This is a genomic window from Citrobacter sp. wls827, from assembly GCF_005280875.1.
GTDB classification, from domain to species: Bacteria; Pseudomonadota; Gammaproteobacteria; order Enterobacterales; family Enterobacteriaceae; genus Citrobacter; species Citrobacter youngae.
Map to the genome: position 1 here is coordinate 448,217 of NZ_SZWR01000017.1, position 40,413 is coordinate 488,629.

Here is a 40,413-nt window from a genome sequence, read left to right on the forward strand (position 1 = left end):
GCGTTGAGCGCCAGAATATTAGTCTGGAAGGCAATGCTATCAATTACGCCAATGATATCGACAATCTGACCATTATCACGAGAGATCGCCTGCATCATGGCGATAGTTTGTTTCATAATATCGCCGCCTTCAGCGGCATTGGTGCTGGTTTGGTCTGCCATCGTCATGGTATGTGCCGCCGTTTCTGCAGTTTGCTGCACTGCACTACCAATTTCTTCAATGGCGGCAGCGGTTTGCTGAAGGTCTGCGGATGTTTCTTCAGAACGCGTATGCAGCGCGGTACTTTCTTTAGAAACGCGTTGGCTGATGGCCTGAATTCCGGATATTTGCGTACTAACGTCATCAACCAGTGAATTTAGATTAAGTCCGGATTGATTAACCAGTCGCATTAACATGCCGATTTCATCTACGCGATTTAAATGACAGTTATCGGGTTTTCGTCCGGATACGACTTTCTTCATTTGAGTCAATAGTGTATTAACTGGCTGACAAATTTGGCACTTAAGGTAAATGGCAAATAACAGAAATAACGCCAGTAAACCGCCGGATTGAATAAAATGATTTACGGGAGCGAAGATTAATAACAAAGAGAGCAGGGCAACGACTCCCAAAGCATAATTGACGCGTTGACTAATGCTCAACCATTTAAACATTGAAGTCCATGCCAATATGCCACGGCGAATGATAATACCCTTAAAAAGACGGAACCCGCTAAGTTGTTGATTATTTATTTTTTCATACAACTGCTCACTCTGAGATATTTCGTCTCGCGAAGGAACAGTACGCACTGAGATGTAACCTGTTAACTTTTCATTGTGCCAAACGGGCGTGACGTTGGCACGTACCCAGTAGTGGTCACCGTTTTGACGCCGGTTTTTCACCATTCCCGTCCAGCTGTCACCTTGCTGCAACGTGTACCACATGTCAGCAAACGCGGCTGGCGGCATATCCGGATGGCGAATAATATTATGTGGTTCACCCATTAATTGACTTTCGTTAAAACCACTGGCATCGATAAACGCGGAGTTTGCATAGGTAATATGACTCTCTTTATCTGTCGTCGATAGCAGCGTCGCTTTACCGTTAAGTGTGTGCTCAATTTGTGTAACGGGCATGTTACTTTTCATAAAGGCCCCATGATGGTATGTATAATTCATACAAAGATCCCCGTAATAATGCCAGGGGATATTAAAAAGCTGTTTTAAACCATTTTAATAAGAAACGCTGCATTCTCTACTAATCATCAGTTCTGTGAAAGTATTTAAAATAAAAAAATTAATGCGTGGAACCTATGTCTCTTTCATAAAAATGAAACAATCAATACAAGCGCATAACACAGACAGGTGTTTAGTCTGACTTAAATTAAATTCATTACTGAACGCATGCGTAAAAATAAATCAAACGGAAAAGGATGTTGTCGTCTTTCCAGTATCAATAAAAAACCTATTATATTTTGTAGTATGCAAATACAAGCCATTTTTTCTGCAGAGTGCCGCGTCCAAAACCGGAAGTTTGGTTCCTGTTGGTATGAACGTTATCCCTGATCGCTGCGGGGTTGGTTATCTGTTTTTTAGCTGAGCAAATGTGAATTAAATGTTTCTATATGGTTATTTTATAATTTAATAATACTGACATGTTAACAAATATAGGCCTGCAACATGTCATACCGCCTGAGTATTCTGGATAAAAGCCCCATCGGAGAAGGTGAAACTGCCGCAACCGCACTGACCCGTACGCTGCGCTTGGCACAACGCGCAGAAGAGTGGGGATATCACCGTTTTTGGATAGCTGAACATCATAATACGCCGCAGCTTGCCAGCCCATCACCGGAGCTGGTGATCGCCTGGATACTGGGACAAACCCAGCGCATTCGCGTGGGTTCCGGTGGCGTCATGCTGCAACACTATAGCCCCTACAAAGTTGCGGAAAACTTTAATCTTCTGGCCTCACTGGCGCCGGGACGTGTCGATCTTGGGATTGGAAAAGCGCCAGGCGGCTTACCGCTGTCAACGCAGGCACTGCAGTTGGGTCTTCATCAGGAAGAAAAAGGCAGTTTTGCCGACCAGCTTGCTCAACTGAACGCCTGGCTGGCGCTGACCGGGACAGAAAGCGGGCAGACAGTATTCCCGACACCGCTCCCGCCTGCGCCGCCGCAAAGATTTGTGCTGGGCGCGAGCGTAGAAAGTGCACGCCTGGCGGCAGAGTCTGACTGGAACTTTATTTTCGCGGCGCACCTGAACGGCGATAAAGCGTTACTGCATGAGGTGCTGAGCTTCTGGCAGGCCAACAGTTCACGTCCAACGATTGTCGCCGTACAGGTTATTGTGGCTGACCGCAGTGATATGGCTGCGCAACTGGCGGAAGATGTACAAATCTGGGGCGTCGAGTTGGAGGATGGGCAACGTGTCACCGTCGCCAGCGAAGAGCAGGCGCTGGCTTTCGCCGCGCAGGCGGGCAGCGCACCGCGAACAATCGCCCGGCGTGAGCAGGCGTTACTGCACGGGAGTGCCCAGGAGGTGGTGGCAACACTGCGCTCATTGCAGGTGCAATACGGTATTGATGAATTCATTATCGATACGCCGGTGGCCGAAGGTCAGGCGCGCCTGACATCGTTACGCCTGCTGGCGCAAGCCCATAGCACGATGGAGGTTGTCTGATGTCATTAGCCTCACAGCTTATCGACTGGCGTCGCGAGCTACATCAGTACCCGGAGCTGTCCCTCCAGGAAGTGGCGACAACCGCGCGTATTCGTGACTGGTTGCATGCTGCAGATGTCACTTTATTGCCATTCAATTTGAAAACCGGAGTGGTTGCCGAAATCGGTCAGGGAGAAGATGTCATCGCTCTGCGGGCGGATATCGATGCGCTACCGATAGAAGAAAGCGCCGACGTTCCGTTTCGCTCCCTCACACCGGGCGTGATGCATGCCTGCGGGCATGACGTCCATACCAGCGTCATGCTTGGTGCTGCACTGCTGCTTAAACAACAGGAAACAACCTTACCGGGGCGAGTACGTATTTTGTTTCAACCAGCTGAAGAGAGTTTCGGCGGCGCAAAAACGTTGATCCGCGCCGGTGCGCTGCAAAACGTAGCGGCTATTTTCGGTATGCACAATGAGCCCGGTTTGCCGGTGGGCGAATTTGCCACACGCGGCGGTGCGTTCTATGCCAATGTCGATCGCTTTGTGCTGCGTATTACCGGAAAAGGTGCGCATGCGGCACGTCCACACGAGGGAAAAGATGCCATCCTCCTCGCCAGTCAACTGGTGACGGTATTACAAAGTGTCGCCAGCCGTGAGGTCAATACGCTGGATTCGGTGGTGCTTAGCGTCACCCGAATTCAGGGGGGAAATACATGGAACGTACTACCGGAATCCGTTGAGCTGGAAGGGACGCTGCGGACACATCGCGCAGAGGTGCAACAACAGGTTAAATCGCGGGTCAGTGATATTGTCGCTGGGTTTGCCCACGCCTTTGGCGCACAGATCGATGTTATCTGGCACGCGGGGCCCACGGCCCTGGTCAATGACGCGCACTGGGCCGATATTGCGACCAAAGTAGCCAGACAATCCGGTTACACAACGCATCATGCCGACCTGCATATGGGCGGGGAGGATTTTGCCGTTTATTTGCAAAATACACCTGGTGCGTTTGTTAGCATCGGTAGTGCCAGTGAATACGGATTACATCATCCGGGGTTTAATCCGGATGAGCGGTTAATTGAACCTGCCGCACACTACTTTGCACATTTAGCAAAAACGGCATTCGCACACCTTTAATTTACCTGTTGGGTAGGGGTTACTATGGCTGAAAATCGGCAATTACGTTTGGGCACTATTTTGCATGGCGCCTCCGGGAATATGTCAGCATGGCGTCATCCGGCAGCACGTGCTGATGCCAGTATTAATTTTGATTTTGTCAAAGAGACGGCGATTATTGCGGAGAAAGGGAAGCTGGATTTTATTTTTGTCGCTGACGGTCTGTATATTAATGAAAAATCTATTCCACATTTCTTAAATCGCTTTGAGCCGCTGACGGTATTATCTGCGCTGGCAAGCGTCACTCGTCATCTTGGTCTGGTGGGCACGGTTTCAACCTCTTATAGCGAGCCGTTTACTACTGCGCGACAGTTTGCCAGTCTGGACCATCTTAGTCAGGGCAGGGCCGGATGGAATGTGGTGACATCCCCGCTGGAAGGTTCGGCTAAAAACTATTCTCGCGCTCAGCATCCTGAGCATGCCCAGCGTTATCGTATTGCCGATGAATATTTACAGGTAGTGAAAGGACTGTGGGATTCCTGGGAAGACGATGCTTTTACCCGTGATAAAACAAGCGGGGAATTTTTTAATCCTCATAAACTGCACACGCTAAACCATCATGGAGATTATTTCCAGGTCGCCGGGCCATTAAATATTGGGCGTACGCCGCAAGGCCGTCCGATTATTTTTCAGGCAGGCGCATCACACGATGGGAAAAAATTAGCGACGCAGCATGCGGACGCTATTTTCACCCATCAGGAATCGCTGTCTGAAGCCAAAGCATTTTATCAGGATGTCAAAAGTCGGCTTGAAGCTGTCGGACGTCATGTCGATGAGCTGCATATTTTCCAGGGCGTCAGCATTATTGTTGGCGACAGTGACGCTGACGTAGAGCAACAGTACCAGGCGACCGCTGCACTGGTGTCGATCACCGACGCGCTGAATTACCTGGGACGCTATTTTGAACATCACGATTTTAGCCAGTACCCGCTGGACGCACCGTTCCCGGATCTTGGCCCCCTCGGAGAAAACAGTTTTCGCAGTACCACTGACGAGATCAAGCGCAATGCGCGGGAACGGGGATTAACCCTGCGTCAGGTGGCGCTGGAAGCTGCCAGTCCACGTCCACGTTTTAGCGGAACGCCGGCACAGGTTGCTGATGGTCTGCAGCAGTGGTTCGAGGAGAAAGCCGCAGACGGTTTCATCATTCAGGGGGGAACGCCAGATACCTTCCCACGGTTTGTCGAACAGGTTATTCCCGTGCTTCAGGCGCGCGGTTTATTTCGCCACGACTACCCCGGCACGACGCTGCGCGCAAGTCTGGGGCTGGCAACCCCTGCAAATCAATTCACACAATAAGAGAAAAACGCTATGCAGAAAAAATCGCTACTTCTTGCGCTGTCACTGACTTTCAGCGCGACAGTCTGGGCAAATGACGTCACCATCAACGGTACCGGCGTAAGTCTGGAAGCTAATAAAACACCGATTAACACGGCCAAAAATCCACAGGCGATCGCGCAGTTACCCGCCAACCTGCATCTGGCTGTACCAGGTAAATTCACGGTCGCTATCGCCGGACTGAGCCAGCCGCCGCTGACTGTATTTGCCGATGATAATAAAACGCTCATCGGCAGTGAGGCAGATATCGCTCGCCTGGTTGCCGATAGCCTGGGGCTGGAGCTGAATGTCGTACCCACGTCATGGGAAGACTGGCCGCTGGGCGTAGCTTCCGGCAAATATGATGCCGCGATCAGCAATATTACCATCACCAAAGCACGCAAAGAAAAATTCGATTTTGCGACGTATCGGAAAGATTCCCTTGGCTTTTACGTCAAAACCGGCAGCAAGCTGAAGAAAATAGAGCAGGCGGAAGATATTGCCGGTCTGCGTATCATCGTCGGCTCAGGGACGAACCAGGAAGCCATTCTGTTGGCGTGGAACGAAGAGAATCTGAAGAAAGGATTAAAACCGTTTACGCCGGTGTATACCAAAGATGATGCTGCTCAGACGTTAGCTCTACAGTCAGGTCGTGCAGATGCTTACTTTGGTCCGAATGTCATTGGGGCCTGGAAAGCTGCCCTCAACGGCAAAACGCAACTGGTGGGCAGCGTTGATGGCGGTTGGCCAAAAGCCGCACATATTGCCGTCACGCTGAAAAAAGATAGCGGTCTGGTGCTGCCGGTGCAAACAGCTCTCAACGGTGTGATCGGCAATGGCGACTATGACAAGGTGCTGAACCGCTGGGGGGAAGGGGTAGAGCGTATCCCACAATCTGAAGTTAACCCGGCCGGTTTAGGCGACTAAGGAGGTCAATGTGAGCGATCAATTCCGCGTTGTCTCGCCCGAAGCCATTGAGCTACAGCCGATCCTCAGCGGACTGTTTGGTGAGTACGCCGCCCGCTATGGTGATTATTTTTCTCGTGATGCTGAAGTGGAGCTAACCGAATGGTATCTGGCTCCACTGGGGATCTTTGTGGTGCTGGAGCGCAACGGCGAAATTATCGCCACCGGGGCTTATAAACCCTATGACAAAGACACCGCTGAAATTAAGCGTATCTGGACTAAAAGCAACCTGCGTAAGCAGGGGCTGGCAGCGTACGTGGTGCAGGAACTGGAGCGCCGGGCATTACTGGCGGGCTATAGCCGTATCTATCTGACCACGGGCTTTCGCCAGCCAGAGGCCGTCCGACTTTATTTGAGTCAGGGATACGATCCACAGTTCGATACCACTCGTAACCCAGAAGAGTACAGCCAGCCGCCCTTTGATGGGAGGCTGCGCTTCACCAAACTGTTGACTATCGCAGGTCAGGCCAAAATTGCCTGAGGAGAGAAGATGAAAACGACTGCAACCATCAAAGTCGTCCCGGCACGTTACCCGATGCGCACCGTAGGGGCGATTATTGCCCTGTTTGTGCTGGCGGCGATTATTCAGTCTGTCGCGTTTAATCCGCGCTGGGAATGGGGTGTGTTTGCCCGCTGGTTCTTCGACCCGGTTATCTTGTCTGGACTTGGGCAAACGCTGTTGTTGACGCTCATTGGGACATTACTGAGCGTGGTATTTGGTGGGTTGCTGGCGCTGGCCAGACTCTCATCATCCTGGCTGCTAAACAGCCTGGCGTGGGGATACATCTGGTTGTTTCGTTCACTCCCGTTGATTGTGGTGTTGATCATTTTGTACAACTTCTCCTATTTGTACGACACGCTGGCGATCGGCATACCCTTCACTGCTATCCAGTGGGGCAGCTTTGAGACTATTAATGTCCTTGGACAGTTTTCCACTGCAGTTGTTGGCCTGACGCTGGTGCAAAGTGCTTATACCGCAGAAATTATTCGCGGCGGGTTTCTTGGGGTTGATCATGGTCAGTACGAAGCCGCAGCCGCGCTGGGATTACCTGCCTGGCGCCGCACGCTGCGCATAATCCTGCCACAGGCGTTACGCACCATTTTGCCCGCCGGGTTCAATGAAATTATCAGCCTGGCGAAAGGTACGGCGATGGTTTACGTGCTGGCGATGCCGGAACTGTTCTACACCATCCAGATGATCTACAACCGCACCCAGGAAGTGATTCCGCTGCTGATGGTTGGAGCCGTGTGGTATCTGGTGATCACCAGCGTTTTGTCATTAATTCAGCATCTGGTTGAACGCGCGCTGGCACGCAGTGAAAGACGATCCGCTATTAACACCGCCAGGGTGAGTCGCTCGGCTAAACGTCGTCGCCTGGTTCCACAGCAGGAGGCTATCCATGTCCCACTCGCCTGAAGGTCATATTTCCATTACCGGCGTCAGCAAATATTTTGGTCGCCATAAGGCGCTGGATAACGTATCTCTGGAGATCCCACCCGGTACGGTCACGGTCATTCTCGGGCCTTCCGGTTCAGGTAAATCAACGCTATTGCGGGCGATTAATCATCTGGAGCGTGTCGATGAGGGGTTTATTCAGATTGACGGTGATTATATTGGCTATCGCCTTCAGGGAGACCGGTTGTATGAACTAAAAGAGGCAGAAATCCTGCGCCAGCGCATTAATGTGGGCTACGTATTTCAGAACTTTAACCTGTTCCCGCATTTAACGGTGCTGGAGAACCTGATTGAAGCGCCAATAGCCCACGGGCTGGCATCGCGTAAAGCCGCTACCGAACGGGCATTAACTCTGCTTGATGCGGTTGGGCTGCGAAATAAAGCCGATGCCTGGTCGCGTCACTTGTCCGGCGGACAGCAGCAGCGAATCGCCATTGCCCGCGCGCTGGCGTTAAATCCGCGCGTGATGCTATTTGATGAGCCGACGTCCGCACTCGATCCTGAACTGGTGGGCGAAGTGCTGGATGTGATTAAGTCACTGGCACAGTCGGGAACCACGCTGGTGGTGGTGACGCATGAAATCGGTTTTGCCCGGGAGGTGGCCGATCAGGTGGTATTTATGGTTGACGGCAAAATCGTCGAGCAGGGTAGCAGCGAACAGGTGCTAAATTATCCGCGCCACACGCGCACGCAGCAGTTTTTGTCGAAAGTTCTGTAAATACGCGGAAAAAATGTTGCGGCACAAGGCTGTGCCGCACAGCGATTACAGGGTAACGACGATTTTGCCTACCTGACCGTTGGCCTCCATATACTGGTGGGCCTTAGCGATGTCATCAAACGCAAAGGTTTTATCAATCAGTGGCTTGAGTTGTCCCGATTGCAATCCTTCAAAGATGAAACGTTTAGCTCGTGCCAGTTTTTCAGCATCAGTGGTGATTTCGAAAAGCTCATAGCCGCGGAAGGTCAGATGACGGCCAAGGATCTCAATCACCGGGATCGACAGATCGCGACCGTCCAGCGAACCGTACTGGAAAAATAACCCTCCGGCGGGCATTACCTGGGCTATTTTCGCCACACCGGGGCCGCCGACCGGGTCGAAGACCACGCGGGTACCTTTGCCATCGGTTATACGATTAATTTCCACGACCAGATCCTGCTCCTGACTGGCGATAACCTCTGCCGCGCCAAGTTGTAGAAGCTGGGCGCGCTTCTCACTGGTGCGCGTCATCGCAATCGGTTTTGCCCCGAGCATATTGGCTATCTGTATCGCTGCCAGCCCGACACTGCTGGACGCAGCATTGATCAGCACGTTATCGCCAGGCCCGATATTGGCATATTCGACCAGCGCGCCAAAAGCCGTCACATACATCATCCAACTGGCGGCGGCCTCGGCAAAGCTCAGGTTTTCAGGATGTTTGACGACCGCATGAACAGGCGCATTGACGATTTCGCCATACATACCGTACTCATGAAAGCTGAATGCCGGAATGACGCTCACGCTATCGCCTGGTGCGAACTCGTGCACATTGTCACCGACGGCTTCAACAATGCCGGAGGCTTCATAGCCCAGGCGAGCAGGAAAATTGGGTTGGTAAATATACTGTCCGGTACGGTACATAATTTCCGCCCGGTTAATACCTATTGCGCGAACGCGGATCTGAACATCGTTTGCAAGCGGAGCCGGGGTCTGAATATCCTGAATATTCAGCACATCAGCGCCACCTGTTTGATTGAAAACCACGACTTTAGACATAGCGGACCTCGGTAAATTGTTCTGACTTGAGTCCGCACAATGTATCGGTTCCGGTGGGGGCGAAAAACCGCCGTTATGGAACTTCACTATTACTCAGATTGTAATAATCCCTGCAGGCGCGGTTTTTGCTCGTTAAAAAGCGCACACAGCCAGTCAATAAACACCCGCACGCGCGGGGCAAGATGACGTCTGTCCGGGTAGAGCACGGAAACGGGTTTAGCTTCCCCCGCATAGTCACCCAGCACCTCAACGAGCTGGCCCGACTCGAGGTAGGGTGCCAGTACGGCGTGAACCCCGTGTATGATCCCCAATCCTGATAAACAACCTGTTAGCAGAATGTCGGAGTTGTCTACGCTCATTCGGCTTGCTGGTATGATAGATACCGTTTTCTCTTCGTTGATGAAGGACCACTCCAGCGCGTCACGATGACGTTCGCTAAAGAAGTTGAGTGCCTGATGCTGAGCCAAATCATCCGGTGTCTGTGGGATGCCCCGTATAGCCAGATAATCTGCGGACGCACAGGTCACCATTTTTACCTCGCCAAGTCGTCGGGATATCAGCGAGGAGTCCTGCAACTCGCCAATGCGGATCATGCAGTCGATCCCCTCCGCAAGCAGATCAATTTTGCGGTCAGTGGAGGTGAGTACAATCTCAATGTCCGGATAGCGTGACTGAAAGTCGCTTAGCGCAGGGACTATAATCGAGTGAGCCAACGACAGTGGAGCATTGATCCTGAGCTTTCCACGTGGAGGCCGTGTCGGTGAGAAAGAGGCCATGATGTCATCCACGTCACCAAGTAGTACTTTGGTTCGTTGGTAAAATGCGTCACCTTCTTCGGTCAGGGTAACCTTCCGCGTCGTTCGGTTCAGGAGTTTCGTCCCCAGATCGTCCTCAAGATGCTGAATTGCTTTCGTCACCGCGGGGCGGTGCAGGTGCAGCACATCGGCAGCTTTGGCGAATCCCCCTTGCTCCACGACCTGCACAAAAATGCTCATGTATTCAAACATACTGGAACGCATCTCTTACTCTCCTGGTGTTCGCTCTGGCACGGATATTGTTATTATGAGAGTAATAATGATGACTGCATAGACACGCGAATGCTGCTCTACACTTAGGGTTTTAACATTGAGGGTTGCAGCATGATGAAAGTCTATGGGGTACCGGGCTGGGGATCGGCCATCAGTGAAGTGATGCTCACACTGGCGGAGATCCCTTACACGTTTATTAATGTGGACGGCTTTGACAGTGACGGGGCTTCGCGGGAGTTGCTAAAAAAAATGAATCCACTGTGTCAGATTCCAACGCTCAGGCTGGAAAATGGCAGTGTGATGACGGAAACGGCGGCTATTGCGCTGATGATTCTTGATCGCAGGCCCGATCTGGCCCCGCCTGTCGGACATGTGGAACGTCAACAATTTCAGCGCCTGCTGATATGGCTGGTGGCAAATGTCTATCCCACGTTTACTTATGCTGATTATCCCGAACGCTGGACGCCAGATGCTCCGGCGCAGTTGAAAAAGAACTGTATTGAGTACCGTAAATCGCTTTATATGTGGCTGAACGACCAGCTAAGCGCCGAACCGTACGCGTTTGGCGATCAGCTCACGTTGCTGGACGTTTATATTGCCGTTATGCGCACCTGGGGGCCTGGACATGACTGGTTCCAGGATAATACGCCTAATATTAGCGCCATCGCGGACGCGGTTTGTCAAATCCCGCGGCTGCGTACTGTCCTGAAAAACAATAAGATTATTTGAATAAAAAAACGCTGTTCCGCAGGAGTGCAATTCCCGGAACAGCGGGCGAACTATCATCGCCATAAGTTTAAATTACGCAGCAGAAGGCGTCAGCGTAATACGATCCAACGGACCCACGATAAACAGATAAGAAATCAGGCCAATCAGCCCCATCGAGCCGACGTACAGAATGGCGTAATCAAATGACTGGGTATTTGCCAGAATCACACCGATCACCAGCGGCGTAATGATACTTGCCATATTGCCGCACATATTGAATACGCCGCCTGCAATGCCAAGCACTTCTTTTGGCGAGGTATCGCTGAGAACGCACCATCCCAGATTGCCAAAGCCTTTGGCGAAAAACGCCAGGCTCATCGCGGCGATAACCACAAACTCTGACGAGGTGTAATTCGCGATAACGATGACGCAGGAAAGTAGCATTCCACAGATCACCGGCAGCTTACGGGCAATCGTCAAGCTGTAGCCGCGTTTTAGTAGCCAGTCGGAGAACACGCCGCCTAATAATCCACCGATAAAACCGGCAATGGCAGGGATACTGGCGACAAATCCCACTTTGAGGATCGACATTCCTTTCGCCTGATACAGATAGGTAGGAAACCAGGTCAGGAAGAACCAGGTAATTGACGTCACGCAGAACTGTCCGATATAAACGCCAATCATCATGCGATTGACGCAGACGCTCTTAATTTGCGTAAAGGTAATTTTCTGCGGCTCTTTTTTATTGCCCAGCGACGGTTCGCCACCGCCTTCCCGGATATAGTCAATTTCCTGTTGGTTTACCTTCGGATGATGCATGGGATCCCTGACTTTGACCAGCCAGAAGATGCCAAGAATAACGCCAATAGCCCCGATATAATAAAAAACAAAGTGCCAGCTCAGATTATGCAAAATAATCGTCATGAGCGGCGTAATAATCCCTAACGAGATATATTGCGCGGCCTGATAAACTGAGGTGACAAAGCCTCGTTCGTTATTCGGAAACCACTGCACGCTTAATCGGCTGTTGGCCGGAAAGGCCGGAGCTTCAATGGCACCCATCAGTAATCGTAAGATAATCAATACGACAAGCGGACTGGCGTACAGATAAATGGTGCCCTGGAACATGGTCACCAGCGACCAGCCAATCAGGGCGCAGCCGTATACCAGACGAGAACCATAGCGATCCAGTAGCCAGCCGCCGGGCAGTTGCATAATGACATAAGAAATACCGAAAGCAGAAAAGGCCAGCCCCATTGCTTCAGGATCAAAACCTAATTCTTTGCTCATTATTGGAGCCACCACGGATAACGTCGCGCGATCGGCGTAATTAAATACGGTAGCAAGAAACAGAAATATCAAAATGCCGTAACGCACTTTTGTGCGCTTTATTATTGTGTTCATCACCCACTCCTTTCATAAGGTTGAGAGCGTTTCTGTAGGGAAGAGGGCGGGTATTACTTACCCGCCAAATAAATTAAGGACGTTTACCAAACTCGCAGGTTAATTGTGTCCAGCGGCGCGCTTGTTCGCTGATGCTGAACCCCAGACCGTGACGGTCAGATATCCACATCCGCCCATCGCGCAGCTCAAGCTGTTCATTAAATAGCGGATTCAGCCATTCGAAATGTTCCAGCCATGGCTCAAGCGGATAAGCGGCGGACAAATGCAGGTGAACTTCCATGGCGAAGTGGGGTGCCAGTTTTCGTCCGTGTTTTGCCGCCAGATCCATAATTTTAAGGAACGGTGAAATCCCGCCCACACGCGGCGCATCAGGCTGGACAAAATCACTGGCATTGCCGAGGATCAGCTGTTCATGTTCGCGGAAGCTGGTCAACATCTCACCGGTAGCAATCGGGGTATCCAGTGCGGCAGCCAGTTGGGCGTGACCTTCAACATCGTAGGCATCCAGCGGCTCTTCAATCCAGATCAGATTGAACTGCTCCATTTTACGTCCCATACGGATGGCGGTTTCCCGGTCCCACTGCTGATTGGCATCGACCATCAGCGGGAAATCATCACCCAGCGCTTCACGCACCGCGGTTAAGCGGCGAATATCTTCGGCGCAGTTTGGTTGACCGACCTTGAGTTTGATGCCGCCAATACCGTTTTCACGGGAAATAACCACGTTTTTAAGCACCTGATCCAGCGGCGTATGCAGGAATCCGCCGGAGGTGTTGTAGCACTGTACGGAGTCACGATGCGCGCCAAGCAGTTTTGCCAGCGGCAATCCTGCACGCTTGGCCTTCATATCCCATAAAGCGATATCGATAGGGGAGATGGCCTGAACCGCCATGCCGCTGCGCCCGACGGAAGCGCCAGCCCACAACAGCTTGGTATAGATCTTGTCAATATCGTTTGGATCTTCACCTAACAGGTTATCGGCAATTTCTTTGGCATGCGCGTAGATCCCCTGACCGCCAGCACGCTTGGAGTAACTAAATCCCACGCCTTCAAACCCGTCGCGACTGCGGATCTCGGCGATGATTATGGCGACTTCGGTTAGTGGTTTCTGACGACCAGTCAGCACTTTGGCATCGCTTACCGGTGTTGCCAGGGGAAGGAAAGCGAGGGATAGCTTAACCCATTCGATACGGTCGCCGGTTTCTGCCGCGGTTTTTGCATTGGCCGATTTGGCATAGGTTACGGCATCGGAATTAGCACTTAAAGACATCTTATTCTCTCCTGGTGATTAATAAATGATTGCGCTATCATTTTTAATGTTAGCGCAATCAATGCACCAGCGAATTGATTGCGATTTGAACAATTGCTCACAAATACGAAGATAAAAGGGCGATAACTTGTATACAGCATCACATTCCAATACTTTATGGGGAAATGCACAAATCTTTATGATATCGCTATCATTTTGCTCAGGGATGACAATCTAAGCTGCTGTTTTCCCAGTGTTATCACAGAGCCATGCTAGCAATAGCCGAAATCATGATGAATAATGCCAGGATAAATCAGCGATTTTTGACAAGGGCATCGACAGTGAAAAACGCCAGACCTCCGCGAGCACCCACGCTGGAAGATGTGGCCCGTACCGCGGGATTGTCACCCATGACGGTGAGCAGGGCGCTAAATACTCCGCAGTTGGTGCGCCCGAAAACGGTGGAAAAAGTGATGCAGGCGGTACGCGCCACCGGCTACATTCCCAACGCGCTGGCCGGGGGGCTGGCGTCGCGTCGCAGCAAGCTTATCGCCGTGGTTGTTCCGCAAATTAACAACAATATGTTTGTCGATACCATTCAGTCATTAAGCGATGAACTGGCCGAACGCGGATACCACATCTTGCTCTGCGTATCAGGTTACACGCCGCAAACAGAGGCTGAGCTGGTGGCGACGCTGCTTTCTCGCCGCCCGGATGGCGTCGTGCTCACCGGTATCCATCATACCGCCGGGATGAAAAAGGTGATTCTTAATGCGGCCATTCCGGTTGTGGAGATCTGGGATTTAACGCCAACCCCCATTGATATGCTGGTCGGGTTTTCGCACGAAAAAGTCGGTCAGGCGGTAGCAGACTACTTGCTGAAAAAAGGTTATCGCCGTCCTGGTTTGCTATGGACAGCCGATCGCCGGGCAGGCCAGCGTAAACAAGGGCTGTGCGATGCGCTGAGTCGTCATGGTATTGCGGCTGACGCACAGATAGATGTCCCGCTTCCGGCCTCTCTGGCATTGGGGCGCAGTGGATTAGCTCAGCTATTGGCTGAAGGTGCGTTCGATGTCATTGTCTGTAGCTCAGATACCTTAGCCCAGGGGGCGATTATGGAAGCCGAAAGCCGTGGTTTACGCGTGCCGCAGGAGCTAGCGGTAATCGGTTTTGGCGATCTTGATTTTGCCGCCAGTAACCGGCCTGCTATCACCACAATCAGCGTCGACCGACGGGCCATTGGACAACGCGCTGCCTCGCTGCTTGCCGATCGTATCGAACAAATTCCACGTGAAGACGATATTATTGATGTCGGATTTCGCCTGGTTGAACGAGAGTCCGCATAAGTTACCTGCATCCCAAAACAATAAGGAATCTGCTATGCCGCACGTCGATATCAAATGCTTTCCTCGCGCCCTTACCAACGAACAAAAAACCGCGCTGGCGGCGGATATTACCGAGGTCATTATTCGTCATTTGCAAAGCAAAGACAGCTCGGTCAGCGTGGCGCTGAATGAAATTGAGCCCGAGGCGTGGCAGGGCGTGTGGAATGCGGAAATCGCACCGCAGATGGACACATTGATTAAAAAACCCGGCTACAGCATGTGAACGAGAACGGGCGATTATTGCGCCCGTATTAATGCTGGCACAACTCTATAAAAACCGGAGACCAGTTACTCCACCCGGCTTAGCTACAGTAATCCAATGACAAAAACAATTGATTCATATAAACAATATCTATATAGCCTCAGCGTTCTTTTTGACTAATATTCCAAGAAGAACGCCGGATTTACATTGAAGTTATTCTTCTTTGTATACACGAGTCAGATTAATTACCCCATTACTTTTTTCAAGCGCGTAACAACTAAAGATTTTTATACCGGGTTCTTCCACCACAATATTTAATTTAGGGCACGTTATAATACCACCTTTGTCAAGGTAGAGATGGAGAATCTTAAAAGATTCTATTTGTTTTGCTGAGCTAGCTATGTCTTTATCGCCTAAGAATTTCCCACGTTGCTCAGGATTCATCAGTGCTGTCATTGGATCTGCCACCCAAGAATCATTTCCATCTGAACCATGAATGAGCATGAATGCATGATCTGCCTTAGCACCGCCAGTCGTATTCCCGCTAATTACAATGACTTCCACTTTTCCTTTATAACCAAAATCCATTAAAGCACGAGCCCCGATAGCACAAAGCTCCCCACAGTTGCCAGCTTTACAAAGGACTGAGTTATTAGTAATTTCGTATAGCTTCTCAAGCGTGAAATCTTTACTGTCATAGCCTGTTATATTACCACGAGCTTTTTTTATCCTATTATCGATATCGATAACTTGTGATACTGCCATTTTTTCGTCCATTGTCTCAATAACAGAGCTCCATAATATATGAGATGACACATACTGAGATGCAAAATTTGCAGCTTCTTCTGGAGAACAATCGATAAGATGATTGTCAGGGTAATCTGAAAAAGGAGTTACATCGCTCTTTTGGTGATTTAAATTATCAAGGTGATTGTTTTGTGTAAATTTAATTAATGAAGATGGTATCATAATTACTCCTTTATATATTTTATAATTTATTCCCTGCACTATTATTCATAATAGTGATATATTTATGAATGATCAAAAATTATCGTTAATGTTCAACAGAGCATCGCCCTGCTACTGAATCCCTTATCCTGAAAGGATGTAAAAAAAGTAAAGTACAGTCATGTGTAGCCATTTAGCTATTTCCTTCCCGTTTCGTTGCCGCCCCTGTAGGATATAAATTCAAAGAGTATAAAAAATAGCCTTAACGTACAATAATTTTCGATATCCAAACTGACTCCGTTTACGGACCGTAAGTAGAGAAGTCTGATGCAAATGTCAGATCGTATGCGCCTGTTAGGGCGCTGCTGGTATCAGAGCCTTATAGGCACATCAGAAAAACCTCCGGCTATGCCGGAGGATATTTATTCAGCCGCTGTTATACGTTTCCCGCTGGTGACAAACGTTCCGGCGCCAAGGTGGTGCAAGGTATTGAGTTTGCCATCATCAAACTGCCAGCGTCCTTGCACAAATACCCGCTCATCGGCAGCGGCAGAAACCACTTCGCCAAACAAGGTATCATATTTGTCCTGAGCCGCTGTGGCAGGAAGCAGGCGGCATTCCATCCAGGCGAGACACTTGGCTTCTATTAGCGGTAATCCCAGCACCGGACCTTTTACCACCGGAATACCGTAGCAGTTGAACTTATCTTCTATTCGACCAGAAACACTCCCCACGGCATAGGTCCAGTTGGTCGCGGCAACCCCTGGAATAACAATACCAAATTGCCCGCTACGCTCGATCAGTTCGCGTGACCAGGCGGTCTTGTCGACAACAATGGCCACCCTCGGCGGATCAAATTCCACGGGCATTGACCACGCGGCCGCCATCACATTACGCCGTTCTGTATTCGCGTCACGACTGGTTATCAAAATGGTGGGGCCGTGATTAAGCAGTCGGCTGGCGTGTTGTAATTCAACCGGACGAAAATGACTCATAGTGACTCCTCGGCAGAATAAAAATGACATCACAATAAACATAGATAGTAACGGGATTAGCGATTTTGTCGCCTCACCGGGGTGAACAGCGCACAAAAGCGACGGCGTAAAATTAAAAATGCGTTATAAGTACAACATTCAACAAACAGGAATCCCGTATGACGCCTTTTTTAAACGCTTATTTTGCCCGTATTGGCTGGTCAGATGCGCCCAACGCCGACATTGAAACGTTGAGAGCGCTACACTTACTGCATAACGGTGCCATACCCTTTGAAAATCTTGATGTGCTGCTGCCGCGTGAAATGCAGCTTGACGATCTGTCCCTTGAAGAGAAGTTGGTCACTGCCCGCCGCGGTGGCTATTGCTTTGAACAAAATGGTGTATTTGAACGGGCGCTACGCGACATCGGTTTTACCGTACGCAGTTTGCTGGGACGCGTGGTATTGGCAAATCCGTCAAGTCTGCCGCCGCGCACGCATCGCCTGTTACTGGTTGAATTACAGGGTGAACAGTGGATCGCTGACGTTGGCTTCGGCGGGCAAACGCTGACGGCGCCGATTCGTCTGCAGGCTGATCTTGAACAGCAAACGCCGCACGGCGACTATCGGTTGATTCAGGAGGGGGAAGACTGGATCCTGCAGTTCCGCCATCACGATCACTGGCAATCAATGTACCGTTTTGACCTGGTCGTTCAACATCACAGCGATTATCTGATGGGTAACTTCTGGTCCGCGCACTGGCCGCAGTCGCATTTCCGCCACCATCTGCTGATGTGTCGTCATTTACCTGACGGCGGCAAGCTGACGTTGACCAATTTCCACTTTACCCATTATCAGGACGGTCACGCGATAGAGCAGATTAATCTGCCTGACGTCGCCAGCCTGTATACGCTGTTGCAGGAACGGTTTGGACTGGGCGTGGATGACGCGAAGCATGGGTTTACCCTGGATGAGCTGGCGACAGTCATGGCGGCGTTTGATACACATCCGGAGGCGGGAAAATAGGGGCATCAGAATTAATGCCGGATGCGGCGTAATCGCCTTATCCGGCCTACCTGAAGATTTAAAAATCGATCGCCCATTCGGCGTGAAACAGGATCACAGCAGAGCCGGAAATCGTTACTTTCTCAGGCTGGTTATCACGGATAGTCACCGTCACATCAACAATACCGTCACGCCCGAGCGCGCGACCCTGGTGGCCCTGAACATGCAATGTTTTGCCATCATGAGCCATCAGGTTATGGTGTACCAGCCACGCGCCCATTGGACCATTCGCGTTGCCGGTGACCGGATCTTCCACAATACCAATAGCAGGCGAGAACATGCGGCCATCGGTGGCGTTTTCGTCCTTGCGAATTTGAAAAGGGAAGAACCCGTTACAGCCAATTTGCTGGCTGATAGCGGTCAGGGCAGGCAAATCAGGGGAAAGGGCGTCGAGGTCCACCTCAGGCTTCAGCGCAATCATCACTTTAGAGTGTCCGGTGGTGGCAACCTGAATGGGTAATCCGGTCAACATATCGTCTTCGCTCAGGCGCAGCGCATCGATTATCGCGGCACGTACAGCACCTTCCAGCGGAGCTTCGAATCCAGGTACGCCTTGTTCAAGACTGATGCGATAGTCATTGTCGCTCAATTCAATATCGACCCGATGACGACCGGCGAGCGAGGTTTGCCAGACGGTGCTGTTGCCCAGACCCAGCACCTTGGCCCGCACGTGATGTGCGGCGACGGTAGCATGCCCACAGATAGGAACTTCGACCGTCGGCGTGAAATAACGAATGCGAACATCGCTGTCGTCACTGGTCAGTAGAAAAGCCGTTTCCGAATGGCGCAGCTCGCGAGCAATGAGCTGCATCTGGGCGTCACTCAGTCCGTCAGCATGCAACACCACACCCGCTGAATTGCCGCGAAAGGGTACTGAGGTAAAGGCATCGACGTGATAAACCTGTGGTTTCATTAGCGTTCTCCTGGAATGGAGAAGCATCATAACGTACAAGAAGCGGGATAGCGATGTTGCCCGGTAAGCGCACGCGCTACCGGGCAGCAGAGGAAATTAGCGGCGCGAACGCACTATCTGATAACGGCGGGTAAAGTACTCAAACGGCGCACTCCACACGTGAACCAGGCGGGTGAACGGGAACAGCAGGAAAATGGTCATCCCCAGCACCAGATGCACACGGAAAATCCACGCCACGCCATCCAGATGCGCAGACGCACCGCCCTGGAAGGTCACCACCGACTGCGCCCAACCCACCAGTTTTAGCATTTCACTGCCGTCAGGATGCTGTGCAGAGAACGGGATAGTGGTTAAACCGAGGATGCATTGAATCAGCAGAACGCAGAGGATCAGAATATCGGCGGTCGAGGAGGTTGCGCGAATGCGCGGATTAGTCAGTCGGCGCACCAGCAGGCCCGCGCCACCTACCAGTGTCAGCACGCCACAAAGCCCGCCGGCAATCATCGCCATCTGCTGTTTTACCGCAATCGGCAGAAACCAGGCATACATCCAGTGCGGCGTTAACATGCCAAACAGGTGACCGAAAAATATCCCCAGAATGCCGATATGGAATAAGTTTGACCACAACACCATACCGCGTTTGTCCAGCATCTGGCTGGAAGAGGCGCGCCATGTGTATTGCCCGTAGTCGTAGCGTAGCCAACTGCCGAGGATAAACACCGTACCGCACAGGTACGGATAGATATCGTAAAAAAAGACGTTCAGGTACTGTATCATTTCGGGCCTCCCGCGCTGACGTCGACATACTGAGGTGCCACGTTCTGGCTAAAGCGTCGTTGATAGTTTTGTAACGGTGAACTGTCACAGGTGGTGGCGTTATCCTCGATAAACTTCACCTGTTCCTCCTCCCAGACTGCATCCAGCGCCTGACGGGTATCGTCGCGGGTTTCCGCGCCAACCTGTTTAGTGACACTGTCACTCGAAAGAGGACTTCCGGCAAGCTGCAACAGGGCATCAAACAGTTGATACCACGGCGTATCGCGCTGTTTTAAGCGCCCGCCAAGCAACGCCAGAATCGGTGCGACGTTCTGCAGTCCTTCTTTGGCCTCCGCTTCCGGTAACACGCTTAAGTACTCAAGATATAAAGGCAGGTGATCCGGCAGTTCGCGACAGTTTAGCTGCAGCCCGACCTTTTCATACTGCGCCAACAGATCGACCATCGCCTGACCACGGTCGCGGGACTCGGCGTGCACGTGTTCAAACAACAGCAGAGAGGTGGCCCGGCCCCGGTCAAAGGTTTCGCACCATTCAGCTTGTTTATCCAGTAACGGCGCATTGAGCAGTTCCTGGCTAAAATCGCTCAGCATTGGAGCATCGCTGGCCACAAGCGCCAGCGCGTCGTCTTTACACTCCCACAGCAGTTCGTCGGGATATTCCATCAGCAGACCGATAACCTTGAGGATTTGCATTATTGACCCTCCGCTTTATCGCGTACTTCGGTGATATCGATAGCGTCAATGCGGCTACTGTTAAACAGATTGAACTTAGTGTCCGAGCCGTGACAGCCGTCGCCGAAGGTAAAGCCGCAGCCGTTTTTCTCCGGGAAGGCATCACGCGCCATTTCACGATGGCTGGTTGGGATCACAAAGCGGTCTTCATAGTTGGCGATGGCCAGATAGCGGTACATCTCCTCAACCTGTTCAACGCTCAGACCCACTTCCTCAATCGCGCGAGTATCCGTAACACCTTCTACGGTTTGCGAACGCATATAGTGGCGCATCGCCATCATCCGTTTCAGGGCGCGCAGTACCGGGCCGGTATCGCCCGCGCTAAGCATATTGGCGAGGTACTGTACCGGAATGCGCAGCGACTCAACCGCAGGCAAAATGTTGCCATTGTGCGGCAGTCCGCCCGCGTCGGCGACTGACTGAATCGGTGACAACGGCGGCACGTACCAGACCATCGGCAGGGTGCGGTATTCCGGATGCAGTGGTAGCGCCAGCTTCCAGTCCATCGCCATTTTGTAAACCGGTGAACGTTGGGCCGCTTCGATGACGTTGTGCGGAATACCCTGTTTAAGCGCCTCTTCAATCACCGCCGGATCGTGCGGGTTAAGGAACACATCGCACTGACGCTCGTAGAGATCGGTTTCATGCTCGGTGCTCGCTGCTTCCTCGATACGGTCGGCGTCGTACAGCAATACCCCGAGATAACGGATACGCCCAACGCAGGTTTCTGAACACACCGTCGGCTGGCCGGACTCAATACGCGGGTAGCAGAAAATGCACTTCTCTGACTTACCGCTCTTCCAGTTAAAGTAGATTTTTTTATACGGACAACCGCTGATGCACAAACGCCAGCCGCGGCACTTATCCTGGTCGATCAGCACAATGCCGTCTTCTTCACGCTTGTAGATAGCACCGCTCGGGCAGGTGGCGACACAGCTTGGATTCAGACAGTGCTCGCACAGGCGCGGTAAATACATCATGAAGGTGTTTTCGAACTGTCCGTACATCTCCTTTTGCATCTTCTCGAAGTTACGGTCGCGGGCCCGTTTTGAGAATTCACCGCCAAGCAGTTCTTCCCAGTTTGGACCCCAGATAATCTTGTCCATCCGTTTCCCATCAATCAGCGAGCGCGGGCGCGCGGTGGGCTGATTCTTGCTCTCCGGCGCGCTATGCAGATGCTGATAATCGTAGGTAAACGGCTCATAGTAGTCATCGATTTGCGGGATCACCGGGTTGGCGAAAATTTTGGTGATCACCCCCATCTTGCCACCCAGACGCGGTCTGATCTTGCCGTTGACATCGCGAACCCAGCCGCCTTGCCACTCTTCCTGATCTTCCCAGTTTTTCGGGTAACCAATGCCCGGCTTGGTCTCGACATTGTTAAACCACGCATATTCCATCCCTTCACGCCCGGTCCAGACGTTTTTACAGGTGACGGAGCAGGTGTGGCAGCCGATGCACTTATCCAGATTCAGAACCATGCCTACCTGTGAGCGTATTTTCATTTTTTCGCCTCCTGTACCTGATCGCGACCTTCATCATCCAGCCAGTTAATGTTTTTCATTTTTCTAATCATGATGAACTCATCGCGGTTAGAGCCGACCGTCCCGTAATAGTTGAAGCTGTATGCCAGTTGCGCATAGCCGCCGATCATGTGCGTGGGTTTCGGGCAGACGCGGGTGACCGAGTTGTGGATCCCGCCACGCATCCCGGTGACTTCGGAGCCGGGGATGTTCATGATTCGCTCCTGAGCGTGATACATCATGGTCATTCCCGGCGGCACGCGTTGACTCACCACTGCACGCGCGGTGAGCGCGCCGTTGGCATTGAAAGCTTCGATCCAGTCGTTGTCTTCAATACCTAACTCCTTAGCATCAGTTTCACTGATCCAGACAATCGGCCCGCCACGCGACAGCGTCAGCATCAGCAGGTTTTCACTGTAGGTAGAGTGGATCCCCCATTTCTGGTGCGGCGTCAGGAAGTTGAGGGCTTTTTCCGGGAAGCCGTTAGGCGGAACCTCGCGCATTTCACTGACGCTGCGGGTATCGATAGGCGGACGATAAGCCACCAGACTTTCCCCGAACGCTCGCATCCACGCGTGATCCTGATACAGCTGTTGGCGACCGGACAGAGTGCGCCATGGGATCAGTTCGTGGACGTTGGTATAGCCTGCGTTATAGGAGACATGTTCGCTTTCAAGGCCGGACCAGGTCGGACTGGAGATGATTTTGCGCGGCTGCGCCTGGATATCACGAAAACGAATCTTTTCGTCTTCTTTGTTCAACGCCAGATGCGTATGGTCGCGACCGGTCATCGCCCCCAGCGCTTCCCACGCCTTCACCGCCACCTGACCGTTGGTTTCCGGCGCCAGGGCGAGGATCACCTCAGAGGCATCCAGCGCGGTATCAATCAGCGGTCGGCCTTTTGCCGGGCCTTCGCGTTTGGTGTAGTTCAGCTTGCCGAGGAAATCGACCTCCGCCTGGGTATTCCACGCAATGCCTTTCCCGCCGTTGCCGAGTTTGTCCATGAGTGGACCGAGCGAAGTGAAACGTTCCCAGGTGGCGGGGTAATCACGTTCCACAACGGCAATATTCGGCGCTGTTTTACCCGGCAGGAGATCGCATTCGCCTTTGCGCCAGTCCAGAATGTCAAACGGCTGCGCCAGCTCTGCCGGGGAGTCGTGTTGCAGCGGTTGTAATACAACATCCGTCTCTTGCCCAAGGTGCCCCACACATACCTCGGAGAACACTTTGGCGATGCCTTTATAAATTTCCCAGTCGCTTTTTGACTCCCAGGCAGGATCGACTGCAGCCGACAGCGGGTGAATAAACGGATGCATATCCGAGGTATTCATATCGTCTTTTTCATACCAGGTGGCGGTAGGTAACACGATATCGGAGAACAGACACGTACTGGACATACGGAAGTCGAGCGTCACCAGCAGATCGAGCTTGCCCTCAATCGCCGCCGACTGCCATTCAACCTCTTCTGGTTTAATACCGTCGCTTGAACCGAGCGCTTCTCCCTGGATCCCGCTTTCGGTACCCAGCAGATATTTGAGCATGTATTCATGCCCTTTACCGGAGGAGCCGAGCAGGTTAGAGCGCCAGACGAACAGGTTGCGTGGATGGTTTTTGCCGCTATCCGGCTGCTCGCAGGCAAAACGAATATCACCCGATTTCAGCGCTTGCGCGGTGTATTCCACCGGAGACATTCCCGCTTGTTCTGCCTTTGCTTTGACAGTCAGTGGGTTGAGATTTAGCTGCGGCGCGGACGGTAGCCAGCCCATCCGCTCGGCGCGGACGTTGAAGTCGATCAGATGCCCGGTGAACTTCGACGCGTCGGCCAGCGGAGAGAGGAGTTCCTGAGCGGTGAGTTTTTCATAGCGCCACTGGCTGGAGTGGTTGTAGAAAAACGAGGTGCTGTTCATCTGACGCGGTGGGCGGTTCCAGTCCAGCGCAAAGGCCAGCGGCAACCAGCCGGTTTGCGGACGCAGTTTCTCCTGACCCACATAGTGCGCCCAGCCGCCGCCGCTTTGTCCCACGCAACCACAGAACACGAGGATGTTAATCATCCCGCGGTAGTTCATGTCCATGTGATACCAGTGGTTAACGCCAGCCCCGAGGATGATCATCGAACGGCCATGCGTTTTGTGCGCGGTATCGGCAAACTCACGGGCGATTTGTTCGATATGACGGCGTGGCACGCCGGTAATTTGCTCACCCCAGGCCGGGGTGTAGGCTTTTACTTCGCTGTAATCTTGTGCGCTATGAACATCATCCAGACCACGGTCGAGGCCGTAATTCGCCAGCACCAGATCATAGACGCTCACCACCGGGCAACGGCTACCATCAGCGAGGGTAAGATGTTTTACCGGTAGTTGACGGATCAGCACCGGTTCTTGTTTTACACTGCGAAAATGTGGGTTTTCGTTGCCGCCAAAATAGGGGAATGCCACACCGGTCACGTCATCATGCTGACCGAGCAGCGAAAGTGAAAGTTCAGTTTCAGCACCAGCCGCCAGGGGTTCCAGGTTCCATTTGCCTTTCTCTCCCCAGCGAAAACCGATAGATCCGTTCGGGACAACCAGTTCGCCAGCGCTGTTAAAGGCTACCGTTTTCCACTCCGGATTGTTGCTTTCGCCGAGACCATCGACAAGGTCTGAGGCGCGTATCATGCGTCCAGGCACGTAGCTGCCATCTTCGCGGGCATCCAGTAAAACCAGCATCGGCATATCGGTATAGCGACGACAGTAATTGAGGAAATAATCGCTGGGATTGTCAAGATGGAACTCTTTCAGGATGACGTGGCCCATCGCCATTGCCAGCGCGCTGTCTGTCCCTTGTTTCGGTGCCAGCCACTGGTCGCACAGTTTGGCGACTTCCGAGTAGTCTGGCGTAATGGCAATCGTCTTGGTGCCTTTGTAGCGTACTTCAGTAAAAAAGTGCGCGTCCGGGGTACGGGTCTGCGGCACGTTAGAGCCCCAGGCGATGATATAGCTGGAGTTATACCAGTCGGCGGATTCAGGAACGTCGGTCTGCTCGCCCCAGGTCATCGGTGACGCGGGCGGTAAGTCGCAGTACCAGTCATAGAAGCTCAGACAGGTTCCGCCCAGTAGCGAGAGATAGCGCGTACCTGCGGCATAGGAGACCATCGACATTGCGGGGATGGGAGAGAATCCGGCCACACGATCCGGGCCGTAGGTTTTCACCGTCCAGACGTTGGCAGCAGCAATCAGTTGATTAAGTTCTTTCCAGTTGGAACGGATAAACCCACCGCGCCCGCGTACCTGCTTGTAGCTCTGGCATTTTTGCGGGTCGTTCATAATGGATTCCCAGGCCAGCACCGGATCGGGCTGGCGGGACAGGGCGTCGCGCCACAATTCGATTAAGCGTTTACGCACCAGTGGATATTTCAGGCGGTTAGCGCTGTAGAGATACCACGAGTAACTTGCGCCGCGTGGGCAGCCACGGGGCTCATGATTTGGCAGGTCAGGGCGGGTACGCGGGTAGTCGGTTTGCTGAGTTTCCCAGGTTACCAGCCCGTTTTTGACGTAGATTTTCCAGCTGCATGAGCCGGTACAGTTCACGCCGTGGGTAGAGCGCACAATTTTGTCGAACTGCCAGCGCTGACGATAGCTGTCTTCCCAGTCCCGGTTGGTGTGCATCACTTGCCCGTGCCCCTCGGCAAATGTCTCACCCTTTTGTTTAAAGTAGCGAAAGCGATCTAACAGTTTACTCATGACATAACTCCTGCTTCGAATAACGTTGCCTGCACAGGCCAAAAGATGACTATTTTTTTTGTGATTTCCGGCCGTATACCAGCCAGGTCACCAGTACGCAGACGATGTAGAACACAAGGAATATTTTCATGGCACCTACCGGAGACCCGGTCAGCGCCAGCGATGAACCAAACGCTTTCGGGATAAAGAAGCCCCCGACAGCGCCAATTGCGGAGATAAAACCCAGTGCGGCTGCGGTATCGGTTACCGCCTCACGCTGGGCCTGTTCTTCAGTACCACCGTGCAGCTTCACCCGGTAAATGGTGATTTTGCGAAAGATCACCGCAATCATCTGGAAGGTCGAACCGCTGCCCAGTCCTGCGGTCAGGAACAAGCCCATAAACACCAGATAGAAGGCAACAAAACTTCCTTCTCCGGAGCCGGGAAGGGTAAGAAACAGCAGGGCACTAAACAGCGCCATAAAGATGAAGTTGATTAACGTGACGCGCACGCCGCCGAACTTGTCAGAGATCACGCCGCCAGCTGAACGCGCAAGCGCGCCGATGAACGGGCCGAAGAACGCCAGTTGCAGAATGTTCACGTCAGGGAACTGTGTTTTCGCCAGCATGGCAAAGCCGGCCGAGAAACCGATAAATGAACCGAAGGTGGCGAGATACAGCAGGCTTAGCAGCCACAGATGAAAGCGTTTGAGGACCGGTAGTTGAGAGGCGATTGAGGCCTTCGAACTGGCGATGTCATTCATTCCCACGCCCGCAGCCAGCGTTGAGAGCAGCAGCAGCGGAACCCAAATCCATGCGGCGTTTGCCAGTGACAGTAAAGAACCGTCAGGCTGCGGCACGCCTTGTACCCCTAAAAAGGTAAATAGGGGCAGGAAAATGACTAACGGCGCGATTAACTGCATCACGCTGACACCAAGGTTACCGAGCCCGCCGTTAACACCTAGCGCACTGCCTTGCTTCGCTTTCGGGAAGAAAAAGCTGATATTACCCATGCTGGAGGCAAAGTTAGCGCCAGCAAAACCACACATCAGCGCAATAATAATAAATACGCCAAACGGAGTAGCGGTATTTTGCACGGCAAATCCGAGCCAGAGGCAGGGAATGACCAGAATAATGGTGCTAAAAATGGTCCAACGGCGTCCACCAAATATAGGTACCATAAAGGAGTAGGGGACTCGCAATATTGCGCCTGAAAGAGAAGGCAATGCGGTTAATAAAAACAGTTGGTCGGTGGTGAAATTAAAGCCAATTTTATTCAAATTGACGGCCACAGCACTGAACAACATCCAGACACAGAACGCCAGCAACAGACAACTCACTGATATACATAGGTTTCTTCGGGCAATGTGCTTACCTTTATTTTCCCAAAAGGCGGGGTTCTCCGGTTTCCAGTCAGTTAAAAGATAACGATTATTTTTCTCATTTGATGCTGACATATTATTCTCCATGCACATGCCGTTCATGAAAAAGAAATAAACGCATACAGCGCCGCGCGAGTTCTTTTAGAAACTATTGAAAAGTTTTGGGAATATTGACTGAAAGAATAGATAAAAAAGCGCAATAACGCGGCGCGTCAGAGGAATAACACGTTGCTTAAGTGTTACTAATTGTAAATTGAAAAGGTGTATTGTTAATTCATGTATAACATCAAGTAAATAACTCCAGCGTTATCATGCGATCCAGGTGGCGCTCGAACGCTGGATCGGCCATTTCCTCAATGCCTAATACATAGATACCATCCAGACCGCATACCAACGCAATTAAACGCCAGGCCACATCGGCGGCATCTGGGGTGGATGAAAACTCACCGGCCTTCTGTCCCTGAGTGATAATATTCGCGGTTTCCTCGTGCCACATCCGCATGGTCAGCAGGTAAGCGCTTTTGATTTCCGGATCTTTATCCGCCAGAACTTGTGCTTCACGCCACAGTTTTATATAGGGTTCGAACCCACCGTCTTCACTTCCCAACATGGCATGGAGTCGTTCACGGTAAGTTGCGTTTTCACTGACCAGTTCGGCATCGAGAAGGGTGCGAATCAGGCGGACAAAGGCCTGGGATTTAAGCTCACCGGCAGACGTAAAATGATGATGCAGTTGCCCGGTCGCTACCTGAGCCTCTGTGGCAATACGTCTAACCGTCATGGCGGAAAATCCTTCTTCAAGCGCCACGCGCATTGCCGCCTGCAGGATCACTTCCCGACGTTCATCCCGATTCATATAGCTCATGCTTCCTCCCTATATTCACATTATTGCCAGTTTAACAAAAAGTTGGACATGCGTTCAATTTTCCGTAGGATCGCTAAAGCTGGACATGTGTCCAGTTTCAGTTTTGTAGGGAGTTTTATGTTTCGTCAGTGGTTAACGTTAGTGATTATTGTGCTGGTCTACATCCCTGTTGCGATTGATGCAACGGTGCTGCACGTTGCCGCGCCCACGCTGAGTATGACGCTGGGTGCCAGTGGTAACGAGCTGCTGTGGATCATTGATATCTATTCTCTGGTAATGGCCGGTATGGTGTTACCGATGGGGGCGTTGGGCGATCGCATCGGTTTTAAGCGCTTACTGATACTGGGGGGCGGGCTATTTGGTCTGGCTTCGCTGGCTGCCGCGTTTGCTCACAGTGCCGGCTGGCTAATCGCGACCCGGGCCGTGTTGGCTATTGGTGCGGCGATGATCGTTCCGGCGACGCTGGCAGGTATTCGCGCCACCTTTGCCGAACAACGTCATCGTAATATGGCGCTCGGCGTTTGGGCTGCCGTCGGTTCAGGCGGTGCAGCATTTGGTCCCTTAGTCGGTGGTATGTTGCTGGAGCATTTCTACTGGGGCTCAGTGTTCTTAATCAATGTGCCCATTGTTCTGGTGGTGATGACATTGACCGCACGTTACGTGCCGCGCCAGACTGGACGCCGCGATCAGTCGTTAAATTTTGGCCATGCGATTATGTTGATCGTGGCGATTTTACTGCTGGTTTACAGTGCTAAAACGGCGCTAAAAGGGCATATGGCGACCGGGGTTATCGTATTGACGCTGTTAACAGGAGCAGTGCTGCTGTGGAAATTTGTTCGTATTCAGCTCGCGGCCTCACGTCCGATGATTGATATGCGGTTGTTCACCCATCGCATTATCTTAAGCGGCGTGGTAATGGCGATGACTGCGATGATCACCCTGGTGGGATTTGAGCTGTTGATGGCCCAGGAATTACAGTTTGTTCACGGTTTAACGCCGTATCAGGCGGGACTGTTTATGCTACCCGTCATGCTGGCGAGTGGCTTCAGCGGCCCGATTGCCGGTATGTTGGTTTCACGGCTGGGATTGCGCTGCGTGGCAACGGCAGGTATGGCGTTGAGTGCGGTCAGTTTCTACGGTCTGGCAATGACGGATTTCAGCACTCAGCAGATCCAGGCCTGGATATTAATGGCGTTACTGGGGTTCAGTGCCGCCAGTGCGCTACTGGCCTCAACGGCGGCCATTATGGCGGCAGCCCCGGCTGAAAAAGCCGCTGCGGCGGGGGCTATCGAAACCATGGCCTATGAATTGGGGGCCGGTCTTGGGATCGCGATTTTTGGTCTCTTGCTAAGCCGTAGTTTTTCCGCATCGATTCTACCGCCTGCCGGCCTCAGTGCGCAGGATCTGGAACGTGCTTCATCGTCAATGGGTGAAGCGGTGCAATTAGCTCATTCTCTTTCGCCGTCTCTTAGCGACGCGTTGCTTGCAGCTGCCAGAGAAGCATTTACCTGGTCGCACAGCGTGGCGTTGAGCAGCGCTGGCAGCATGCTTATCGTATTAGCGGTAGGGATGTGGTTCAGCCTGGCAAAAGTGAACCATCAATAACTAGTGAGCTAAATGACAGGGGTAATCCATCGCTTCGACTTCTTTTCCACTCAGGCGAGCGTATTGCCCCGTCAACCGCCAGAACGCAGGCTGTGTTTCGGTATAGATTTCAGCCGCCAGAATCAGACGGCGGCGATCCACCTCATTCAGCTCCAGCAATGTCCACGGAATAAAGTAGCGGTCGCTATCGGTCAGCGTAAACCACAAGGGGCATCCACAGCCGGAACAGAAGAAACGTTCTCCGCGCGTTGATGAGGGAAAGTGCGAAGGTTCTGCTGAATCAGGGGAAAGTAGTGGATGACCGCTGGCTTCCAGATACATGGCGACACCACCGGACCATTTCTGGCACAGCGTGCAGTGGCAGGCATAGACATCAAGCATTTCGACGTTTACGGTAAAATGACTCTGTCCGCAAAGACAACGACCAGTGAACGTCTGCACGGCATACTCCTTATGACCGAGTCTACATCAAGAGAAAAAGCCAGCCCTGGATGGACTGGCTTTGTATTCAACTTACAACAAAATTAGAACTGGTAGTTCAGACCAACTGCCACGATGTTGTCAGTGCTAACACGTGCGTCAGAAGTGAATTTGTTGTCGTCCAGCAGGTTGATTTTGTAATCAACGAAGGTAGACATGTTTTTGTTGAAGTAGTAGGTCGCACCCAGATCAACGTATTCAACCAGATCCTGGTCGCCGTAAACACCCAGATCTTTACCTTTGGATTTCAGGTAAGCGATGGACGGACGCAGACCGAAGTCGAACTGGTACTGAGCAACAACTTCAAAGTTCTGCGCTTTGTTAGCAATACCGTCTACTTTACCGAACTTGGTCATGTTGCGGGTTTCAGAGTAGGTAGTTGCCAGGTAGATGTTGTTCGCATCATATTTCAGGCCAGCAGCCCATACTTCTGCGTTTTTACCGGAAGCGTAGAATTCGTTGTTGCCATTACGCATCTGGTCATCAGTACGGTCAGATTTCGCATAGGTCGCACCGATGCCGAAGCCTTCGTATTCATAAGTAGAAGACAGACCGAAACCGTCACCGTTCGCTTCAACGTCGCTGCTACGGTCGTTTTTGCCCTGATACTGAGCAGCAAAGTTCAGACCTTCAACCAGACCGAAGAAGTCAGTGTTACGGTAAGTTGCAACGCCGGTAGCACGCTGAGTCATGAAGACGTCAGTCTGGGTCCAGGTATCACCGCCGAATTCCGGCAGGACGTCAGTCCATGCGCCGATGTCGTAGGCTACGCCATAGTTACGACCGTAGTCGAAAGAACCGTATTCAGCGAATTTCAGGCCAGCGAATGCCAGACGGGTTTTGTCTGCTTCGGAACCTTGATCTTCAGAACGGTTGCCTTTGAATTCATATTCCCACTGGCCGAAACCAACCAGTTGGTCGTTGATCTGAGTTTCGCCTTTGAAGCCCAGACGCGCGTAAGTTTTGTCACCATCGCTGCTGGTATCGTCAGAGAAGTAATGCTGAGCGTGAACTTTACCGTACAGATCCAGTTTGTTACCGTCTTTGTTATAAATCTCAGCTGCGTTTACCGCACCCGCTGCCAACAGGGTAGTCACTGCCACTGCAACTAATTTAAGTTTCATTCTAAATAATCCTTATAATTTTTTCTTGGTGTGTTTCCTAAACCATTGCTAAACGAGGCCGTTCATCAATGACGAACTATTTTTAAATGACGATGTGGTATTAGTTCAATAATAAGTTTCATAATATTGCGGAATATTTGAATTTGTGTGATCTAGATCTACATAATACAGCTGATTATATTAATATTAATATGTGACCTTTTGTTGGGATATATTTTCGGCGGGGACTATTGTGCTGGTTATGGTTTACTAATCGTTAGTAACCTATGTAAAATATATACAACCGGAGGGTTATAGGTAAACATATAATATTTTCGGCTGTTGATTAATTACCAGTTACTTAACATTTAATTAAACAAATAAAAACATAATACACAAGCGAAATGTACAATTATTATCCGTTAACTGACCAGAGTGTAGCCGGGTTCTATCTCTATGCCAGAAACCCGGCCTGACTTCTATATCCGACGTGTTGCCAGCCAGCACAGTAGTGAGCCAGCACAGACCATCAGTGCGCCTTGCCAGAACGAGAACGACAGCGGGGCGCTGAGCAATACAGCAGCCAGGGCAGAAGAAAGCACTGGGGTGAAATAAGACCCTACTGCCATGACAGTGACATTTCCGTGTAAAATTCCGATATTCCAGGCCGCATAGGCAAATCCTAGTGTTAATGCAGCCGTGAACATCTTAATGGTCACCGGTGTGCTGAAAACCATTTCTGGTTGTGGCGTCATAAAATAGTAGGCCCACAAACTTGCCGCCGTCAGTAAAACAAAAACGGTGATACCGTTAAACCCTTTCGCAAATTTATTAGTGACAGTGCAATACGTTGCCCAGATAAAAGCGCCCAAGAATGCGAGAAAATAACTCAGCGGGCTACTGGCAATGTTGCTGATAATTTCACCTGGATTTAGACCGTTCTCGCCACCTAAAACCCAGCAGACTCCGGTCAATGCGAGAATTAATCCTGGAATAATCATCCAGTTTGTTTTTTGACCATTAAATAATATAGCAAACAAAATCGTCAGACTTGGCCAGAGATAATTGACCATTCCTACTTCTATTGCCTGGTGTCGGGTAGCGGCATAACCTAATGCCAACGCCAGGCAAATTTCATAGCTGACAAAAAGCACGCTACCGGCGATTAAATAACGAACAGGTATTTTTCTAATATTTGGAAATCCGACGGTAAATATCAGCAGCAGGCCGCTTAGCGAGAAGATCATCGCTGCGCCGCCCGCTGGCCCGAGACCTTCGCTTACCCCACGAATCAACCCCACCATCGTGCTCCACAGCACAATGGCGATGAGCCCGATTAACGTTGCTTTTTGTTTTGTCATGCTGTTTGTCTGTCCGTCGTCCTGGCAAAAATGAAGCTGAAATTTATAGCACTTTTACGTCAGCACGGGCTAACTAATTAGCTTTTAGCTAACCCCTTGTGGGTAAACAGGTTACACAAACTGCACTATTTAGTAGCGGAACCGTTTCGTTATTGATTTGACGCAAAAAAAATATGGATATAGCTGTTAGTTTCGTCGCGAAGTTGTACATGTCATCTTTCAGACTGCCGCGCTGGCGCAAGGTGAAAGATGTCTTGTACGAACCCCTGTAAAAAAGAGGAAAGCAATGGACGTCAGCCGCAGACAATTCTTTAAAATCTGCGCGGGCGGTATGGCGGGAACAACAGTGGCCGCACTGGGTTTTGCACCCAAAATGGCACTGGCTCAGGCGCGAAACTACAAACTGTTACGCGCAAAAGAGATCCGAAACACCTGCACATACTGTTCCGTAGGTTGCGGGCTATTAATGTATAGCCTTGGTGATGGAGCAAAAAACGCCAAAGAGTCGATTTATCATATCGAAGGGGATCCGGATCATCCGGTGAGCCGTGGGGCACTTTGTCCTAAGGGCGCAGGATTACTGGATTACGTGCACAGCGAAAGCCGTTTACGCTACCCGGAATATCGCGCTCCCGGTTCCGACAAATGGCAACGCATCAGTTGGGATGAAGCTTTCTCCCGCATAGCAAAACTGATGAAAGCAGACCGTGACGCCAACTTTATTGAGAAGAATGAGCAGGGCGTGACGGTAAACCGCTGGCTTTCAACCGGGATGCTGTGTGCATCTGCGGCGAGTAATGAAACCGGCATGCTGACGCAAAAATTCGTGCGCTCACTCGGCATGCTGGCGGTAGACAACCAGGCACGCGTCTGACACGGACCAACGGTAGCAAGTCTTGCTCCAACATTTGGTCGCGGTGCGATGACCAACCACTGGGTTGATATCAAAAACGCTAACGTCGTAATGGTGATGGGCGGTAACGCCGCTGAAGCACATCCGGTGGGATTCCGCTGGGCGATGGAAGCTAAAAACAACAATGATGCTACGCTGATTGTTGTCGATCCCCGTTTTACACGTACAGCGTCGGTGGCGGATATCTATGCGCCGATTCGCTCCGGCACGGACATTACGTTCCTTTCCGGCGTATTGCTGTATCTGATTGAAAATAACAAAATCAATGCTGAATACGTTAAGCACTACACCAACGCCAGCCTGCTGGTGCGGGATGATTTTGCTTTTGAAGACGGTCTGTTCAGCGGTTACGACGCCAAAAAACGTCAATATGATAAGTCGTCCTGGAACTACCAGTTCGATGAAAATGGCTACGCAAAACGTGATGAAACTTTAAGCCATCCCCGTTGCGTGTGGAACCTGCTCAAACAGCACGTTTCCCGTTATACGCCGGATGTGGTGGAAAACATCTGCGGTACGCCGAAAGCCGACTTCCTGAAAGTGTGTGAAGTTCTGGCCTCCACCAGTGCTGCCGATCGTACCACGACCTTCCTGTACGCGCTGGGCTGGACACAACATACCGTTGGGGCGCAGAACATCCGCACCATGGCGATGATCCAGTTGCTGCTCGGTAACATGGGGATGGCCGGTGGCGGCGTAAACGCATTACGCGGTCACTCCAACATTCAGGGCTTAACCGACTTGGGTCTGTTATCAACCAGCCTGCCCGGTTATCTGACGCTGCCGTCAGAAAAGCAGACTGATCTGCAAACCTATCTGGCCGCCAATACACCCAAAGCGACGCTGGCCTCCCAGGTGAACTACTGGGGCAACTATCCGAAGTTCTTCGTCAGTTTGATGAAATCTTTCTACGGCGATGCGGCACAGAAAGAAAACGACTGGGGCTTTGAATGGCTGCCGAAGTGGGATCAGTCCTACGACGTCATCAAATATTTCAACATGATGGATAGCGGGAAAGTTACCGGCTACATCTGTCAGGGCTTTAACCCGGTTGCGTCCTTCCCGGACAAAAACAAAGTAGTACAGAGCCTCAGCAAACTGAAGTATCTGGTGGTTATTGATCCGCTGGTCACAGAAACGTCCACATTCTGGCAAAACCACGGCGAATCCAACGATGTCGATCCGGCGTCGATTCAGACTGAAGTTTTCCGTCTGCCATCCACCTGCTTTGCAGAAGAAGACGGCTCGATTGCTAACTCTGGCCGTTGGCTGCAGTGGCACTGGAAAGGTCAGGATGCACCAGGTGAAGCGCGTAATGACGGCGAAATTCTGGCCGGTATTTACCATCGTCTGCGCGACATGTATCGCACCGAAGGCGGTAAAGCTGTAGAGCCTGTGCTGAAAATGAGCTGGAACTATAAGGTACCGGACGAACCGCATTCCGAGGAAGTGGCCAAAGAGAACAACGGCTATGCGCTGGAAGATCTCTATGATGCCAATGGCGTGCTGGTGGCGAAAAAAGGTCAGTTGCTCAACAGCTTTGCGCTCCTGCGTGACGACGGTACAACGTCATCCTCCTGCTGGATTTATACCGGTAGCTGGACCGAGCAGGGCAACCAGATGGCTAACCGCGATAACGCCGACCCATCAGGTCTGGGTAATACGCTGGGTTGGGCATGGGCATGGCCACTGAACCGTCGAGTACTGTACAACCGCGCTTCGGCAGACCCGCAGGGTAAACCGTGGGATCCGAAACGGATGTTGATCCAGTGGAACGGTACTAAGTGGACCGGTAACGATATCCCTGACTTCAACAACGCCGCACCGGGTAGTGGCACCAATCCGTTTATCATGCAGCCGGAAGGGCTGGGGCGTCTGTTTGCTATCGATAAGCTGGCGGAAGGGCCGTTCCCGGAACACTACGAGCCGATGGAAACGCCGCTGGGTACGAACCCGCTGCACCCGAACGTGATCTCCAACCCGGCAGCGCGTCTGTACGAAGCGGATGCCTTGCGTATGGGGACGAAGCAGGACTTCCCATACGTCGGAACCACCTATCGTCTGACCGAGCATTTCCACACCTGGACCAAACACGCACTGTTAAATGCGATTGCCCAGCCAGAGCAGTTTGTGGAAATCAGCGAAACGCTGGCGTCAGCAAAAGGTATCGGCAACGGCGACTACGTGAAAGTCAGCAGCAAGCGTGGATTTATTCGCGCAGTTGCGGTGGTCACCCGTCGTCTGCAAACCCTGAACGTCAACGGTCAGAAGGTTGAAACCGTAGGGATCCCGATCCACTGGGGCTTTGAAGGAGTCGCGCGTAAAGGATTTATTGCCAACACCCTGACGCCGAACGTCGGTGATGCAAACTCGCAAACGCCGGAATACAAAGCGTTTTTAGTTAACATCGAGAAGGCGTAAGGGGGCGAATATATGTCTATGGAAACGCAGGACATCATCAAAAGGTCCGCAACAAACTCCATCACGCCGCCACCTCAGGCCCGTGATTACAAAGCCGAAGTCGCAAAATTGATCGACGTTTCCACCTGTATAGGCTGTAAAGCCTGTCAGGTGGCCTGCTCAGAGTGGAACGATATCCGCGATGAAGTGGGTCATTGCGTCGGGGTGTATGACAACCCCGCAGATCTCAGCGCCAAGTCCTGGACGGTGATGCGGTTTACCGAAACCGAACAGAACGGCAAGCTGGAATGGTTGATTCGTAAAGACGGCTGTATGCACTGTGAAGATCCGGGCTGCCTGAAGGCATGCCCGTCTGCCGGAGCAATCATCCAGTACGCGAACGGGATTGTTGATTTCCAGTCAGAGCATTGCATTGGTTGCGGGTACTGTATTGCCGGGTGTCCATTTAATATTCCGCGCCTCAATAAAGAGGATAACCGCGTGTATAAATGTACGCTGTGTGTGGATCGCGTCAGCGTCGGGCAGGAACCTGCCTGCGTGAAGACCTGTCCGACCGGGGCAATACATTTCGGCACCAAGCAGGAAATGCTGGAAATGGGCGAGCAGCGTGTGGCAAAACTGAAAGCACGTGGTTATGAACATGCCGGTCTCTACAACCCGGAAGGTGTGGGAGGCACGCACGTCATGTACGTTCTGCATCATGCCAACCAGCCGGAGCTGTATCACGGTCTGCCGAAAGAGCCTAAGATCGATACCTCTATCAATCTGTGGAAAGGGGCGCTGAAACCGCTGGCTGCTGCCGGATTTATCGCTACCTTCGCCGGGCTGATTTACCACTACATTGGTATCGGTCCGAATAAGGAAGTGGACGACGACGAGGAGGATCATCATGAGTAAGTCGAAAATGATTGTGCGCACGAAGTTTATCGACCGCGCCTGTCACTGGACGGTGGTGATCTGCTTCTTCCTGGTGGCGCTGTCGGGGATTTCGTTTTTCTTCCCGACTCTGCAATGGCTGACGCAAACCTTCGGTACGCCGCAGATGGGGCGTATTCTGCACCCGTTCTTCGGCATACTGATCTTCGTTGCGCTGATGTTCATGTTTGTGCGCTTTGTGCACCACAACATCCCGGATAAGAAAGACATCCCGTGGCTGAAAAACATTGTGGAAGTGCTGAAGGGCAATGAACACAAAGTGGCGGATGTGGGCAAATACAACGCCGGACAGAAAATGATGTTCTGGTCGATCATGAGCATGATTTTTGTGCTGCTGGTCACGGGCGTTATTATCTGGCGTCCATACTTTGCGCAGTATTTCCCGATGCAGGTAGTGCGTTACAGCCTGCTGATCCACGCTGCGGCGGGCATTATTCTGATGCACGCTATCCTCATTCATATGTATATGGCATTTTGGGTGAAAGGATCAATTAAAGGCATGGTTGAAGGGAAAGTGAGCCGTCGCTGGGCGAAGAAGCATCACCCGCGCTGGTATCGCGATGTTGAAAAGCTGGAAGCAAAGAAAGAGAGTGAAGAAGGGGTTAAGTAAACCTGACGCTTTCTGACAACAATGGCGCTGCGGATGTAGCGCCATTTTTTTGCCAAAAAAACGTCATGTTTCTGTCATTTGGTAAACGTAAGGTGTTGTCTTTCCAATAAGAGAAGAGTTAAAAGACAATGCATCTGGTGAAAAAACTACTCGCAGTCAGCGTGTTTCTCTGTGCGTCCGCTCAGGCGCAGAATATCCTCGAATTTCCGCAACCGGAGAATAACCCGGAAGAGTTTTATGCCGTGACTGAAATCCCGGCAGGCGGGATCATAAAATATGAAACCGACGCCAAAACCGGCTTTATCGTTGCCGATCGCTTCCAGTCAATGCCGGTTGCCTATCCGGCAAACTACGGCTCATTGACCCAGTCCCTGGCAGGTGACGGTGACCCGCTGGATGTGATTTTCTATACCCGGGCACCGCTGGCCCCGGGAACGCTGATCAAGTTGCGCGCGATTGGCGTGCTGAAGATGATTGATGGCGGGGAAAAGGACGATAAAATTGTCGCCGTGCCGGCCAGCAAAATTGACCCCACCTATGACGACATCAAAGAGTTGAGCGATTTGCCAAAGATCGAAGTGCAACGACTGGAGTCGTTTTTCCGCGTGTACAAAGAGTTGCCGGAAGGGCGTAAGAAGGTCGAATTAAACGGTTTCAACGACGCAGCTACGGCAAAGCAAGAGATCAAACAGGCCTGGGATGCCTGGAAAGAAAAACAGCCGAAACAGTAAATGAAATGCCGGATGGCAGGCCTACACGCGCATTTTGCTAATGTAGGCCGGATAGGCTTGCGCCATCCGGCAATAAAGATTACTCCAGTTGTGAATTCAGACGCTCAATCTCTTTACGCCATTGCGCCTGCAACAGCGGCTTTTGATGTTTCGGCTTGCGGGCGAGATCGTCGGCCAGACGTTGCTCCAGCTCGAGGAGTTGTTCCAGCAATTCATCGCTGTCACCGCGTATTTCGGCCCTCGCTTCGACCACCGTTTTGGGAATGCTCATCTCCTCAGACGTTTCCCGAATACGATCGTTGATCGCGTCCAGATCGTGCCATTCGCTAAGTTCACCATTATCGATAAACCAGAACCTATTACAGCTTTGGCTGATAAGCTGACGGTCATGGCTGACCAGCAGCACGCCGCCGCTGAAACTTTGTAGCGTCTGCGCCAGCGCTTCTTTACCTTCCATATCCAGATGGTTGGTTGGTTCATCGAGCATCAGCAGGCTGTAGCGCGCAAGCGTAAGCCCGACAAACAGTAGCCTCGAACGCTCTCCACCGCTTAAGGTATTGATCCGCTGCTGATGGCGGACCCACGGGAAGCCCGCACTAATCAGCGCCATCTTGCGAACATCAGGCTGCGGAGCAAACGGTTCGAGCGCATCAAACAACGTGTCGTCATCTGTGAGCTGGTGTAGCGTCTGATCGTAATACCCCAGTGTGACGCGAGAGTGCAACATCAGTGAGCACGATGCCATTTGCGACTGATATTGCTGCCAGATAAGCCGTAGCAGCGATGATTTCCCGCAACCGTTACGCCCGACAATCGCCACGCGATCGCCGCTTTTTAACCGGATACCGGCAATGGAAAACAGTGTATCTGCGTCGGGAGCAGGGGCTACAGACAGATTGGTCATCTCCAGCAAACGATCTGCACGCAGGGCATCACCCTGCAATGTTAGTGTCCACTGACTTCCTGCGGTCACTTCCGTCTGAACATCCTTCAGGCGCTGCACCTGCTTTTCCATCTGCTTTGCTTTGCGGGACAAATCTTCGTTGTCATAGACACGCCCCCAGGTTGCCAGTCGTTTGGCACTGGCGGTAACGCGATCAATCTCCTTTTGTTCCGCCTTATAGCGCAGTGCATCGCTGGCATCTCTCTCAACCAGAGCCTGACGAGCGGCGCTGCATGGAAGATCAAAAGCGTGCAGTGTGCGATCGCGCAGGATCCATGTTCCCTGCGTGACGGCATCAAGCAGTTGTGGATCATGGGACACCACCACGAAGCTGCCAGACCAGTTCTGTAAGAACTGCTCCAGCCATAGCAATGTCGGCAAATCCAGGTGGTTGCCAGGTTCGTCCAGTAGCATCAGGTCAGGGTTTCGCATTAGCGCACGCGCCAGCAGCAGGCGTGTGTGCTGTCCACCGCTCAGAGTTTGCGCAGTGAGATGCAAATTTTCCGGCGTAAAGCCCATTTCGGCAAGCAGTGCTTCAACCCGCCATTGTTGAGCCGCACGCTCATGCTCAGGAAGTTGAGCGAGAACGGCCTCCTGCAGCGTAAGCGGCAGTATATCGTCCGGCAAGTGCTGCTCCACACGGGCGAGGTGGCAGTAATTCGCCTGCGCGATTGCGCCACTGGTGGGGGCGATGGTGCCATCAAGCAGTTTTAACAGCGTGCTTTTTCCGCAGCCGTTGTAGCCGATTAGCCCAATGCGGTCGCCTTTTTTGAGGGTAAATGAGAGATCGTCGAACAGGGTGCCGAATGCCGTATCAACGTGTAAGGATTGTGCGGTTAGTAATGTGCTCATTGTTGCTTACTCAAGAGTTACAGGCGTAAAAACGCCTCGTCAAACATCGCTGACGATAACCCGGTAAGCCCGAGAGAAGGGGATTTAGATGTTAGCTTCGCTCAAGCAGAAGTTATCGCAGCACGATACCGATAACGCTTGAGCACTGGCGATCGCCAAAAGCATGTGAAACGATGAAACGTTCACAGTACAGCATAAGTATCCTCCTTTTATATTTCCGAATGTTAATCGATGGTGAAAGTGTAAACGCAAGCTACTGGATTGCGCAAGTGTTGAACACCCGGCGGCAGAGCACCGCC

Annotated in this window: 32 protein-coding genes and 1 pseudogene; 15 read left to right on the plus strand and 18 right to left on the minus strand. The window is 51.7% G+C overall.

The window, feature by feature from the left end:
- Positions 1 to 1,127, minus strand: a 1,127-nt coding sequence (locus tag FDX03_RS12710) for a PAS domain-containing methyl-accepting chemotaxis protein (RefSeq protein ID WP_249357053.1), incomplete at its 3' end; no start/stop codon positions are given.
- A gap of 531 nt (positions 1,128 to 1,658) precedes the next feature.
- Here FDX03_RS12710 and FDX03_RS12715 point away from each other — a divergent pair.
- The 6 genes and pseudogenes from FDX03_RS12715 (at position 1,659) to FDX03_RS12745 (ending at position 8,274) form a co-directional block, all read left to right on the plus strand.
- Complete coding sequence (locus FDX03_RS12715; protein WP_115643384.1) at positions 1,659 to 2,657, plus strand: MsnO8 family LLM class oxidoreductase; 999 nt, start codon at positions 1,659 to 1,661, stop codon at positions 2,655 to 2,657.
- Positions 2,657 to 3,778, plus strand: coding sequence for an amidohydrolase (locus tag FDX03_RS12720; RefSeq protein WP_137346001.1), 1,122 nt, complete (start codon positions 2,657 to 2,659; stop codon positions 3,776 to 3,778). The genes FDX03_RS12715 and FDX03_RS12720 overlap by 1 nt, the downstream gene beginning before the upstream one ends.
- Positions 3,779 to 3,802: 24 nt before the next feature.
- Positions 3,803 to 6,061 (plus strand): annotated as a pseudogene (locus FDX03_RS23345) (NtaA/DmoA family FMN-dependent monooxygenase).
- A gap of 10 nt (positions 6,062 to 6,071) precedes the next feature.
- Positions 6,072 to 6,581 carry a GNAT family N-acetyltransferase gene (locus FDX03_RS12735; protein WP_137346004.1) on the plus strand — a complete coding sequence of 170 codons (510 nt, stop codon included), beginning with the start codon at positions 6,072 to 6,074 and terminating at the stop codon, positions 6,579 to 6,581.
- Between the two features lie 9 nt (positions 6,582 to 6,590).
- On the plus strand, positions 6,591 to 7,517 hold the full coding sequence (locus FDX03_RS12740) for an amino acid ABC transporter permease (RefSeq protein WP_061067925.1): 927 nt from the start codon (positions 6,591 to 6,593) through the stop codon (positions 7,515 to 7,517).
- The gene (locus FDX03_RS12745) at positions 7,501 to 8,274 is read left to right on the plus strand and encodes an amino acid ABC transporter ATP-binding protein (RefSeq protein WP_061067924.1); all 774 of its coding nucleotides are present in this window, start codon (positions 7,501 to 7,503) and stop codon (positions 8,272 to 8,274) included. The genes FDX03_RS12740 and FDX03_RS12745 overlap by 17 nt, the downstream gene beginning before the upstream one ends.
- A gap of 45 nt (positions 8,275 to 8,319) precedes the next feature.
- Here FDX03_RS12745 and FDX03_RS12750 read toward each other — a convergent pair whose 3' ends face one another.
- Together FDX03_RS12750 and FDX03_RS12755 are read right to left on the minus strand one after the other, a co-directional pair.
- Positions 8,320 to 9,309 (minus strand): zinc-dependent alcohol dehydrogenase family protein, encoded by a 990-nt coding sequence (locus FDX03_RS12750; protein ID WP_048211626.1) that lies wholly within the window; start codon positions 9,307 to 9,309, stop codon positions 8,320 to 8,322.
- 89 nt (positions 9,310 to 9,398) lie between these two features.
- Positions 9,399 to 10,328, minus strand: a complete 930-nt coding sequence (locus tag FDX03_RS12755; protein ID WP_116360074.1) for a LysR family transcriptional regulator — start codon at positions 10,326 to 10,328, stop codon at positions 9,399 to 9,401.
- Positions 10,329 to 10,448: 120 nt separating this feature from the next.
- On the opposite strand from FDX03_RS12755, the gene FDX03_RS12760 reads away from it, so the two are divergent.
- Positions 10,449 to 11,066, plus strand: a complete 618-nt coding sequence (locus FDX03_RS12760; RefSeq protein ID WP_137346005.1) for a glutathione S-transferase family protein — start codon at positions 10,449 to 10,451, stop codon at positions 11,064 to 11,066.
- 72 nt (positions 11,067 to 11,138) lie between these two features.
- Here FDX03_RS12760 and FDX03_RS12765 read toward each other — a convergent pair whose 3' ends face one another.
- The gene (locus tag FDX03_RS12765; RefSeq protein ID WP_101742173.1) at positions 11,139 to 12,449 is read right to left on the minus strand and encodes an MFS transporter; all 1,311 of its coding nucleotides are present in this window, start codon (positions 12,447 to 12,449) and stop codon (positions 11,139 to 11,141) included.
- A gap of 73 nt (positions 12,450 to 12,522) precedes the next feature.
- Positions 12,523 to 13,719 carry an L-talarate/galactarate dehydratase gene (locus FDX03_RS12770; RefSeq protein WP_048211630.1) on the minus strand — a complete coding sequence of 399 codons (1,197 nt, stop codon included), beginning with the start codon at positions 13,717 to 13,719 and terminating at the stop codon, positions 12,523 to 12,525.
- A gap of 320 nt (positions 13,720 to 14,039) precedes the next feature.
- On the opposite strand from FDX03_RS12770, the gene FDX03_RS12775 reads away from it, so the two are divergent.
- A complete protein-coding gene (locus FDX03_RS12775) occupies positions 14,040 to 15,044 on the plus strand; it encodes a LacI family DNA-binding transcriptional regulator (protein WP_170973097.1) in 1,005 nt (334 codons plus the stop codon).
- Between the two features lie 34 nt (positions 15,045 to 15,078).
- Entirely contained in the window at positions 15,079 to 15,306 is a 228-nt protein-coding gene (pptA, locus tag FDX03_RS12780) for a tautomerase PptA (protein WP_061067919.1), read from the plus strand.
- A 192-nt stretch (positions 15,307 to 15,498) separates the two neighbouring features.
- Here the strand turns inward: pptA and FDX03_RS12785 are convergent, their stop codons facing one another.
- The gene (locus FDX03_RS12785; RefSeq protein WP_137346006.1) at positions 15,499 to 16,254 is read right to left on the minus strand and encodes a hypothetical protein; all 756 of its coding nucleotides are present in this window, start codon (positions 16,252 to 16,254) and stop codon (positions 15,499 to 15,501) included.
- Between the two features lie 401 nt (positions 16,255 to 16,655).
- Positions 16,656 to 17,228: a flavin reductase family protein gene (locus tag FDX03_RS12795; protein ID WP_121584657.1), complete on the minus strand. Its 573-nt coding sequence runs from the start codon at positions 17,226 to 17,228 to the stop codon at positions 16,656 to 16,658.
- A 158-nt stretch (positions 17,229 to 17,386) separates the two neighbouring features.
- Between FDX03_RS12795 and nhoA the strand changes: the two genes are divergently transcribed.
- The gene (nhoA, locus tag FDX03_RS12800; RefSeq protein WP_116360078.1) at positions 17,387 to 18,232 is read left to right on the plus strand and encodes an N-hydroxyarylamine O-acetyltransferase; all 846 of its coding nucleotides are present in this window, start codon (positions 17,387 to 17,389) and stop codon (positions 18,230 to 18,232) included.
- Positions 18,233 to 18,290: 58 nt separating this feature from the next.
- Here nhoA and FDX03_RS12805 read toward each other — a convergent pair whose 3' ends face one another.
- From FDX03_RS12805 to FDX03_RS12835, 7 genes are all read right to left on the minus strand, one after another.
- Entirely contained in the window at positions 18,291 to 19,184 is an 894-nt protein-coding gene (locus FDX03_RS12805) for a PhzF family isomerase (RefSeq protein WP_137346007.1), read from the minus strand.
- Positions 19,185 to 19,280: 96 nt separating this feature from the next.
- Positions 19,281 to 19,961 (minus strand): respiratory nitrate reductase subunit gamma, encoded by a 681-nt coding sequence (gene narI, locus FDX03_RS12810; protein WP_003020109.1) that lies wholly within the window; start codon positions 19,959 to 19,961, stop codon positions 19,281 to 19,283.
- A complete protein-coding gene (gene narW / locus FDX03_RS12815) occupies positions 19,958 to 20,653 on the minus strand; it encodes a nitrate reductase molybdenum cofactor assembly chaperone (protein ID WP_137346008.1) in 696 nt (231 codons plus the stop codon). Before narW ends, narI begins: the two co-directional genes overlap by 4 nt.
- Entirely contained in the window at positions 20,653 to 22,197 is a 1,545-nt protein-coding gene (gene narH / locus FDX03_RS12820) for a nitrate reductase subunit beta (RefSeq protein ID WP_061067913.1), read from the minus strand. Before narH ends, narW begins: the two co-directional genes overlap by 1 nt.
- Positions 22,194 to 25,934 carry a nitrate reductase subunit alpha gene (locus tag FDX03_RS12825; protein ID WP_137346009.1) on the minus strand — a complete coding sequence of 1,247 codons (3,741 nt, stop codon included), beginning with the start codon at positions 25,932 to 25,934 and terminating at the stop codon, positions 22,194 to 22,196. The genes narH and FDX03_RS12825 overlap by 4 nt, the downstream gene beginning before the upstream one ends.
- A gap of 49 nt (positions 25,935 to 25,983) precedes the next feature.
- Positions 25,984 to 27,369, minus strand: a complete 1,386-nt coding sequence (locus FDX03_RS12830; protein WP_061067911.1) for a NarK family nitrate/nitrite MFS transporter — start codon at positions 27,367 to 27,369, stop codon at positions 25,984 to 25,986.
- Positions 27,370 to 27,580: 211 nt separating this feature from the next.
- Positions 27,581 to 28,159, minus strand: a complete 579-nt coding sequence (locus tag FDX03_RS12835) for a TetR family transcriptional regulator (RefSeq protein ID WP_121584650.1) — start codon at positions 28,157 to 28,159, stop codon at positions 27,581 to 27,583.
- Positions 28,160 to 28,276: 117 nt separating this feature from the next.
- Here FDX03_RS12835 and FDX03_RS12840 point away from each other — a divergent pair, with 117 nt between their 5' ends.
- The gene (locus FDX03_RS12840; RefSeq protein ID WP_061067910.1) at positions 28,277 to 29,764 is read left to right on the plus strand and encodes an MFS transporter; all 1,488 of its coding nucleotides are present in this window, start codon (positions 28,277 to 28,279) and stop codon (positions 29,762 to 29,764) included.
- Here the strand turns inward: FDX03_RS12840 and FDX03_RS12845 are convergent, their stop codons facing one another.
- The 3 genes from FDX03_RS12845 to yddG all read right to left on the minus strand — a co-directional run bounded on the left by FDX03_RS12845 (position 29,765) and on the right by yddG (position 32,708).
- Positions 29,765 to 30,145 (minus strand): GFA family protein, encoded by a 381-nt coding sequence (locus tag FDX03_RS12845; protein WP_086523677.1) that lies wholly within the window; start codon positions 30,143 to 30,145, stop codon positions 29,765 to 29,767. It abuts the gene before it with no gap.
- Positions 30,146 to 30,288: 143 nt separating this feature from the next.
- A complete protein-coding gene (gene ompD / locus FDX03_RS12850; RefSeq protein WP_115602040.1) occupies positions 30,289 to 31,368 on the minus strand; it encodes a porin OmpD in 1,080 nt (359 codons plus the stop codon).
- A 458-nt stretch (positions 31,369 to 31,826) separates the two neighbouring features.
- Complete coding sequence (gene yddG, locus FDX03_RS12855; protein ID WP_048211643.1) at positions 31,827 to 32,708, minus strand: aromatic amino acid efflux DMT transporter YddG; 882 nt, start codon at positions 32,706 to 32,708, stop codon at positions 31,827 to 31,829.
- A gap of 286 nt (positions 32,709 to 32,994) precedes the next feature.
- On the opposite strand from yddG, the gene fdnG reads away from it, so the two are divergent.
- The 4 genes from fdnG to FDX03_RS12875 all read left to right on the plus strand — a co-directional run bounded on the left by fdnG (position 32,995) and on the right by FDX03_RS12875 (position 38,319).
- A complete protein-coding gene (gene fdnG / locus FDX03_RS12860) occupies positions 32,995 to 36,042 on the plus strand; it encodes a formate dehydrogenase-N subunit alpha (protein ID WP_105242173.1) in 3,048 nt (1,015 codons plus the stop codon).
- A gap of 12 nt (positions 36,043 to 36,054) precedes the next feature.
- Positions 36,055 to 36,939 (plus strand): formate dehydrogenase N subunit beta, encoded by an 885-nt coding sequence (gene fdnH, locus FDX03_RS12865; RefSeq protein WP_048211646.1) that lies wholly within the window; start codon positions 36,055 to 36,057, stop codon positions 36,937 to 36,939.
- Positions 36,932 to 37,588, plus strand: coding sequence for a formate dehydrogenase-N subunit gamma (gene fdnI / locus FDX03_RS12870; protein ID WP_137346010.1), 657 nt, complete (start codon positions 36,932 to 36,934; stop codon positions 37,586 to 37,588). Before fdnH ends, fdnI begins: the two co-directional genes overlap by 8 nt.
- A 128-nt stretch (positions 37,589 to 37,716) precedes the next feature.
- Complete coding sequence (locus tag FDX03_RS12875; protein WP_061067907.1) at positions 37,717 to 38,319, plus strand: inorganic diphosphatase; 603 nt, start codon at positions 37,717 to 37,719, stop codon at positions 38,317 to 38,319.
- Positions 38,320 to 38,398: 79 nt separating this feature from the next.
- Here FDX03_RS12875 and FDX03_RS12880 read toward each other — a convergent pair whose 3' ends face one another.
- Entirely contained in the window at positions 38,399 to 40,114 is a 1,716-nt protein-coding gene (locus FDX03_RS12880; RefSeq protein ID WP_137346011.1) for an ABC-F family ATP-binding cassette domain-containing protein, read from the minus strand.
- Positions 40,115 to 40,413: the final 299 nt, after the last annotated feature.

Excerpts from the sequence above, each read along its gene's own strand:
- FDX03_RS12715 (WP_115643384.1), top strand. The coding sequence starts at position 1,659 with ATGTCATACCGCCTGAGTATTCTGGATAAAAGCCCCATCGGAGAAGGT.
- FDX03_RS12720 (WP_137346001.1), top strand. The coding sequence starts at position 2,657 with ATGTCATTAGCCTCACAGCTTATCGACTGGCGTCGCGAGCTACATCAG.
- FDX03_RS12740 (WP_061067925.1), top strand. The coding sequence starts at position 6,591 with ATGAAAACGACTGCAACCATCAAAGTCGTCCCGGCACGTTACCCGATG.
- FDX03_RS12745 (WP_061067924.1), top strand. The coding sequence starts at position 7,501 with ATGTCCCACTCGCCTGAAGGTCATATTTCCATTACCGGCGTCAGCAAA.
- FDX03_RS12750 (WP_048211626.1), bottom strand. The coding sequence starts at position 9,309 with ATGTCTAAAGTCGTGGTTTTCAATCAAACAGGTGGCGCTGATGTGCTG.
- FDX03_RS12755 (WP_116360074.1), bottom strand. The coding sequence starts at position 10,328 with ATGCGTTCCAGTATGTTTGAATACATGAGCATTTTTGTGCAGGTCGTG.
- FDX03_RS12760 (WP_137346005.1), top strand. The coding sequence starts at position 10,449 with ATGATGAAAGTCTATGGGGTACCGGGCTGGGGATCGGCCATCAGTGAA.
- FDX03_RS12765 (WP_101742173.1), bottom strand. The coding sequence starts at position 12,449 with ATGAACACAATAATAAAGCGCACAAAAGTGCGTTACGGCATTTTGATA.
- FDX03_RS12770 (WP_048211630.1), bottom strand. The coding sequence starts at position 13,719 with ATGTCTTTAAGTGCTAATTCCGATGCCGTAACCTATGCCAAATCGGCC.
- pptA (WP_061067919.1), top strand. The coding sequence starts at position 15,079 with ATGCCGCACGTCGATATCAAATGCTTTCCTCGCGCCCTTACCAACGAA.
- FDX03_RS12785 (WP_137346006.1), bottom strand. The coding sequence starts at position 16,254 with ATGATACCATCTTCATTAATTAAATTTACACAAAACAATCACCTTGAT.
- FDX03_RS12795 (WP_121584657.1), bottom strand. The coding sequence starts at position 17,228 with ATGAGTCATTTTCGTCCGGTTGAATTACAACACGCCAGCCGACTGCTT.
- nhoA (WP_116360078.1), top strand. The coding sequence starts at position 17,387 with ATGACGCCTTTTTTAAACGCTTATTTTGCCCGTATTGGCTGGTCAGAT.
- FDX03_RS12805 (WP_137346007.1), bottom strand. The coding sequence starts at position 19,184 with ATGAAACCACAGGTTTATCACGTCGATGCCTTTACCTCAGTACCCTTT.
- narI (WP_003020109.1), bottom strand. The coding sequence starts at position 19,961 with ATGATACAGTACCTGAACGTCTTTTTTTACGATATCTATCCGTACCTG.
- narW (WP_137346008.1), bottom strand. The coding sequence starts at position 20,653 with ATGCAAATCCTCAAGGTTATCGGTCTGCTGATGGAATATCCCGACGAA.
- narH (WP_061067913.1), bottom strand. The coding sequence starts at position 22,197 with ATGAAAATACGCTCACAGGTAGGCATGGTTCTGAATCTGGATAAGTGC.
- FDX03_RS12825 (WP_137346009.1), bottom strand. The coding sequence starts at position 25,934 with ATGAGTAAACTGTTAGATCGCTTTCGCTACTTTAAACAAAAGGGTGAG.
- FDX03_RS12830 (WP_061067911.1), bottom strand. The coding sequence starts at position 27,369 with ATGTCAGCATCAAATGAGAAAAATAATCGTTATCTTTTAACTGACTGG.
- FDX03_RS12835 (WP_121584650.1), bottom strand. The coding sequence starts at position 28,159 with ATGAGCTATATGAATCGGGATGAACGTCGGGAAGTGATCCTGCAGGCG.
- FDX03_RS12840 (WP_061067910.1), top strand. The coding sequence starts at position 28,277 with ATGTTTCGTCAGTGGTTAACGTTAGTGATTATTGTGCTGGTCTACATC.
- FDX03_RS12845 (WP_086523677.1), bottom strand. The coding sequence starts at position 30,145 with ATGCTTGATGTCTATGCCTGCCACTGCACGCTGTGCCAGAAATGGTCC.
- ompD (WP_115602040.1), bottom strand. The coding sequence starts at position 31,368 with ATGAAACTTAAATTAGTTGCAGTGGCAGTGACTACCCTGTTGGCAGCG.
- yddG (WP_048211643.1), bottom strand. The coding sequence starts at position 32,708 with ATGACAAAACAAAAAGCAACGTTAATCGGGCTCATCGCCATTGTGCTG.
- fdnH (WP_048211646.1), top strand. The coding sequence starts at position 36,055 with ATGTCTATGGAAACGCAGGACATCATCAAAAGGTCCGCAACAAACTCC.
- fdnI (WP_137346010.1), top strand. The coding sequence starts at position 36,932 with ATGAGTAAGTCGAAAATGATTGTGCGCACGAAGTTTATCGACCGCGCC.
- FDX03_RS12875 (WP_061067907.1), top strand. The coding sequence starts at position 37,717 with ATGCATCTGGTGAAAAAACTACTCGCAGTCAGCGTGTTTCTCTGTGCG.
- FDX03_RS12880 (WP_137346011.1), bottom strand. The coding sequence starts at position 40,114 with ATGAGCACATTACTAACCGCACAATCCTTACACGTTGATACGGCATTC.